Consider the following 56,271-nt stretch of genomic DNA (forward strand, 5'->3'; position numbering starts at 1 on the left):
AACCCCTGTTACCGCCGTGAAAGGGCGGTGTCCTAGGCCACTAGACGAAGGGGACACGCTACAACATTCACTCCCTGCCGCGCTTCGCTGTGTGCTTTACGCTGCAAGTGGCGCGCATTCTATGGATGGTTGCAGGGGTCGTCAACCCCCATGTGAAAATTTATTCAAATCAATGACTTCGCCCTCTAATTCGGTCATGAACGGCCGATACAGGATTGTCGGCGGGCATTGCTATTAAGAGCAGCCGACAGCCACACCTTCCCGCGATAGTGCATAGCCACTACACTCGGCGCACATAACTTGATTGAGGCTAGTACGGTGACACCACTCATTATCACCCTGATGGTTGTAGCAGGCATCGTAATCCTCATCGCCATCGGCTATCTGAATCACGTGGCCGAAGCCAAGAAGGTCGAGCGTGCGCGCACGCTGGTCGAGCTCAATGACCGCTTGCGTCGCTGCAGCGAATTGTCCGAGACATTCCCCGGCCAACTGATGTCGCCAGCACTCAAACTGTTGCTGGTGCGTCTGGAGCTGAACGTCATCAAGCGCCTGATCGCCCTGGAAAGACGCAACAACCCTGGCATTCAAGAGCGCGAAACCGAGCTCGAAGCCCTGGTCGCGCAAGGGGAAAACATCAAGGTCACCAACCCCGCCAGCCCGATCCAGACCGAAGCGAAGGCCAAAGACGTGCGTTTCCTGCTCGAAGCGATGCACGGTCAGGTGACCCGCGCCGCCCACGACGGTTTCCTGCAGACCGCCGAAGCCAAGCACTGGATTCGCGAGATCCGCAACATGCTGGTGCTCTTGCACATCGAGTTCTTCAATAACCTGGGTCAGCAGGCGCTGAATCAGGAGCAGCCCGGTCAAGCGCGTCTGGCCTTCGAGCGTGGCGTTCAGTACCTGAAGAATCAGGCAGAGCCTGCGCCGTGGAAAAACCATCTTCAGGCCATGGAGCGCCAGCTGGCACGCGCCAACGCCATGGTGCTCGACACCATCGCGCCGACCGAAGACGACAACAATGAACTGACCGAAGGGCTGAAAGCCGATAACGCCGATGCCGAATGGAAGAAAAAAGCCATCTACGACTGATGGCTTGATCCGAGGCGATTCCCTCTGTGGGTGTGAGCGTGCTCACGAGGGCGTTGCCTCAGCTACTCGCACATCCGCGAGCACGCTCATTCCCACCGTTCAACCCACTCAGCAGTCGGTGGCCTTGAGGAAGATCGCCGCCAACTGCTCGATGCCCGCCTGATCCTCTTCACTGAAACGCCCCAGACTCGGACTGTCCAGGTCCAGCACGCCGATCAGTTTCCCGTCCTTGACCAACGGCACGACCAGCTCGCTGTTCGACGCGCTGTCGCAGGCGATATGGCCCGGGAACTCGTGCACGTCCAGCACCCGCTGGGTTTCCCGGCTTTGCGCCGCGGTGCCGCAGACGCCCTTGCCGAACGGAATCCGCACGCAGGCAATCTGGCCCTGAAACGGACCCAGCACCAACTCTTCATTGCGATTGAGGTAGAAGCCGGCCCAGTTCAAATCGTCCAGCTGGGTATAAAGAAACGCGGAAAACTGCGCGGCGTTGGCGATGAAGTCGCGCTCGTCGGCCAACAGCGATTCCAGTTGGGCAGCCAGCAGACGGTAGCCATCGAGGCCCTCGCCCGCTGCATTCAAATCGATCATGGATGTTGCTCCAGCATTTTCAAACCAACCCAGTAACGGGCGAACTGATAGGCACAGCGGCCGTTGCGATTGCCGCGGCCGGTTGCCCAGCGCACGGCCTGAATTTCGAGTTCCTGGTCCCGCTGCCAGGGCAGCCCGGCCTTGTCCGCCAGCTCGCCGACCCAATGTTCCACCACGTCGAGGAAATGCTCCTGAGTGAAGGGGTAGAACGACAGCCACAGGCCGAAGCGGTCCGACAGTGCGATCTTGTCTTCCACCGCTTCGCTGGGATGAATTTCGCCGTCATCGCCGCGCTGCCAGTGAGCGTTGTCACTCTCTTTCTCCGGCACCAGATGGCGCCGGTTGGACGTGGCATAGAGCAGCACGTTGTCCGGGGCCTGTTCGAGCGAGCCGTCGAGCACACTTTTAAGCACGCGGTAATCGCCCTCGCCGGACTCGAACGACAGGTCGTCGCAGAACAGCACGAAACGTTGTGGCAGCTTTTGCAGTTGTTCGACCACCCGCGGCAGGTCACCCAAATGATCGCGCTCGATCTCGATCAGGCGCAGGCCGGCCTTGGCATGCTCGGCCAGCAACGCGCGCACCAGCGACGATTTGCCGGTGCCCCGCGACCCCCAGAGCAACGCATGGTTGGCAGGCAGGCCGTCGATGAACTGCTGGGTATTGCGACCCAGTTGTTCGCGCTGCCGATCGACGCCGATCAGGTCGCTCAGGCGCATGTCCAGCGTCACGTCCAGCGGCATCAGATACCCCGCACGTCCCTCCCGCACCCAACGCGCTGCCAGCGACTTTTCCCAGTCCACCGGCTCGCGCAGCGCCGGCAACAAAGGCTCGAGGCGCGCCAGAACCGATTCGGCGCGTTCCAGAAAAGCGTTCAACCGAGAATCCACGATGTCTCCTTGATTTAACTGGTTAAAGCCGGTCTGCGATCAGCTATGCTTTGCCCGCGATGGACACAAGAAGTGCAAGTGCCCTACCGGATCAGGCGCCCTCATGGATATAGCGATCACCCACCGACTGTCGTTCAAACAGGCCCGTTTGACTGTGCTGATCGGCTTCATTCTGGGAACCCTGCTCAGCCTCTTTCAGATTGCGATCGATTATGCCAGCGAAGACGCGTCCATCGATCGTGAAATTCGCTCTTTGCTGCAAATCAGTCACAACCCCGCCTCCCGCATCGCCTACAACATTGACTCCGAACTGGCCCAGGAACTGACGCTGGGCCTGCTGCACTCGCCCGCTGTGGTCGGCGCACGCCTGAGCGACAACAATAATGTGCTGCTGGCGGCGGTGTCGCGGCCGGTGGCGCAGAGCCCCTACCGCATGGTCAGCGATTTCCTGTTCGGCCGAAGCCGGGAATTCGTCGATGTCCTGCACCTGGACCACATGCCCAACGAGGCAATCGGCACGCTGTCTCTGGATGTCGACACCTTCGCCTTCGGCAGCCACTTTTTGCAGCGCGCGGAAATCACCTTGCTCAATGGCTTCGTCCGCAGCCTGCTGCTGGCCTGCATTCTGATGGGGCTGTTTTACCTCACGCTGACCAAGCCGCTGACCGGGGTCATCGGCGCGCTCGCCAGCCGCGACCCGCGCAGCCCCAAGCAGAACCCGCTGCCCTGCCCGCCCGGCCATGAGAACGATGAAATCGGGGTGCTGGTCAAGGTTGCGAACCGGCAGTTCGAAAACGTCGCCAGCGAATTCGGCCGTCGGCTGGACGCGGAAAACCGTCTCACCGATCACCTGAATGAACTGGAAGACATCGTTTCTGCCCGCACGGTCGAGCTCAAGGCCAGCAACGCGCGACTGAGCCAGTCCAACGAGGAATTGCAGGTCGCGCGCAGCACCGCCCTGGACATGGCGCATGCGCGTTCGGCCTTTCTGGCGCACATGAGCCATGAAATACGTACCCCGCTGAACGGTCTGCTGGGCATGCTCGCGCTGTCGCTGGACGGGCCGCTGAGCGCCGAACAACGCCAGCAACTCTTGATCGCCCACGATTCGGGCAAGGTCCTGGTGGAGCTGCTCAACGATATTCTCGATCTGTCGAAATTCGACGCCGGGCAACTGGAGCTCGAGCGCATCCCGTTCGACCTCGCGACCCTTATCGAGGACACCGCCAACCTGCTGTCGCAGAACGCCGCGCCCGCGGTCGAACTGACGTGCCTGATCGATCCGCGCTTTCCTGCGCTGGTGTTGGGCGATCCGACGCGGGTTCGCCAGATCGTCAGCAATCTGCTGTCCAACGCGCTGAAATTCACCCGCGCCGGTCGCGTGGACGTGCGCCTCGGTCAGCACCAGGACAAGGTTCGGATCGAGGTCTGTGACACCGGTATCGGCATCGCTCAGGACGCGCAGGCGAAAATCTTCCAGCCGTTCACCCAGGCCGAAGCTGCCATCACGCGGCAGTACGGCGGGACCGGTCTGGGCCTGACCCTGACGCACAATCTGTGCGATGCCATGAACGGGCATTTGAGCATCGAATCGACGGCGGGCGTCGGCAGCCGGTTCTGCGCCGACCTGCCCTTGCCGACGCACACGCCCGCCCCGCAGTGGCCGTTACTGAAGGGGCGCGTGGTGGTGGTGAGTCCGGCGCACAGTGGCCTGGTGGAGATGTTGAGTCGACTGCTGCCCGAATGGGGCATCGATTACCGACACTTTTCGGCCGACAATCCGCAGCCGGATGAGCAACCCGACCTGCTCATCACCGATTGTCCGGAATGCCTGATCGGGATTCGCCCGGGAACGACCGGTCCGATTCTGCTGGTCACCGCTTACGGCAACTTCATGCCGGGCGAGCAGGTCGCCGCACTGGCGCCCTTGCAACAACAGGCCCGTCCGCTGTCACGCAGCGTGCTGCATCAGAGCCTGGCGCGCACGTTGCGCATGGAAGGGCAAATCCGCGCGGAACGCCCCCGCGACGGCCTGCCCTCGCCTTTCCGGGCGCGCATCCTGCTGGTGGAAGACAACCCGGTGAATCAACTGGTGGCCAAAGGCATGCTTGGCAAGCTGGGCTGCGAAGTCGTGGTCAGCGGCAATGGCGCAGAAGCGTTGCAGCAACTGGACCACGGCTCATTCGATCTGGTGTTGATGGACTGCAACATGCCGGTGATGGATGGCTACGAAGCGACTCGCCTGATCCGCCAGAGCGGGAAATGGCCTGACCTGCCGATCATCGCCCTGACCGCCAACGCCATGCCGGAAGAACGCGAGCACTGCAAGAACATCGGCATGAACGACTACCTCGCCAAGCCGTTTCACCGGGAAGAACTGAGCCACTTGCTGGATCAGTGGATTCCAGTGGTTCAAGCGCATTAACGGCTGGCTTGGCGGGCAAGCGCGACCCGGGAGGGCACGCTGCTATTTCAACAATGCTTCGATATCGGATTTCAGCTCTTCGGGTTTGGTCAGCGGCGCGTAACGCTTGACCAGCTTGCCATCCCTGCCGATCAGGAATTTGGTGAAATTCCACTTGATGGCTTCTGAACCGAGCAGACCGGGCGCCTGCTTTTTCAGCTGCACGAACAGCGGATGAGCATTGGCGCCGTTGACCTCGATCTTTTTGAACAGCGGGAATGTCACGCCGTAGTTCAGCTCGCAGAACTCCGAAATCGAGCCCTCGTTGCCGGGTTCCTGCTTGCCGAACTGGTTGCACGGAAAGCCCAACACCATCAGCCCCTGATCCTTGTAGCCTTGCCACAGCTGCTCAAGGCCTTTGTATTGCGGAGTGAAGCCGCATTTGCTCGCGGTATTGACCACCAGCACCGCCTTGCCCGCGAAATCAGCGAGGGTTTTCTGCTCGCCTTTGATCGTCTGCACCGGAATGTTCAGCAGGTTGTCGCTCATGGCGATGCCTCGAAGAGAGTTAAGCCGCCAAATTAGCGCGCCGATCAATGGCGCGCCATCTGATTATCATCGGTGATATCGACTCATAGGATCAGTGTCGCAGGCTCAGCCCTGGCGCGGGACCAGGTCCAGGCACACCGAGTTGATGCAGTAACGCAGACCGGTCGGAGGCGGACCGTCCGGAAACACGTGGCCCAGATGGGCATCGCACTTGGCGCAGACGACTTCGGTGCGAATCATGCCGTGGCTGACATCGCGCACTTCCACCACTGCACTGCCTTCGATCGGCGCGTAGAAGCTGGGCCAGCCGCAGCCGGAATCGAACTTGGTGGTCGAATCGAACAGTGGATCGTTGCAGCACACGCAGTGATAGACGCCGTCGGTTTTGGTGCTGTTGTACTTGCCAGTGAAAGGACGCTCGGTGGCTTTGAGGCGACAGACGTTGTATTGCTCCGGATCGAGCATCTGTTTCCATTCTTCGAGGGTTTTTTCCAGCTTTTCCACAGGTACACCTCCACAACTGAAAAAGCCCGATCTGTGTCTTTTCCACTGATCGGGTGGCACGTATGATTGCGCCTTCATTTGACGCCAGTCTGTCACCCACGTTTCGACTACACAAACCCATTTTGATGGCGTTGTGCTCAGCGGTCCGTCCTCTTCTCACGCGGCGGGCCGTATATTTTCGGGATCAATCACCATGCAGTTCAGCAAATCGAACAAGCTCGCCAACGTCTGCTACGACATTCGCGGGCCAGTGCTCAAGCACGCCAAGCGCCTGGAAGAGGAAGGTCATCGCATCCTCAAGCTGAACATCGGCAACCCGGCGCCGTTTGGTTTCGAGGCGCCGGACGAAATTCTTCAGGACGTGATCCGCAACCTGCCCACCGCGCAAGGCTACAGCGATTCCAAAGGCCTGTTCAGCGCGCGCAAGGCGGTGATGCAGTACTACCAGCAGAAGCAGGTCGAAGGCGTCGGCATCGAAGACATTTACCTGGGCAACGGCGTCTCGGAGCTGATCGTGATGTCGATGCAGGCTCTGCTCAACAACGGCGACGAAGTGCTGGTGCCCGCACCGGACTATCCGCTGTGGACCGCTGCGGTGGCGCTGTCCGGCGGCAACCCGGTGCATTACCTGTGCGACGAGCAGGCCAACTGGTGGCCTGATCTGGATGACATCAAGGCCAAGATCACGCCGAACACCAAGGCCATGGTGATCATCAACCCGAACAACCCGACCGGTGCGGTGTACTCCAAAGAAGTCCTGCTGGGCATGCTGGAGATCGCCCGTCAGCACAATCTGGTGGTGTTCTCCGACGAAATCTACGACAAGATTCTCTACGACGATGCCGTGCACATCTGCACCGCATCGCTGGCGCCGGACCTGCTGTGCCTGACCTTCAACGGCCTGTCCAAATCCTACCGGGTAGCGGGTTTCCGTTCCGGCTGGATCGCCATTTCCGGCCCGAAACACAACGCTCAGAGCTACATCGAAGGCATCGATATCCTGGCCAACATGCGCCTGTGCGCCAACGTCCCGAGCCAGCACGCGATCCAGACTGCGCTGGGCGGCTACCAGAGCATCAACGATTTGATCCTGCCGCCGGGCCGCCTGCTCGAACAGCGCAACCGCACCTGGGAGCTGCTCAACGACATTCCAGGTGTCAGCTGCGTCAAACCAATGGGCGCGCTGTATGCCTTCCCGCGTATCGATCCGAAGATCTGCCCGATCCACAACGACGAGAAGTTCGCGCTGGACCTGCTGCTGTCGGAGAAGCTGCTGATCGTTCAGGGCACCGCCTTCAACTGGCCATGGCCGGACCACTTCCGCGTGGTGACACTGCCACGCGTGGATGACCTTGAGCAGGCGATCGGACGGATCGGCAATTTCCTGAAGTCGTACAAACAGTAATGCTGCTCCTGTAGGAGCGCGCTTGCACGCGACAGCGGTTTGTCTGTGAAGTAATGATCGCCTGACAGAGCGCAATCGCGGGCAAGCGCGCTCCTACAATTCCTGTCGTCACGGTCGATCGCGCAACGATCGCTCTGCGCCAACCCTCTCGCCTACGGCCCATAATCGCCTTGGTGACGACAAACGACACAGTTTGAAATAGTCGCCCGGTTGAATACCCACCGACATCACCTTATATACCCCGCAACACGTTACACATTCTTCACGAGGAGAAACTCTCAACCATGATGCGCATCTTGCTGTTTTTGGCCACTAACCTTGCGGTCGTGCTGATTGCCAGCATCACCCTGAGCCTTTTTGGCTTCAACGGGTTCATGGCGGCCAACGGGGTTGATCTCAACCTCAATCAGCTGCTGATCTTCTGCGCCGTATTTGGTTTCGCCGGCTCGCTGTTCTCGCTGTTCATCTCCAAGTGGATGGCGAAGATGAGCACGGGCACCCAGATCATCACCCAACCCCGCACCCGTCATGAGCAATGGCTGCTGCAGACCGTAGAACAACTGTCCCGCGACGCTGGCATCAAAATGCCGGAAGTGGGTATTTTCCCGGCATACGAGGCCAACGCCTTCGCAACCGGCTGGAACAAGAACGACGCGCTGGTCGCGGTGAGCCAGGGCCTGCTGGAGCGTTTCTCGCCCGATGAGGTGAAAGCGGTTCTGGCCCACGAAATCGGTCACGTGGCCAACGGCGACATGGTCACGCTGGCGTTGGTACAAGGCGTGGTCAACACCTTCGTCATGTTCTTCGCACGGATCATCGGCAACTTCGTCGACAAAGTGATCTTCAAGAACGAAGAAGGCCAGGGCATCGCGTATTACATCGCGACGATCTTCGCGGAGATCGTGCTGGGCTTCCTCGCCAGCGCCATCGTCATGTGGTTCTCGCGCAAGCGGGAATACCGTGCCGACGACGCCGGTGCGCGACTGGCCGGTACCGGCGCGATGATCAGCGCGCTGCAGCGGCTGCGCTCCGAACAGGGCGTTCCTGTGCAGATGCCCGACAGCCTTACCGCATTCGGCATCAACGGCGGACTGAAACACGGCCTGGCCGGCTTGTTCATGAGCCACCCGGCGCTGGAAGATCGCATCGACGCACTGCGCCGTCGCGGTTGATCAATCGGCAGTCATGAGAAAGGGCGACGTGAGTCGCCCTTTTCTTTTGCGCGCGAGTCGCCGGCGCTCGCCTGACGACCTGCGTCGACCCGGCGCCCTAGCGTCGATACATCCGGTACACCGTCTCGATCAGGCGACTGGCCCCGGCATCGAGAAACTTGCGACTTTTGTGCAAGACATCATGATCGGCGATCAGCTTCACCCTCCATTCCGGCGACAACAGCTGCATGACTTCTTCCTCAGAAACCGAAAAGGGAGGCCCGTCCATTTCCGCCTGTTCGTAATCGAGCGAAACCAGTAGCCCCCGGCAGTCGGCGGGCAGGATCCGGTTGAGCTGCTCGACGTAGCGCCAGCGCATGTCGGCGGGCAGCGCGATCAGCGCCGCACGGTCATACAGCGCTGTGCAATTACCGATATCCGAAGCTTTCAAGGCAAAGAAGTCGCCGCACCAGATCTCGCAGTTGCCGTGGCTGTACACCGCGAAACCGCCACGCTGCTCGATGGCCGGTTGCTGCTGACGCTCGGCGAAATAGTCCTGCACGGCTTTCTCCGAGAGCTCGACGCCCACGACCTGCGCGCGCTGATCGACCAGCCAAGCCATGTCGATGCTCTTGCCGCAAAGCGGCACCAGCACGCGCTCCCCGGGCTTGAGGTTCAACTCGGGCCATAACTGTTTGAGGTAAGGATTCACTTCACCCTGATTGAAGCCGATCTGATTGATCGCCCAGCGCTCATGCCAAAACTGCGGCTCCATACATGCTCCTGATTATTCGATCAAATGGCACGAAAACTTATATTAGATTCAGATCGATGATCTGCCTGATGATGGCTCATCTTATACGCTCAGGATGCCAGTTATGTTCCCCAGCCTGTTCATTTCGCACGGCTCACCGATGCTCGCGCTGGAACCCGGCGAAAGCGGCCCGGCACTGCAGCGTCTGGCAGACGCCATGCCCCGGCCGAAGGCGGTGGTCATCGTCTCGGCGCACTGGGAAAGCAACGAGCTGCTCGTCAACGCAAACCCTCAGCCGGAGACGTGGCATGACTTCGGCGGCTTCCCGCCCGCCTTGTTCGCGGTGCAGTACCCGGCGCCCGGCCTGCCTGAAATGAGTCGGCGTGTCATGGATCTGCTGGCCGCCGCCGGGTTGCCCGCCCGCCTGGACAGTCGCCGCCCGTTCGATCACGGGGTGTGGGTGCCGTTGTCATTGATGTACCCGCAGGCCAATGTCCCGGTCGTTCAGGTTTCGCTTCCCACCCGAATGGGCCCCGCGCTGCAAACGCGCGTGGGTCAGGCACTGAAACAGCTGCGCGAAGAACACGTGCTCATCGTTGGCTCAGGCAGCATCACTCATAACCTGCGCGAACTGGACTGGCATGCAGGTCCTGAAAGTGTGGAAACGTGGGCGCTGGAGTTTCGCAACTGGATGGTCGAAAAACTCGCCGCCAACGATGAAGAAGCCCTGCACGACTATCGCAGACAGGCTCCCAACGCCGCGCGCAATCACCCGACCGACGAGCATCTGTTGCCGCTGTACTTCGCCCGAGGCGCAGGCGGCGAATTCAGCGTCGCCCACCAAGGCTTCACCATGGGCGCGCTCGGGATGGACATCTACAGGTTCGGGTGAGCGCTGTGCGTGTGCCCAGTGACAGGTCTTCAAGGGTTTGCGGTGTTTCGCCGGGCTGTGTCACGTCGCAATACTGGCAGGAGCGAGCTTGCTCGCGAAGGCGCCGTTCCTGCTGGTCGATATCTGGTGGCCGAACCAGAGCCTTCGCGGGCAAGCGCGCTGCTACAGGTGGTCGTGCCTGAGCGAATGATCCGATTGCACCAAAAATCCCAGTGTAGGAGCGAGCTTGCTCGCGAAAAGGCGGCTCCTGCTGGCAGAGATGTGCTGGCTGGACTGAAGCCTTCGCGGGCAAGCGCGCTCCTACAGGCGGTCGTGCTTGAGCGAATGATCCGATCGCACCAAAATCCCAGTGTAGGAGCGAGCTTGCTCGCGAAGGGGCGTTCCTGCTGATAGATATCTGGTGGCCGAACCAGAGCCTTCGCGGGCAAGCGCGCTGCTACAGCGTTTGCGGTGTTTTGGTGAGGCGTACCACTGCGCAGGTACGCTCAAGGCAAAAAAAATCCCCGAACCAGTCGGGGATTTTTTTCAGACGATCAACTCAAGGCTGATCAGTCTTCGCGATAACGACGCAGTTTCAGCTGCTTGCCCGCAACGCGGGTGTCTTTCAGCTTGGCCAGCAGACGCTCGAGGCCATCTTCCGGCAGCTCGACGAGGCTGAAGCTGTCACGCACCTGGATGCGACCGATTGCTTCGCGAGCCAGACCACCTTCGTTGAGGATGGCGCCCAGCAGGTTTTTGGCAGCGATGCCATCACGCGCGCCCAGCGCGGTACGGCAGCGAGCACGACCTTCAGCCAGTGGCATCGGTGCACGACGCTCACGGTCGCCACGATCAGGACGGTCGCCCGATGGACGATCGGCGCGGTCGCCACGTGGCGCGCTGTTCGGCACCAGTGGACGCTCTTTCTCGATCGCAGCCAAAGTCAGCGCCTGACCGTTGGTGGCCTTGCGCAGCAGCGCGGCAGCCAGTGCACGCGGGGTGCAACCGATATCGGCCGTCAGACGATCGAGCAGATCGCCATGGCTTGCTTCGGCGTCGGCAACCAGCGGCGCGAGGCTGTTGGTCAGTTTCTTGATGCGGGCATCGAGAACGGCTTGCGAATCCGGCAGGCGAACCTCGGCCACTTTCTGACCGGTGACACGCTCGATGACCTGCAGCATGCGGCGCTCACGCGGAGTGACCAGCAGCAGCGCACGGCCTTCGCGACCGGCACGGCCGGTACGGCCGATACGGTGAACGTAGGACTCAGGGTCGTAAGGCATGTCCACGTTGAATACGTGAGTGATACGCGGAACGTCCAGACCACGAGCTGCCACGTCGGTCGCGACAACGATGTCCAGACGACCATCCTTGAGCGAGTCGATGACGCGCTCACGCTGGTTCTGGGCGATGTCGCCGTTCAGTGCGGCAGCCTTGTAGCCTTTGGCTTCCAGCGCGCTCGCCAGATCCAGGGTGGCCTGCTTGGTACGCACGAACATGATCAGGGCGTCGAAGTCTTCGACTTCCAGCAGGCTCAGAACGGCAGAGGTCTTCTGGTCAGCGTGAACCAGCAGGTGAGCCTGCTCGATCGCGGTAACGGTCTGGGTCTTGCTCTGGATCTTGACGTGCTTCGGGTCTTTCAGGTGACGTTCAGCGATCGCGCGGATCGACTGCGGCAGGGTCGCCGAGAACAGAACGGTCTGACGGGTTTCCGGCATCGCCTTGAAGATGACTTCCAGGTCGTCCATGAAGCCCAGCTTGAGCATTTCGTCGGCTTCGTCCAGAACCAGATGGTTCACGGTCGCCAGGACTTTTTCGTCACGACGCAGGTGGTCGCACAGACGGCCCGGGGTGGCGACGACGATCTGCGCGCCGTTACGGATGGCTTTCAGCTGTGGGCCCATCGGCGCGCCGCCGTAGACAGCCACAACGGTCACGCCCGGCATTTGCTTGGCGTAGGTTTCGAAAGCGGTGGCCACTTGCAGGGCCAGTTCGCGGGTCGGCGCGAGGATCAGCGCTTGCGGCTCGCGTTTTGCCGGGTCGATGCGGTTCAGGATAGGCAGTGCGAAGGCGGCGGTTTTACCGGTACCTGTCTGCGCCTGACCGATCATGTCGTGACCGGCAAGAATGATCGGGATCGATTGCTGCTGAATGGCCGACGGCTCTTCGTAGCCGGTAGCGATAACGGCTGCAACAATATTCGGATGAAGGTCGAGAGCGGCGAAGCCGCCGGTTTCCTGGGTCATGGGTCTGCCTCTGAGTGCATCCGCAAAGACCCATGCTTCAAAGCTGCGCGTGCCGTGTAAGACCCTAGAGTCACCCTGGCTGCTTTGTCGGCGGGGATTTGCGAAAACGTATTGATGAATGGATCGTCAAGGATAGTTCGTAACCGAACCGGCTTGTGAAGAAGGCTTCGCAAACCCATACCGTGACGAGGGCCCTATGAAAGGCCGGCGCGCACTATACCGGAATTGCTGAAAAAAGTGAGGATTTTTTTCCGTAAAAGAATACCTTGCGGCCAACTGTCACAGGCTTTGCGCAAACCTGAGTCAGTGTCTACTTTTCAAGAGCCCGGTATTACTGGCGGCGGGGGCTTAAACGATTCACCTCATCAGTCAGGCAGTCACCCTCCCTTCCTACTCAGCATGCAGGAAATTCGGACATGACCTCTTCCATCAAAGGCCACGTCAGCCGGGAACAGCGAGGGGCCATCATGCTCATCGGACTGGACCGCGTCGCCAAACGCAATGCGTTCGACATGGAAATGCTCGACCAGCTCAGTCTGGCTTATGGTGAATTCGAGCGTAACGATCAGGCGCGGGTCGCCGTGGTCTTCGCCCATGGCGATCATTTCACCGCAGGCCTCGATCTGGCCGAAGCAGGACCGGCGCTCAAGGACGGCTGGAAACTGCCGCCAGGCGGCTACGACCCGTGGGGTCTGTTCGTCGGGCCAAGAGTCAGTAAGCCGGTGATCGTCGCGGCGCAGGGTTACTGCCTGACGCTGGGTATCGAGCTGATGCTCGCGTCCGACATCAATCTGTGTGCGAGCAACGCCCGCTTCGCGCATCTGGAGGTGCAGCGCGGCATCTTCGCGTTTGGCGGCGCGACGCTGCGCCTGCATCAGATCGCCGGGTGGGGCAACGCCATGCGCTGGCTGCTGACCGGCGACGAGTTCGACGCCCATGAGGCCTGTCGCATGGGGCTGGTGCAGGAAGTCATGGCGCCGGAAGACCTCCTGCCTGCCGCCCTGCGCCTTGCGCAGCATGTCGCTGACCGCGCGCCGATAGGCATCCGCGCCACGCTGGAGTCTGCGCGCCAGGCGGTGCTGGAGGGTGAAAGCGCCGCCGCCCACGCGTTGCCGCAGCTGGTGCGGCGAGTGATTGAAAGCGACGACGCCGGCGAGGGCCTGAGCGCGCTGCGGGAGGGACGCGCGGCGGACTTCAAAGGGCGCTGATCAGGTGGCCGGGCGCAGGGTCTTGATCAGCGGCAGCAGCGAGTAGCCCAACTGCGGGGCCAGCCCTTCGGCACGCTGGATCAGGGCATCCATGTCCAGCGTCTGATCCAGATCGGCAGGCACGATGAGGATCACGTTGCCCTCCTTCACCGGCAGCTCCCAGTAATGACGGTGATAGAGGCCGCGCAACAGCGCCGCGCCCAAGGGTTTGCCGTCGTCCGAGGCCCACTGATTGATGACCAGCCAGCCTCCCGGGTTCAGCCGTTGCTGGCACTTTTCCAGGAAACCCCAGGCCAGATGGCCCACTGCGGGCCCGGTGTCGGTGTACAGGTCAACGAAGATCAGGTCGGCGTTTTCCGCCGTCGGCAGCAATTCCAGCGCGTCGCCAATGCGGATGTACAGACGCGGATCGTCTGCCAAACCCATGAACTCCATCGCCAGACGTGGCACGTCGGCACGCAGCTCGATGGCCTCGACGTCGTCCAGGGGCAGGAATTTCAGGCAGGCCTGGGTCAGCGTTCCGGCGCCAAGCCCCATGAACAGCGCACTTTCCGGCGCCTCATGGCACAGCGCTCCGATCAGCATGGCGCGGGTGTAGTCGTACTCCAGCCAGGCAGGATCGGCCGTGAACGTGCAGCTCTGCTCGATGGCGTCGCCGAATTCCAGAAAGCGGTAATCCGCCACTTCCAGCACGCGAATCATGCCGAAGTCATCGTGAACCTCAGCCAGCACGCGCTCAACACGCTCCTCGGTCATTGCAGCTCTCTTGATCAATCAGGTTTGGCGCGCGGATTGTCAGGCATGCAGCCCCGGCAGGTCACGCAAATTATCCAGGTGAACTGCTACCATGACGGTCCGATCGCACTGACCTCGAGTTCACCATGAGCCAACCCTGGAGTCCCGACAGCTGGCGGGCCCTGCCTATCCAGCAGCAACCTCAATACCCTGACGCCGAGCATGTGCGGCGTGTCGAGCAGACGCTGGGCAGTTTTCCGCCGCTGGTGTTCGCCGGGGAAGCACGCGAGCTGCGCCGACAATTCGCCGAAGTGACCGAGGGTCGGGCGTTCTTGCTGCAAGGGGGCGACTGCGCCGAGAGCTTCTTCGAGTTCTCCGCCGCGAAGATCCGCGACACTTTCAAAGTACTGTTGCAGATGGCAATCGTCATGACGTTTGCGGCGGGCTGCCCGGTGGTCAAGGTCGGACGCATGGCCGGCCAGTTCGCCAAACCCCGCTCCTCGAACGACGAAACCGTAGATGGCGTGACGCTGCCGGCTTATCGCGGCGACATCGTCAACGGTATCGGCTTCGACGAAAAGAGCCGTGTTCCGGATCCGGATCGCCTGCTGCAGGCTTACCACCAGTCGACCGCGACGCTGAACCTGCTGCGCGCGTTCGCCCAGGGCGGTTTCGCCGACCTGCATCAGGTGCATCAGTGGAACCTTGATTTCATCGCCAATTCGGCGCTGTCGGACAAGTACAGCCAGCTCGCCGATCGCATCGACGAGACGCTGGCGTTCATGCGCGCCTGCGGAATGGACACCTCACCGCAATTGCGCGAGACCAGTTTCTTCACCGCCCACGAAGCGCTCCTACTCAACTACGAAGAAGCCTTCGTGCGCCGCGACAGCCTGACCAACGACTTCTATGACTGTTCGGCGCACATGCTGTGGATCGGCGACCGCACCCGCCAGCTTGACGGCGCGCATGTCGAATTCCTGCGCGGCGTGAAAAACCCGATCGGGGTGAAAGTCGGCCCGAGCATGAACACCGATGACCTGATTCGTCTGATCGACATCCTCAACCCCGACAACGATCCTGGCCGCCTGAACCTGATCGCGCGGATGGGCGCCAACAAGGTGGGCGACCACCTTCCGGCCCTGATCCGTGCGGTGGAGCGCGAGGGCAAGAAGGTGCTGTGGAGTTCCGATCCGATGCATGGCAATACCATCAAAGCCAGCAGCGGCTACAAGACCCGCGACTTCGCGCAGATTCTGGGTGAGGTCAAGCAGTTCTTCCAGGTGCATCAGGCCGAAGGCACCTACGCAGGCGGCATCCACATCGAAATGACCGGGCAGAACGTGACCGAATGCATCGGTGGCGCACGTCCGATTACCGAGGATGGGCTGTCGGATCGGTATCACACCCATTGCGATCCCCGAATGAACGCAGATCAGTCGCTGGAACTGGCGTTCTTGATTGCCGAGACGTTGAAGCAAGTGCGTCGGTAAGTCGCGCGAGCGGGCGCGCTGTTTCTGCAGGATTGGGTTCAGCCGGGAAGGCGTCGGATTTCACACCCCGGAATTCAGAGTGCCTGCGCCGGACGGTTCCCGGCTAAAGCCGGTCCTACAACGGCGCAAGGCGTGGATTTCACATTACGGAATCGAGGCTGTCTGCGCTGGACCATTCCCGGCTGACCTCGAACGTTTCGTTACAGGTGATCAAAACCGCTGGCGACGAATGCCTCTCGCAGGCGCGCGGCACTGGCGCGTTGGCAGTTGATCAACACGTCGGGCAAGCCGAGCCAGTTGGCCAGTTGTCGCAGGTTCAGCGCCAGGGCATGCATGCCCTCCTCGTCCAGCCCCGGCTGTTCTTCGTGTACGGCATGCACGGCCAGCCTCCCGGCAGCCCTTTCGGCCCGCAGGTCGATGCGCGCCGCGATGCGTTCGTTGTACAGAAACGGCAGCACGTAATAGCCATACACACGCTTGTGGGCGGGCGTGTAGATTTCCAGGCGGTAATGAAAATCGAACAGGCGCTCGGTGCGCGCACGCTCCCAGATCAAGGAGTCGAACGGAGAAAGCAGTGCACTGGTCGCCACCTTGCGCGGCACGCTCAGCTCGGGCAATGCGTAGGCTGTCTGCTTCCAGCCTTGCACCTGAACCACGTTGATGCGCCCCTCTTCCACCAGCGCTGCCAGCCCGGCCCTGGCGGGCGCCGGGTCCTGACGAAAGTAGTCACGGATGTCTTTTTCGGTGCCGACGCCCAACGCTCCGACGGCGTGCAGGAGCAGTCCGCGCTGGGCCTGGCCCTCGTCCAGCTCAGGGTGATGGATGATCGCGTCGGGCAGAACCCGTTCGGGCAGATCATAAAGCCGCTCGAATCCGCGACGCCCGGCAACCGTCACCTCGCCAGCGGCAAACAGCCATTCCAGCGCCAGCTTTTCAGCGCTCCAGTCCCACCACGGTCCCGCGCGCTCCTGACGCGTACTGAGGCTGCCCGCCCCCAGCGCGCCTTGATCACGCACCGCCTGCAACACACGCGCGATGGTCGGCTGCTGCTCGCGTCCGAAGCTGGCCAGCTGCTGATAGATACCTTCACCTTGAGCCGCATGCTGCATGCGCCAGCGCATCAGCGGGTACAGATCCACGGGCAGCAATGACGCTTCATGCCCCCAGTATTCGAACAGTTTGCGTTGCCTGCCCTGGCTCCAGGCGGCGTCATCCAGAAGCTTCTGCGGGTAGTTGCCCAGCCGCGAATACAAAGGCAGATAGTGCGAGCGCACCAGTGCATTGACCGAATCGATCTGCAGCACACCGAGACGCTCGATCAGCTGCGTGACATGGCTGGCCTTGATGGTCGCCGGCCGCTGCCGACCATTGAATCCCTGGGCAGCCAGCGCCAGACGACGCGCCTGTTTGATGGACAGTTTTTGCTGAATCGGCAGTTCTGCGGGCATTCAGGACCTCCTGATCGATCCGCAAAACTACCTCATCAAGACCCGCGCTGCCTACCGCGCCGGCTGCCGTGAGAACTGCCAGGCCCGTCGCCTCAATGCTTCATCGGGTCATCCCAGAACCGACGCTCCGCTTCCTGGTACACATCGGCCCGGCTCAGACCGATGTCCTTGAGCGCGTCGTCACTCAATGCAGCCAGCTGCCTGCGTTCGCGGTGGAGCCTGCGCCAGCGGGCGATCTGCGTCGTCATCGCAGTCCACCAACGCTCAGGCCCCGACTCCCGCGACAGGGTTTTCATCACCAGTACGTAACCTTTTTGACCTTTCATCGTCTTGCCCTCCAAGTGGGGATGGGCAGATTCTCTCGCCAGGCTTAAGATCAATCCAACGAATGTTTCTTATGCACTGCATCTGGGAGATTGATGTATGACCAGCTACCCAAGCATTGACAGCGAACTGCTGCGCACCTTCGTCGCGATTGCCGACGAAGGCGGGTTCACCAAGGCTGGCGAGGTGGTCAACCGCACGCAGTCGGCGGTCAGCATGCAGATGAAAAGGCTTGAGGATGACGTCGTCCGCCGGCCGCTGTTCTTGAAGGACGGCCGCACGCTCAACCTCACGGCGGAGGGCCAGGTGCTGCTGGGTTATGCCCGGCGCATCCTGAAACTGCACAGCGAGGTGTTCAACACGCTGCGTGAGCCGCACATGGTCGGCACGGTGAAAATCGGTACGCCGGATGACTACGTAATGCGTTTCCTGCCGGGCATCCTGCAGCGCTTCGCTCAGGCATATCCCCTCGTGCAGGTCGAAGTGCACTGTGAATCATCGGCGCAACTGCTGCAGCGTCAGGACCTGGACCTGAGCATCGTGACCCGCGAGCCAGGCAAGGAGATCGGCCAGATTCTGCGTCAGGAGCGCTTCGTCTGGGCAGAGGCCGCAGGGTTCTGCCCGCACGAACAGACGCCGCTGCCACTGGCGATGTTCAACAACGACTGTTTCTGCCGCCTGTGGGCGGTCAATGCGCTGGACGCCGGCGGCCGCGAATATCGCGTGGCCTACACCAGCGCCAGCCTGTCGGCGATCATGGCCGTGGTCAGCGCCGGGCTCGCCGTGACCGCGCAATTGCAGAGCCTGATCACCCCTGATCTGCGCGTGCTTGGCGAAGCGGAGGGCTTGCCGCAGCTGCCGTCGGCGAGCATCGTCCTGCTGCGTAATCCGAACAATCCCTCACCGATCACCGAGTGCCTGGCCGATCACATCGCCGAGGGCTTCGAACTGTAGCGATGGGTCAGACCCGGAAACAGAGCATGATCGCGCAGATCACCAGGAACACGCAGAACAGCGATCTGAGCAAGCGCTCCGGCAGACTGTGGGCGAGCGCGACGCCCCAACTGATGCTGGCAAGGCCGCCGATGGCCAGCGGGATTCCCATCCGCCAGTCGACGTGGCCATGCAGCGCGTAAGTGGTCATCGTGATAATGGTCGCCGGGGCTGCGAGGGCCAGCGCCAGCCCTTGGGCGGCCACCTGACTGGCGCCGAAGATGCCGGTCAGGATCGGCGTTGCGATCACCCCGCCGCCGACGCCGAACATTCCCGCGGTCACGCCGGAGCCCAGGCCCAGCACCCATAGCCACCGGCCATGTCGAAGCTGCGGCCCTGAGTGGCCTTTGCGCCAGTACATTTGAATCACGTTGAACAGCGTCAGGACGACGAGAAACGCGACGAAGCCGATGCGCATGCTCTGGGGGTCGATCCGCACGGCCCACAAGGACGTCAGCCAGGACATGATGAAGCTCGGCACGATCAGCGACATGGCGTTGCGCACCGATATCCTGTTGCGCTGGTTGTAACGCCACAACGCCAGCAACACATTGGGCAGCACCATCAGCAACGCGGTGCCTTGTGCCAGTTGCTGATCGAGGCCGAACAGCACGCCCAGCGCCGGAATGGCCACCAGCCCGCCGCCAATTCCGAACAACCCGCCCAGGGTGCCCATGGCAGCACCCAGCAGCAGGTACATCACTACATCGACAATCACGCCCGATCCTCTGTTTTCAGTTGCGGTATGGGAACGCGCGCATCCTACTCACTCGCGGCAATCAGGGAAATCCGCAGGCGGCGATAAAGGTCACGATCGGCGTCAGTCCGCTTCGATAGAGAAACACCCTGTCGGCGATTACCGAAATTATCTGGTGCATTAAAGATCATGACACTAAATTAGTGGTCATTTCGTTCAATCGAGGAACACCCATGAACGCCGACGATAGCTCCGCGACAGCTGGAGCTGGCAGTTGCGAGGACTTGCTGCTGGACAACCAGCTGTGTTTTGCCTTGTATTCCACGTCTCTGATGATGACCAAGGTCTACAAGCCGCTGTTGCTGGAACTAAACCTGACCTATCCGCAATACCTGGCGATGCTGGTCTTGTGGGAACGAGACGGCTTGACGGTAGGAGAAGTAAGCACGCGATTGTTGACCGATCCGGGCTCACTGACGCCGCTGCTCAAACGGCTTGAAACCGAAGGCTTGATCAAGCGCACGCGCAGCAAGGAAGACGAACGTGTGGTGCTGTTGACACTGACTGATCAGGGTAAAGCGCTGCACGAAAAGGCCAAGCGGATTCCGCAATGCATTCTCGCGGCCAGCGGAATCACGGTGGAACAACTGAAAGCGTTGCAACAGGACCTGCTCGGCCTGCGCGGGCATCTGCACGGCAGCATCTGATTACCCCCCCTTCACTTCAGGCCAGCCTCGTTGCTGGCCTTTTCATTTACGCCAGACCCTGTCGCAGATTTCTGCAAGAGCCCGCTTGCCCGCGAAAGCGTCCGTGCAGAGATCAGGAGGGTGCCTGCATGAATGCGTACGCGGGCAGCGCGCTCCAACAAATCGGGTGGCGATAGCGCGGTAGCGACACCACTTTGTGGCGCTGATGGATCGAAGGATCCTTCCGCGAGCAGGCAGACTGCTAAAAACCTCGACCTCGAGAGTAAAATCTTTTTGAAAATAAATCATTATTTATCAATCAGTTAAATCACACATGACCGACAGAGCGCGGCTTTTTTGAGAAATCTCGAAAATTTATCTTGCGCACTAATCATTGGCGCATTACATTTCATCTCACTTGCTTAGCGCACAAACTTTTAGCGCTAAACACAACCGGCTCAGGCCAACATCATTCAAGTGAGGAAATATCATGAAAGCGCTCTATACCGCAGTTGCAACCGCTACCGGTGGCCGTGATGGCCGTGCTGTTTCCAGCGACAAGATTCTCGACGTGAAACTGGCCACCCCGAAAGAACTGGGCGGCGCTGGCGGTGAAGCCACCAACCCTGAGCAACTCTTCGCCGCCGGCTACTCGGCCTGCTTCATCGGCGCGCTGAAATTCGTCGCCGGTCAGAGCAAACGCAGCATCCCTGCCGACGCCTCGATCACTGCCCACGTCGGCATCGGTCAGATCCCTGGCGGCTTCGGTCTGGACATCGATCTGCACATCAGCCTGCCTGGCCTGGAACAAGCCGACGCTCAAGCACTGGTCGACGCCGCTCACCAGGTCTGCCCGTACTCGAACGCCACCCGCGGCAACGTTGACGTTCGCCTGCACGTCACCGTCTGACACCTCGACCAGGAAGGAGAAGAACATGAACACATTTGGCAAGATTCTGGCGGGCTCGCTTCTCGCACTGTCCATCGGCAAAGCGTTTGCGGCGACCGACAGCGGCGTCGAGCACAACACTCAGGCATTCCTCGACGCGCTGAACTCGGGCGGCGGCAAGCCGATCGAGCAGCTTTCGCCCAAGGATGCGCGGGCCGTGCTGACCGGCGCTCAGGCCGGGGTCAAGCTGACACTGCCCAAAGCCGATGTCAGCCAGAAGACCATCTCGGCCGACGGCCAGAACATCAGCCTGACCATCGTGCGTCCGGCTGGCGTGAAAGGCACCTTGCCAGTGTTCATGTTCTTCCACGGCGGCGGCTGGGTGCTGGGCGATTACCCGACCCACGAGCGTCTGGTGCGGGATCTGGTCGAGGGTTCGGGGGCAGTGGCGGTGTTCGTGAACTACACGCCGTCGCCTGAAGCGCACTACCCGACCGCGATCAACCAGGCCTACGCGGCCACCAAATGGGTGGCTGAGCACGGCAAGGAGATCAACGTCGATGGCAAGCGTCTGGCCGTGGCCGGCAACAGCGTCGGTGGCAACATGGCGGCCGTCGTCAGCCTGATGGCCAAAGACAAGGGCACGCCGGCCATTCGTTATCAGGTGCTGCTGTGGCCGGTAACCGACGCCAACTTCGACACCGGTTCGTATGACCAGTTTGCCGAGGGGCACTTCCTCACCCGCAACATGATGAAGTGGTTCTGGGACAACTACACCACCGATCCGAAGCAGCGCGCCGAGATTTACGCTTCACCGCTGCGCGCCACACTGGATCAGCTCAAAGGCCTGCCCCCTGCTCTGGTGCAGACCGCCGGTGCCGACGTGCTGCGTGACGAAGGCGAAGCGTATGCCCGCAAACTGGATCAGGCTGGCGTTCCGGTGACCGCCGTGCGCTACAACGGCATGATTCACGACTACGGTCTGCTCAACGTGGTCAGCCAGGTGCCGGAAGTGCGCTCGGCGATGTTGCAGGCGTCGCAAGAGTTGAAGGTTCATCTGAAGTAAAAAAGATGTCAGCCGGATAGATCTGCATTGATCGATCCGGCCTCATCGCGAGCAAGCTCACTCCTACAGATTACTGCGCTCCCACTGTAGGAGTGAGCTTGCTCGCGATGAGGCCGGTGTGTTCAACACGATTCAGTGACCAGAGAAGAACGCCATGAACTGGTAACCGAACAAAACCATCGCCCACAAAAAAGCCCGACTCAATGGTCGGGCTTTTTCGTGTGTGGCGTTACGCGAGCAGTGCTTACTTGGCACGGCCTTTGTAGGAACCGCCTTCACGGGTATCGATCTCGATCATGTCGCCGATTTCGATGAAGTCAGCAACGCTCAGCTCGGTGCCGTTTTTCAGCTTGGCTGGCTTCATGACTTTGCCCGAAGTGTCGCCGCGAGCGGAACCTTCGGTGTAGTCGATCTGACGCACGATGGTGGTCGGCAGTTCTACGGAAACCAGACGGCCTTCGAAGAAAACGGCTTCGCAGACGTCGGTCATGCCTTCTTCAATGAAAGGCAGAACGCTTTCGATGTCTTCGGCGTTCAGTTCGTACATGGTGTAGTCAGTGGTGTCCATGAACGTGTAGGAGTCGCCGCTGATGAAAGACAGGGTGGCTTCTTTACGGTCCAGGATCACGTCGTCCAGCTTGTCGTCGGCGCTGTAGACGGTTTCAGTCTTGTAGCCGGTCAGCAGGTTCTTCAGCTTGGTCTTCATGATCGCGCTGTTACGACCGGACTTGGTGAATTCAGCTTTCTGAACCAGCCAAGGATCGTTGTCGATACGGATCACGGTACCGGGTTTAAGCTCTTTACCAGTTTTCATTACGAATATCCGAATTTGGATGGAAGTACTTTCTAAGCCCTGTACGAAAAGCCACTTTTCGTACAGGGCTTAATACAAGGCCGCGTATCATATCCAATTTCGGTAAAAGTGTACCAGCGCAGTCGTCAGATCATCCTGCAAGGCCTGTTCCAGACACCACCGTTGCGCATGCCTGGCGAGTTCGGCGCGATGCGCCTGCAGGGTTGTCCAGCTTGCCGCCATGTCCTGCCCTGCGTTCCAGTTGCGCCAGACATCGGTCAGCGCCTGGGCCGCGCCTGTGGATAACCCGGCCAGATACAGCTCCAGAAACGCATCGAGCTTGGCCCAGTGCGCGTCGTCGTCCTGCTCATAGATGTGCCAGATCAGCGGCCGGCCGGCCCACTGCGCGCGCACGAAAGAATCCTCGCCGCGTACCACGTTGAAATCGCAGCACCACAGCAGCAGGTCGTAGTCCTCCTGACGCACGAATGGCAGCACCTGAATGGTCAGGGCATTGCGCTGGTTCAGGTCGCCAGCCTTGAGCTCATCGACCGCAAGCCAGCGCTGAACATCGCCCAGAATCCGCCCTTCCGGCACCAACAGGTGGGTTTTACGGTCGGCAAACGCCAGGCAGTCCAGCCAGGAGCCAAGCCCTGCGTGTTCGTAGGCAAACAGCGAGATCAACTGCGTCGGCGTTTGTGTGGCGTCGTGTTCCGGGTGAACGCCCAGCCGGGTGAGGAATGCCTGCCGCGCGGCCGGATCCTGCTCGAAGGCATGGCGCCGTTCGATCAACCCGGCTTCGCGCAACAAGCCGCCGGTGGTGCTCCGAAAGCCCGGAAAGAAGAAGAACTTCTGGATGCCGCTGGACTGCAGCGACGGCAGTCCATGGCAGCCGGTCACCCACTCTTCAGCGCTCAGGTATTCGAGGTTCAGCCAGAGCGGGCGCGGCGTGCGCGCTTTCATGGCGTCGATGTAGGCCGGCGGCAGATGACAGGCGAACGCTTCGATCACGACGTCGGCAGGCTCGGCGGCGCGCCAGTCCTTCGGCCAGAAACACACGTTGACGCCGTCGTGCCACTGTTGCGGCGCCTGCGGGTCGGCAGCAGGACACAGACGGGCGAACGCCGTCAGGTCGTCCACCCACAGACGCACGTCCATGCCATGCTCAGCGACCAGTTGACGGGCCAGACGAAACGTCACGCCGACGTCGCCGAAGTTATCCACAACGGTGCAGAAAATATCCCAAGAGGCTTTCATCCCGATCCCCTGAGGATGTTCAAAAAAGCGAATTGTCCTTCATAACGGCGCAGAATCTCCAGCCCCGGTCGTGCGACAATTCCGCCATCGACACTGCGCAAGCCCGGAGTCTGCCATGTACGTCAACCGTCGCGAATTGTCCGTTACCCTCCATCCATTGAAGCTCGTGCTGTCCATTGCTGCCGGGATCTGGCTGGGTTTTCTGGCCGTGCTGCTGACGGCCTGGCTGGTCTACAACGCATTACCGGCCGAGCAGACCCAGGCACTGAAGAACACCGCCAGCGAGTTGACGACCCCGCCAGCCGCCAAAGCAAATCCCGAAAGCGACAATCCGATGTTCGATCAATACCGGCAGATCCTGCGCGAAGGCGAAGCGCGGCAGGCCGAACAGGTCGAACAGGCCGAGCGGCAGCGCAACTTCAATGGCCCGAAATGCCAGTTCTGGATGCAGCAGAACCAGACCGCGCCCAGCGAGAAGAGTCGCGCGGCGATCTATCAGTTCTGCGGCTGAACCCTTTGACGAGACACGCCATTTTCATGAACAAGCCACGGGTCCTGCAGCGGATCATCGAAACACTCGAAATCGATCTCGAGGTCGCCATTCGCGCCGCGCAAACGGCCTACGAAACCGCGACGCATGAAGAGAACATCGCCGAAAACAAGTACGACACGCTGGGGCTGGAGGCGTCGTATCTGGCGGCCGGCCAGGCGCGCCGGGTCGAGGAAATACGTCAGTCGCTTATGCAGTACCGCAACCTCACGCTCAAGCCTTTCGATGAGCTGCGCGGCATTCAGTCAGGCGACCTGATCGTGCTGGAATCGGCGAGCGGTGTCGCCCGGCAGTTGTTTCTCGGGCCGGATGCCGCGGGCCTGAAAGTCAGCGTGGACGAAGGCCTTGTCACGGTGATCACCGCCAGAGCCCCGCTCGGCCAGACGCTGCTGGGCAAGTTCGACGGCGACGAGGTCGAGATCGTTGTCAACGGCAGCCGGCAATCGTTCGAGATCGTGCAGGTGGTGTGATCCGTTGATCCATTGCAGGGTTGAAGGGGTCGACTTTTTGTGGGTAAGGTGCGGGGTCGCACCATAAAGGTGAACCCGGATATGGAGCCGGGCACAAGGATTCAACCAAGGAGATATTTCATGACGAACGTCATCACTTTCCCTGACGCCCATGAACGTGATCGCCTCAAGTCCAGTGACCACCAAGGGTTGAGATACCTGAACAAGAAAGAGCGACAACTGATCGATCGCCTGCGCATGACCAGTCACGCGGGTCGCCAGTACGTCTACGACTACGCCAACATCATGCATCGGTCCAAGCCGTTGTACCCCGATCCGGTGGACTGACGCTCGGCTTTCACGCCTGCGGGCACCAACGTGCCCGCGCAACCTCGCTGCCGCCGTCACGGGCTGCGTTAAATCCCGGGCATTCGGGCCTATAGTGGGCATCTGTCTTTGCCCTCAGGAAGCCGCCATGCCCGTTGCCCCGACTGAACCCGTCAATCCGGACGCCACCGCCCTGCCCGCCTCGCCACCTGTCGATCATCTGCGTTTTCATAAACGCCATGCGCACCTTGCGCCCACGTTCGGCAACGATGCGTTCGCACTGAAGGCCGAAGCCTTCGCGCGCTTTTTCGGCACGCCGACGTTCCTGGGCGCGCAGACGCTCATTGTGCTGCTGTGGGTTGGCGCCAACCTGAGCGGCCTGGTGACGTTCGACGTTTATCCCTTCATCCTGCTCAACCTGGCGTTCAGCCTGCAGTCGGCTTATGCCGCGCCACTGATCCTGCTTGCCCAGACGCGCCAGGCCGCTCGCGACAAAGCCAGTTCCGATGCCGACGCGCAGCACCGCGAAGCGCTCGCCGTGGCCAATGAAGAACGCATGGCGCGGGCGGCGCAAAACACCGCGCAAATGCTGGAATTACTGGAGCAGAACACACGCCTGACCGAGATGACCAAGCTGCTGACGGAACGGGTCGAAGCGCTGACGGCCGACATGCACAAGCATTTCGTCAAGAAGGACGGGCATGCCTGAGCCGCCGGCCAGTCGACCACTGGAGCGCGGCGATCCCACGACTGCGCTCCGCTTTATTTTGCGGTATTCACACGCCTCTTTTCCTGCCTTGCTCGCTACCCTCCTCACTGACTGAGCGCTTTGGCCACCAGTGGACATTTATGGTATTGCGATCGTCATTGAACAGCGAGATTATGACCATAATTTAACGCCCGCCGACGCCCCGTCGGATGCGGCTTGCGGAGTGAATGCCCGTGCAAAGCACCTCTCGCCAAGAAACACTGGCCCTCTGGCTGGCGCAGGAACAGACCGTCCGCGCCCGGTTGGGCAAGTCCGGCAGCATGAGCCTGACCGACGTCGCGCAACTGACGCCGCAGGCGTTCTTCGATGGCATCGGTAACGGTGAGCTGCCGCACCCGCCCATTGGCGAGCTGATGGATTTCGTGCCGATCGAGTGGTCGCCCGGCAGTTTCGTTTTTCAAGGCACGCCCGGGCCGCAGCACTACAACCCGCTGGGCATCGTGCACGGCGGCTATGCAGCCACGCTGCTTGACTCGTGCATGGGTTGTTCGGTGCACACCCGCCTGCAACATGGCCAGGGCTACACGACCCTCGATCTGCGCATCAGCTACATCCGGGCGCTGACCGACAAGACCGGGCCGATCCGCGCCGAAGGCACTGTGGTGCATGTCGGGCGCTCCACGGCGCTGGCCGAAGGCCGGATTTACGACGTCGATGGCCGTCTGTACGCCACCGGCACCACCACCTGCATGATCCTCGACATGAACCGCTGATCGCCATCGACCGCCCCTTAGCCCAGGAGACTTACCATGCAATCCTCAGCCCCTTTGATCATCATCGCCGGGCATGGGGCCTGTCTACGCGACCCGCAAGCTGCTGCAACGTGCGGGCTCGAGCATCGGCGATATCGATCTGGTGGAGATCACTGAAGCCGTTGCCAGCCAGTCGATTGCCTGTGTTCGGCAATCATTCGCGAGCAAGCTCACCCCTGAGGGTGATCGCGTCTCTTGCAGACGTGAGCCTGCTCGCGATGACAACAGAACTTCCGCCATCGCCCCCCCTCCCGATCACTCCGATCCACAGCGGCCCTGCGCTCCACGGCATTCATGATCCCCGATCAGAAGTCCCTTTCCCGATTTACGGTTTTTCCGCGGGGAACCAACCGGGATACTGGCCTTCAGATTTCTTACCTTTGCAATGGAGTAATCCCGATGACTGTTCCCGCTTTTGGCCTGGGCACGTTCCGATTGAAAGACCAGGTCGTGATCGACTCGGTCACCACCGGCCTTGAACTTGGCTACCGCGTAATCGACACCGCGCAGATCTACGGCAACGAGGCCGAGGTCGGTCAAGCCGTCGTGCAAAGCGGTGTGCCCCGTGATCAGCTCTACATCACCACCAAGATCTGGACGGACAACTTTGCCGCCGACAAGCTGATCCCCAGCCTGAAGGAAAGCCTGGCGAAACTGAAAACCGATTACGTCGACCTGACGCTCATCCACTGGCCTTCGCCGCAAGGCAAGGTCGCGGTCACCGAGTTCATGGGCGCGCTGCTGGAGGCGAAAAAGCAGGGCCTGACTCGCGAGATCGGCGTGTCGAACTTCACAGTCGCGCTGATGAAGGAAGCCATCGCTGCGGTCGGCGCCGAGCACATCGCGACCAACCAGATCGAGCTGCACCCGTACCTGCAGAATCGCACCGTGGCTGATTTCGCCAGACAGCACGGGATCAAAATCACCTCGTACATGACCCTGGCCTATGGCGAGGTCTTGAAAGACCCGGTGATCGAGGAAATCGCACGGCGCAATGACGCGACGCCGGCGCAGGTCACCCTGGCCTGGGCGATGCAGCTGGGTTACGCGGTGATTCCGTCGTCGACCAGACGCGCCAACCTGGAAAGCAACCTCAAGGCTGTGGACCTGAAGCTGAGCGATGACGACATGACCCGCATCGCCAAGCTGGACCGGGGCCAGCGCCTGACCAGCCCGGCCAGCCTGGCGCCCGAGTGGGACTGATCGCCACCGACTGCTGACCTGGCTCGCTGCCAGCCAAAGCCGGTCCTACAGGCCACGCGGTAAGTAGGACCGGCTTCAGCCGGGAAGAGCCCGGTATGTGCGACCTCAGTCGTGCGGTATGGCAACGAACGCATTCCCGGCTAAAGCCGGTCCTACGGAATTCCGCGTTGGCGCTGTCCTGAACATGCCCTGTAACAATGCACCCGAACCATAATCAGGCACCCGTCTGAAACCCGCGAAAAATTGGTTCACTTATCCCCCGAACCAATCCTGCCTCATCCGGCGAACCAAGCTTGTGAACCTTTGGCGATTGGCCCAAGCGGCCTGAATCGCGCGTATTCGCGCGGGCGGATTGCCAGTCTGCCGCACGAACCAATTCTGATTGGCATCGCTATTGCACCCTCTCTGTATCGCTCCCTTAACGCCACGCGCCGCTTCACGCTGCAAACGGCATCGGGTTTTCATGCTGTGACGAGAGACCATGATGGAAAGGTTCGACACCGACGCCCCGCACGACAACTCGTCGAAACTGGCCCTGGACGCGCTGCGTCAGATGGTGGCGCAACATGCCGCCTTCCCCCAGCGGGCCTTGCCCACCGAACGCGATCTGGCGGTGGATTTCGGCGTCAGTCGTCGCGCCATTCGTCGTGCCCTGGCGGTGCTCGAAGCGGAAGGCCAGATCTGGCGTCGGCAGGGAAAGGGAACCTTTGTCGGCCCTACCCCGCCCAGTGCGGCGATGAGTTTCGCCAAGTTGTCGAGCCGGACCAATTTCAGCGAGGTCATGGAAGCGCGCCTTTATCTGGAACCGGCACTCGCCTCGCTGGCTGCGTTACGCGCCAACGGTGAACAGATGGCGATCCTGCGCCGTCTGGCCGAGCGCACGACACGGCAGCAACACGCCACCGAAATCGACGCCGAGGGCATCGAGCTGTGGGACAGCGCCCTGCACCGCGGCATCGCCGAAGCCGCCGGCAACCGCCTGATGCTGGACATCTTCGAGATGCTCGACGCGATTCGCCTCGACCCCACCTGGCGCGATCTGCGCCAGCGTGCCCGCAACACCGACCGGCTGGACACCTACAGCCACGATCACGACGACATCGTCAGTGCCATCGAAACCCGTGATCCGGTCAAGGCCGCTACTGCCATGCGCGGACATCTGCGCGCCTTGCAGCAGGCCCTGGACCACGTCATCCAACAAGACCTTGAGGCCAGCGTATGAACGACCAACCCCGCGACGATCAGCCTGCGGTTCTGAGCGTCAGCGACCTGACCGTGCGCTTCAAGGGTGCCCCGGCCAACGTCGTCGATGGCGTTTCCTTTGCGATCAGGCCGGGCAGAACCTTGGCCATCGTCGGCGAATCCGGCTGCGGCAAAAGCGTGACCTCCATGGCGTTGATGGGCCTGCTGCCGGACACCGCGACCGTTGGCGCCAGCGCCTCGAGCCTGCTGGGCGAGCCGCTGCTGGGGATGTCCGACACCCGCCTGCTGGACGTTCGCGGCAACCGCATGGCGATGATTTTCCAGGAGCCCATGACGTCACTCAACCCGGTGTTCACCATCGGCGAGCAGATCGCTGAAAGCGTGATCCGTCATCAGGGCCTGTCCGCGGGTGCGGCCCGTCAGCGCGCGCTGGAAATGCTCGAAAAAGTTCGCGTGCCCGATGCGCAGCAGCGTCTGGACGCCTATCCCCACGAGCTGTCCGGCGGCATGCGTCAGCGGGCAATGATTGCCATGGCGCTGGCCAACGATCCGGCACTGATCATCGCCGACGAGCCGACCACCGCGCTGGACGTGACGATTCAGGCGCAGATCCTGTCGCTGGTCGCCAGCCTGCAGGCCGAGACCGGCACATCGATGATCCTGATCACCCACGACCTGGGCGTGGTCGCGGAAGTCGCCGACGACGTCATGGTGATGTACGCCGGTCGCGTCGTCGAAAGCGGTTCAGTGAAGACGCTGTTCGACGACCCGCAACATCCTTACACCATCGGCCTGATGGGCTCGATGCCCTCGGTCGGCCCGCGCGAAGGACGCCTCGCGACCATCAACGGACGCGTGCCAACCCCGGCCGAAATGCCCGGCGGCTGCCGCTTTGCCAGTCGCTGCCCGTTCGTCATCGATGCGTGCCGTGAAGCGCGCCCGCCACTGCTGGAAGTCTCCAGTGGTCATTTCGCGGCCTGCATTCGCGCGCCGCTGGAACAGCATTTGGGAGTCAGTGCATGAGCACGCCGCAGCACATCGACGTCGCCGCCGACGCCCTGGAAAAACCGATTCTGGAAAGCATTGCGGTCAGCAAGCATTTCCACAGTGAAGCAGGCCTGTTCCAACGCAAAAAACCGCCCGTGCAGGCGGTCAATGAAGTGTCGCTGGCCGTTCGCCGGGGCGAAACACTGGCGCTGGTCGGTGAATCCGGCTCGGGCAAATCCACCCTCGGCCGCGTGCTGCTGAATCTGCTCAAACCCACGGCGGGCGATGTGATTTATGAAGGACGCAATCTGGGCAATCTGCCCGCTGACAAGCTGCGTCAGGTGCGCCGCGATCTGCAAATCATCTTCCAGGACCCCTTCGCGTCGCTGAACCCGCGCATGAGCGTCGAGTCGATCATCGGCGAACCGATCTGGCTGCATCGCGATGACAGCCGCAGCGCACGGCAGGACAAGGTTGCGGAATTGCTGCGCACCGTCGGCCTTGCGCCTGAGCACGGCAGCCGCTTCCCTCACGAGTTTTCCGGCGGGCAGCGCCAGCGCATCGGCATCGCCCGGGCACTGGCCTCCGAGCCACGGCTGATCCTCGGCGACGAGCCGGTGTCGGCGCTGGACGTGTCGGTGCAGGCGCAGGTGGTCAATCTGCTGGAGGACCTCAAGCACCAGTTCGGCCTGACGCTGCTCATTGTCGCCCATGGCCTGGCGGTGATTCGTCACATGAGTGATCGAGTGGCGGTGATGTACCTGGGCGAGATCGTCGAACTGGCCCCGGTCAACGCGCTGTTCGAGACGCCCTTCCATCCCTACACCCAGGCGCTGATGGCCGCTGTGCCGGTCAGCCACCCTGACTTGCGCCGGCCTCGTCCGCTGCTCGGAGGCGACATGCCGAGCCCGAGCAAACCGCCCTCCGGCTGCCGCTTTCACACGCGCTGCCCGCACGCCAGGCCGCTGTGCCGCGAACTCAAACCCGCGTTCGAAACCGTCGAGCCGGGTCGCCAGGTGGCGTGCCATTACTGGCGCGAAATCGCTAACGCGGGCGCCGGCTCATTGATCGTACCGACACCCAGCGCGGCCTACAGCCAGCGCCTGAACCTGTTCAAAAGCCATCAAGCCCTTTCTCTGGAGAGTCAGCCATGAAGTTCGCCCCTCTGATGACCACCGCGCTGTTGCTGCTCGCCGCGAATGCGGCTGTCGCCGAAACCACGTTGCGCATCGGTATTCAGGATGATCCGGACGTGCTCGACCCGCACCGTTCGCGCACGTATTCGGGCCGCCTGGTGTACACCGCGCTGTGCGACAAACTGGTCGATATCAGCCCTGACCTGACTTACGTGCCGCAATTGGCCACGGCCTGGAACTGGAGCGAAGACGGCAAGACCCTGACCATGACCCTGCGCGAGGGCGTTACCTTTCATGACGGCGAAGCCTTCGATGCCGCAGCCGTGAAATTCAACCTGGACCGTGCGCGCACCCTGCCCGACTCGCTGCGCAAGAGCGAACTGTCGTCGGTGGAAAGCGTTGACGTGATCGATGCCAAGACCGTCGCCATCAAGGTCAAGCAACCGGACGCCACGCTGATTTCGCAACTGTCCGACCGCGCCGGAATGATGCTCGCGCCCAAGGCGTCGGCGACCGACGTCGGCTCGAAACCGGTGTGCTCCGGCCCGTATAAATTCGTTCAGCGGGTGCAGCAGGATCGCATCGTGCTGGAGCGTTTCGACCACTACTGGAACAAGCAGGCGTACCACTTCGACAAAGTGGTTTTCCTGCCGATTCCGGACACCTCCGTGCGCCTGGCGAACCTGCGTTCGGGCGATCTGGACATCATCGAGCGCGTCGCGCCCACCGACGTGAAAACCGCTAAAGCCGACAGTCACGTGCAAGTGTTCAGCACCCCGGGCCTTGGCTATATGCAGCTGATGTACAACACCAACAACGGTGACAAGGCCAACAACCCGCTGGGCAAGGACAAGCGCGTGCGCAAAGCCTTCGAGCTGGCGATCGACCGCGATGCGATCAATCAGGTGGTCTTCGAAGGCCTCTACGCACCCAGCGCGCAGCCTTTCCCGAAAAGCAGCCCTTACTACGACAAAGACCTGCCGATCCCGGCCCGTGATGTCGAGGCCAGCAAAAAACTGCTGGCCGAAGCGGGCGTGAAGACCCCGGTCAGCGTCGAGCTCAAGGTCGCCAACAACCCGATCGCCCAGCAGGTCGGGCAGATCATTCAGGCGATGGCCGAAGAAGCCGGCTTCAAGGTCAATCTGGTTGCCACCGAATACGCCACCCTGCTCAGCGAGCAACAGGCCGGCAACTTCCAGATCGGCATGAGCGCCTGGTCGGGTCGCCCCGATCCGGATGGCGATATCCATCAGTTCGTGACCTGCAAAGGCGGCCAGAACGACGGCCGTTTCTGTGACCCCAAACTCGACGAACTGCTGAACAAGGCGCGCACCGTGAACGACCAGGCGCAGCGTCAGGCGCTGTACTTCGAAGCGCTGCGTCTGCTGGCCGACGACGTGCCGACCAGCTACCTCTACTTCGATCCGCGGATCATCGCGATGCGCAGCAACCTGACCGGCTTCGTGCCAAACCCGGACGGGCTGATCCGCCTCAACGACGTTGCCTTCAAATGATCGGGATGTCTGTGGATAACCGCTTCGGCCGCGAGGAATCGCCATGCTGATCTTCATCCTGCGCCGCCTGCTCAGCGCCATACCGACGCTGATTCTGGTTTCGCTGTTCGTCTTCACCCTGCAGAAACTGCTGCCGGGCGATCCGGTGCAAGCCATGGCGGGCGAAGAGCGCGATCCGGCGGTCATGGAATACCTGCGTGAGAAATACCGCCTCAACGATCCGGTGCCGTTGCAATACGTGCACTGGGTCGGCAACGTGCTGCAAGGCGACTTCGGCACCTCGCTGCGCACCGAGCAACCGGTGACGACGCTGCTGGCGTCCAAGCTGCCGGTGACCATCGAGCTGGCCGTGCTGGCGCTGGTCATCGCACTGCTGATCGGCATCCCGACCGGGGTGATTTCCGCCGTGCGCAAAGGCACGGCAGTGGATTACGGCGCTAACGTGTTCGCCTTGTCGGGGATCTCCATTCCGCATTTCTGGCTGGGGATTCTGTTGATCATGATCTTCGCCGTGAAGCTGCAATGGCTGCCGGCGTCGGGCTTCGTGCCGCTGGGTGAAAACCTGGGGCAAAACCTCAAGACCTTGATCCTGCCAGCGTTCGTGCTCGGCGCCGGGCTGTCGGGCGTCCTGATGCGGCACACCCGCAGCGCGATGCTTGAAGTGCTGCGCGCCGATTATGTGCGCACCGCGCGGGCCAAGGGACTGTTCCCGCGCACGGTGATCCTAAAGCATGCGCTGCGCAATGCGCTGACGCCCATCGTCACCCTGACCACGCTGCTGTTCGGCGAGCTGCTCGGTGGCGCGGTCCTGACCGAGCAGGTGTTCAGTATTCCGGGCTTCGGCAAGATGATCGTCGATGCCGTTTTCAACCGTGACTATGCCGTGGTGCAAGGCGTGGTGCTGTGCGTGGCGATCGGTTTTCTGCTGCTGAACCTGCTCGCCGATGTGCTGTATCGCCTGATCAACCCGCGTCTGAGGACTGCCTGATGACCTCGATTGCCCTCAATCCTGCACTGCCTGTCAAAGAGCCGCTGAAACCGCGCACGCGCTCGCCGTTTGCCCGAAAATTCCTCGCCAACAAAGGCGCGGTCGTGGGCGCGGTGGTGTTGATCGTATTCATTCTCGCGGCACTGCTCGCGCCGTGGATTGCGCCCTATGATCCGTTGAAAGCCAACTTTCTCGCGGTGCGCAAAGCGCCGTCGATGATGTACTGGCTGGGCACCGATGAGCTCGGGCGCGACCTGTTCTCCCGGCTGTTGTGGGGCGCGCGCAGTTCCTTGCTGGCGGGCGGCGTTTCCGTGGCCATCGCGATGGTGATCGGCGTGCCGCTGGGCCTGCTGGCCGGCTACTTCGGCGGCAAGCTGGACGCGGTGATATCGCGCATCATGGAAGCGTTGTTGTCCTGCCCGTTTCTGGTCCTGGCGATTGCGCTGGGAGCCTTCCTCGGCCCGAGCCTGACCAACGCGATGATCGCGATCGGCTTGTCGGCCATGCCGATTTTCTCGCGCCTGACACGGGGTCAGGTGCTGGCGATCCGGCACGAAGATTACCTCGAAGGCGCCCGCGCGATCGGCCTGCCCGACCGTTGGATCATCCTGCGTTACGTGCTGCCCAACGTGCTCTCGCCGTTGGTGGTGCAGGCCACGCTGACCATTGCCTCGGCGATTCTGGCCGAAGCCAGTCTGTCGTTCCTCGGCCTGGGCCAGCAACCGCCCTCGCCGTCCTGGGGCTCGATGCTCAATACCGCGAAGAACTTCATGGAGCAGGCGCCGTGGATGTCGATCGCGCCCGGCGTGGCGATCTACATCACGGTGCTGTGCTTCAACCTGCTGGGCGACGGGCTGCGCGATGCGCTCGATCCGAAAGCTGACGCCACTGATTCCATTCCCTTGCGACTTAAACGCTGATCAACTGCCGAAGAGATGATTTCATGTTCGATGATCTGGATTACAGCCAACCTTACGCGTCCGCCCGCTCGCCGGTGATGGGCAACAACATGGTCGCCTGCTCGCAGCCACTGGCCGCGCAGGCCGGGCTCGACATGCTGCGTCGCGGCGGCAATGCGGTGGACGCCGCCATCGCCGCCGCCATGGTGCTGACAGTGGTCGAACCGACCGGCTGCGGCATCGGCAGCGATGCGTTCGCCATCGTCTGGGACGGCAAAAAACTCCAGGGCCTGAACGCGTCGGGGCGCTCGCCGCAAGCCTGGTCGCCGGAACACTTTGCCGGTCAGACCGAAATGCCGCAGCGTGGCTGGGGTGCCGTGACGGTGCCCGGCGCGGTCTCGGCCTGGGTCGCGCTGTCGGAGCGCTACGGCAAGCTGCCCTTCGCCACCCTCGCAGGCCCCGCCATCGGCTACGCCCGAGACGGCTATCAAGTGACGCCCATCATCGCCGAACTGTGGCGACGCGGTTCGGCCCTGCTCAAGGATCAGCCGGGCTTCGCAGAGTGCTTTCTGCAAGGCGGCAAGGCTCCGCAGCCAGGCGAGAAAGTCACGCTCAAAGACCACGCGACAACGCTGGAGCTGATCGCCGAAACCAAAGGCGAATCGTTCTATCGCGGCGAACTGGCGCAGAAGATCATTGCCCATGCCAACGCCAATGGCAGCGTCATGAGCCTGGACGATCTGGCCCGTCACGACGTCGACTGGATCGACACCCTGTCGGTGCCTTATGCCGGCGCGGTGGTCCATGAGCTGCCGCCCAACGGCCAGGGCATCGCCACGTTGGCCGGGCTGACCATGCTCGAAGCGCTGGGCGTCGGCGAGCATGCGGTGGACAGCGTCGAAACCGTTCACCCGGTGCTCGAGGCGATGAAGCTGGCGCTCGCCGACCTCAACCACCACGTCGCCGACAACGATCACATGCGCGTCGCTTCCGAACACCTGCTGGACCCTGCGTACCTGATGGAGCGCGCGTCGTTGATCACCGAGCAGGCCGCCGACCCGCAGCATGGCTCGCCCAAGGCCGGCGGCACGGTGTACCTGTCAGCCGCGGACGAAAACGGCATGATGGTTTCGTTCATCCAGTCCAACTACATGGGCTTCGGCTCGGGTGTCGTCGTGCCGGGCACGGGGATCAGCCTGCAGAACCGCGGCGCCGGTTTCAGCCTCGACCCTGAACATGTCAACATCGTTGCGCCGGGCAAACGCCCTTTCCATACCATCATTCCGGGCTTCGTGATGAATGCCGACGGCACGCCGCTGATGTCGTTCGGCTTGATGGGCGGCCCGATGCAGGCGCAGGGTCATCTGCAGATGATGATGCGCATCCTGCGCTACAAACAGAACCCGCAGGCGGCTGCCGATGCGCCGCGCTGGCGGATCGAGGCCGGGCTGAAAGTGGCGGTCGAGCGCTCGTTCGACCGGCTGGTGGTCGAGGAACTGCGCGCCAAGGGCCACGAGGTTGAGATCGAAGACCCGAGCGGCGTGTTCGCCTTCGGCGGCGCGCAGATCATCCAGCGCACCGCGCACGGATACGTCGGCGGAACGGACCCCAGAAAAGACGGCCTCGTCGCCGCGTACTGACCACCTCGCGCCACGCTGACTGACCGTGGCGCATCGCGAAACGCCATCTGCCGGTACCGGAGGTGGCGCTTCCTGACACACCATCACTGTCCCTGAAACCCCACCGAATCCTGATGCGCTCCTGCGAAGAATCGCGCAAGCCGACGGATATCCGCCGGCTTGCCTGTTCGCCGATGGGGTCTGTCACGCAACAACCGGGATCATCGGGTCCGCCGCTGCCAGCGCCGCTTGACGCTCGGCGACCGGTGGGTAGATCCAGACGGAGTTGATCTGCTGCTTGAGCTGTTTGGCTTCTTCCTTGATCAGCTTGACCTGACGGTCCCAGCCTTCGGTGTAGACGGCGCCCCATGCGCCAAGGTCCAGGCAGGTGACGTACTTGACCTGGCTGTACGGAATCGGCGCTTCACCCAGCAGGTCCGCAGCGACGTTGTTGCCCGCCGAGCGCCCCAGTGCGATCGCGTGCTGACAGGTCATCAGCGCAAAATTGCCTTCGTCGTCGGTGGCCGCATAAGCGGTATCGCCGGTGGCGAAGACGTCGTCCTGGCCGATGACTTTCAGGTTGCGGTCCACGTGCAGACGACCGAAAGCATCGCGCTCGGCCGGGATCTGCTCAGTCAGCGAGCTGGCCCGCACACCCACGGTCCAGACCACGGTCATGGCGTCGATGCGACGACCGTCGGCAAGGGTTACGCCATCGGCGTCCACTGCGGCCACCGATGCATTGACGACCCACTCCACGCCCAGCGCCTGAGTGGCTTCGATGATCGACGGGCTGATGTTCGCACCCAGTGCGGCGCCGACTTTCTCGCCACGGTCAACGATGATTACGCGAACCCTGGCATCGGCACCCAGTGCGGCACGCAGACGAGCAGGCATTTCGGTTGCGGTTTCGATCCCGGTGAAGCCACCGCCCGCGACCACGACGGTATTGCGCGGCGCGGATTCAGGCAGCCGGGCCAATGACTTGATGTGCTGGTCAAGCCGAGTGGCTTCGGCCATCAGGTCGACATCGAACGCATGCTCCACGCCCGCCACCGAGGCAGGACGCACTACGCGGCTGCCGGTCGCCAGAACCAGTTTGTCGTAGTTGAGCGTGGCGATCGCACCGTTGGCGTCCACATAGCCGACTTTTTTGCCGACTGTGTCGATCTCGTTCGCCATGCCCTGGACGAAATTGACGCCGACTGCGTCGAACAGCGGGCCCAATGGCGACTGCATCTGGTGCACTTCCTGTTCGTAGAAGCGCGGACGAACCCCCAGCACCGCTTCGGGCGCCAGCACGCTGACGCGGACGTCGTCGCGGCCGTGGTTTTCCAGCAAACGCGTGGCAGACAACGCGCTCCACATCCCGCCGAAACCTGCGCCGACAATCAAAATGTGCTTGTTCATTGTGTGTGCTCCAAAGACGTAATCAGTCATTTTCAGGTGGGATGCGCAGTGGCGGGCTCAGGTCATGGCCTGGGGTACCAATGCCGGTTTGTCTGGTCGGAGTTCTCGACCAGCTCAGAACAACTACGACTTTATTGATCGGAGTTAGATTCGGCAAGCACTTTTTTTGATACGCGTACGAAGACGTCGGGCGTATCTATATAATTTCCCTATAAATCAGTTATTTATCATGTTATCTCGACCACCAAACGATTGATCATGCCCATAAGGCGTCAGCATCGCCGGTCGCCCAAGGCGCCGAATACCTTGCGTGAGCGCTGGCTAATTGTTAGCTTTGCACGATCAAATCAGTCGGAGATTCAGATGTCTCTTTACAGCGCCGGTGTCGAGTACGGCATCCACTGCCTGCTCTATCTGGTGGATGAACGCGGTGACAGCCGCGAGGCCAGCGTGCGTGACCTGGCCGAACTGCAAGGTGTGCCTCAGGAATACCTGGCGAAGGTGTTCACGAAGCTGGCGAAAGCCAGGCTGGTGGCTGCCACCGAAGGGGTGCGCGGCGGCTTCAGGCTGGGGCGGCCGGCAGACGAAATCACGTTGCTGGACATCGTCACGGCGATCGACGGGCGAAAGCTGATTTTCGATTGCCGGGACATTCGCGGACGCTGCGCGGTGTTCGACGGCTGCGCGCCAGCCTGGGCGACGGAGGGCTTGTGCGGCATCAATGCGGCGATGCTCACGGCGCAGAAGCGCATGGAAGAAGCGCTGGATCAACAGACCATTCTCGATCTTGCACGGCGCACCGGTCGCAAGGCGCCGCCTGAGTTTTCGAGTCAGATCAGCGGCTGGTTGAGCGAGCGTAAAGACAGTCGGGCAGCCGCGGACCCTTCCACCATCAGCGTGAAACAGCTCAAGGACTAGCCTGTCCGCGGGAACGAAACCTGGTCGGCGTGAGTGTCAACTCACCCGAGCAGCACCGCATAGATGCCCACCACGCTCAGCACCATGACCGTCCCGCCGAGGACGACTACCTCACGCAGCGGCGCGGGCACGCGCTCATTTTTCAGGCCGCGGGCGCTCTTTCGGTAGCGGGCGTTCAGGGCGATCTGGATCAGCAGGCTGGCGATCAGCGAAACGATGATCGGCAACAGTGCGATCAGGCCGTAGTGAGGGATCCAGCGCAGGAAGATCGTGCACACCACGATCAACGTCAGCAGCGTCCGGCGCCACGCCAGCAGCGTGCGTTCAGGTTGCAGGCCAGGGTCGTCGTGCCCGAGCGAAACCGCGTCCCGGCGACTCACGACGCGCCATATATAAGGAAGACGATCAGACCCGCCGCGACCAGTGCGCCGCCGAGCGAGAGGATCGGCACCAACACCGGCAAGGGCAGCGGCTTGCGATGACGCATCGCGCGCTCCACTTTCAGCCAGCGGACACAGGCGCTGGCACTGACCAGCATCGCCAGCAGCAGCAACGACAACGCCACCGCGCGCCGCAGTCCGGGGCTGAACACGTCGCCCGTGAAGGCTTCCACAGCAATGCCGCCCGCGAGAAACGCCAGGGCCGTGCGGATCCACGCCAGAAACGTGCGTTCGTTGGCCAGGGTGAAGCGCGGGTCAGGTTCGCAACCGCCGCCCAGCAGAGACGTGGAAAGACGATCGCGATCGGGAGGCGTGGCGGGAGGAGTGACGTTGCCGGGATCCGGAGAATTCATGTCGCACCGAGGTCGGGTAGATGACCGCGATCATACCGGTCATCGCCGCCAAAGGCCCGTCCTCGCAACGACCCGACCCACGCCATTGCCGACGCCGGAAAGCACCAGGCCTGTGTGTCAGCCTTTATCCGCCAGGTCCAGCCACACCGGTCCGTTCGGGTATTGGTACCGCTCCAGAGTCTCGGCGGTCATTTCGATACTGTAACCGGGGCGTTGCGGCGGCATGTAGCGTCCGCGCCGGATCACCACCGGATCGAGGAAATGTTCGTGCAGGTGATCGACGTATTCGAGCACGCGATTCTCCAGGGAGCCGGACACCGCGATATAGTCGAACAGCGAAATGTTCTGCACGTACTCGCACAACCCCACGCCGCCGCCGTGAGGGCAGACGGGCACGTTGAATTTGGCGGCCATCAGCAGCACGATCAGCACCTCGTTCAACCCGCCCAGCCGCGCGGCATCGACCTGACAGAAGTCCAGCGCGCCGGCCTGGAACATCTGCTTGAACATCACCCGGTTATGGCAATGCTCCCCCGTCGCCACGCCGATCGGCGCAATGCGCTGGCGGATGGTCGCATGGCCGAGAATGTCATCAGGGCTGGTCGGCTCTTCGATCCACCAAGGCTCATACGCCGCGAGCCGACGCATGTTGCTGATCGACTCTTCGACGCTCCAGACCTGATTGGCGTCCATCATCAGGGTGCGCTCCCAGCCCAGTTCGTCGCGCAGAATCGCCGCGCGGCGCATGTCCTCTTCAATGTCCGAGCCGATCTTCTGTTTGATGTGGGTCCAGCCCTCCGCCACCGCTTCGCGGGCCAGACGGCGCATCTTCTCTTCCGAATAACCCAGCCAGCCCGGCGCCGTGGTGTAGCCCGGATAGCCTTCTTCGAGCATGTGCGCCTCGCGCTTGGCCTTACCTGGCGCCTGTCGACGCAGCAGCGCGATGGCTTCCTGAGGCGTGATCGCATCGGTGACGTAGCTGAAGTCCAGGCACTTGACCAGTTGTTCGGGCGTCATGTCGGCCAACAGCTTCCAGACCGGCTTGCCCTCGACCTTGGCCCACAGGTCCCACACCGCATTGACCAGCGCGGCGGTGGCCAGGTGAATCACACCCTTTTCCGGCCCCAGCCAGCGCAACTGGCTGTCGCCTGCGGTGATGTCATGCCAGAACGCCCCCATGTCAGCGGTGATCTGCTCCAGACTCAAACCCACCACCCGCGGCGCCAGGGACTGAATGGCGGCGACACAGATTTCGTTGCCCCTACCGATGGTGAACGTCAGACCGTGGCCTTCCAGCCCCTCGGAAGAATCGGTGTGAAGCACGACGTAGGCGGCCGAATAGTCCGGCGCGCTGTTCATTGCGTCGGAGCCATCAAGGGACAGTGAAGTGGGAAAGCGGATATCGCGAATGGAGACGGAGGTGATCTGCATGGGAAACTCTTGTTGTTTTCGATGTTGAGCAAACAAGCAGGCTGCCGGAGGACCTGCGCTCGGTGATGATTGACTGTAGGCCCATTACCGATACAGGCATAATCGCGAAATCCTAATCATTGATATCGAATCTGGTATGCCTGACAAAACCCCACCTGACCTGCCCGGCAAATTCAGCACGCTGAAAATCTCCAGCCGCCAGATCGCCCTGCTCAATGCGCTTGGTGAGTTGGGCAATCTGCGCAAAGCGGCTGCGGCGATTCACACCACTCAGCCGGCCGCCAGCCTTCTGCTGCAACAGCTAGAAGATCGCCTCGGCGTGCAGCTGTTCGAACGCCTGCCGCGCGGCATGCAGCCGACACTGTCCGGCGAGGTCATGATTCGCTATGCCCAAGGCGCGCTGCACGAGTTCGAATACGCCGAGACGCAGATGGCCGAGTTGGCCCGAGGTGCGACAGGCATGGTGCGCATCGGCACGGTCATGGGTCCGGTGCCGACGCTGTTGACGCGTGGCTTGCTTGCGTTCAAAGCGGCGCATCCAAAAGTGCGCATTGCTCTGGAAGTCGGCACCAGCGACGCCCTGCTGCCGGCGTTGATCCGGGGCGATTTCGACGTGGTGCTGGGGCGTTTTCCCGGTCAGCTGCACGCCCACGAACTGGACATCCGTCTGTTCGAGCAAGGCGAACGCATGCGCATCATCGCCCGCGCCGATCACCCGCTGACCCGCTCCACGCCGCTGCTGGCGGACCTTGCGCCACTGACCTGGATCCTCCACCCGCCCGGCAGCCCGATGCGGCGTCAGGTGGAAAATTCCCTGCAGGCCGCGCAACTGATCGAGCCGCTGGACATCATCGAGACCAGCTCGATTCTGGCGACGACCGCCATGATCGAGTCCTCCGACATGATTGCGGTGGTGCCCAACGACGTGGCGCAGCACTATGCCCGCTACGGCATGATCGCGGTGTTGCCGGTGGACCTGCCGCTGGCGATGGCGAACCTTGGCCTGCTGACCTCCAGGGCGAGGCCGATGTCGGCAGCGGTTCGCGCACTGCTGGGGTTTCTGCAGGATGAAATGGCCGCGTGATTCGATAACCAATCGTTATCAATCAATCGAAACCTTTCATTGGGAAATTATCAGCCCGCTTCATAGAGTGAGTCACAAACCGGGTCGGCCCGCTCCGATCCTCAAACAAGAAAGATCTGGCCGCCTGTGACGGTGTTGTTCCCTTGCCCGGGAGCCGTTGTGTCGAATGCAGACGCAGGTGGCAACCGTTCTGAGAGGCCGCATGGAACTCATCGTCAAAACGCCCGCGTTCGACAGCAACGCGCTCGTCATCCGCCTCAACCCTCTGGATAACGTACTGATCGCTCGGCAGCATTTGACCGAAGGCACGGTGCTGACCGATGAAGGCATCACCGTTCTTCAGGCCATTCCTTCCGGACACAAAGTCGCGACCGTGCGCGTCGAGCAGGGCCAGCCGCTGCGCCGCTACGGACAGATCATCGGCTTCGCCTCACGGCCCATCGAGCCGGGCGAGCATGTGCACGTGCAGAACGTTGAAATGGGCGACTTCTCCCGAGATTACGCGTTCGGTGTCGACGCCCATGAAACACCTCAGACCGAGGCGTTTTTCCAAGGCATCGTGCGCGCCGATGGCCGGGTCGCCACTCGCAATTACATCGGCATTCTCACCTCGGTCAACTGTTCGGCGACCGTTGCGCGGGCCATTGCCGACCAATTTCGCCGCGACATCCATCCCGAAGCCCTGGCCGATTACCCCAACGTCGACGGTGTCGTAGCGCTGACCCACAGTTCCGGTTGCGCCATCGACTCGAAAGGCGAAGCCATCGACCTGCTGCGTCGCACCTTGGCCGGTTACGCCGTGCATCCGAACTTTGCCGCGGTGCTGGTGGTGGGACTGGGCTGCGAGACCAATCAGATTCAGGACCTGCTCGACAGTCAGGGACTCAAGGCCACCGACCAGTTGCGTGCCTTCACGATTCAAGGCACTGGCGGCACGTCCAAGACCATCGCCAGCGGCATTGAACAGGTGAAGTCGCTGCTGCCCCAGGCCAACCGGATTACTCGGGAAACGGTCAGCGCCCGGCATCTGATCGTCGGGCTGCAATGTGGCGGTTCAGACGGCTATTCCGGGATCACCGCCAACCCGGCTCTGGGCAACGCGGTGGACCGGCTGGTCGCCGCGGGTGGCACGGCGATTCTCTCGGAAACCCCGGAAATCTATGGCGCCGAACACCTGCTGACCCGTCGCGCCACCAGCCGCGCCGTCGGTGAAAAACTGGTCCAGCGCATTCGCTGGTGGGAGGACTACTGCCAGCGCATGAACGCCGAGCTGAACAACAACCCTTCGGCGGGCAACAAGGCCGGCGGCCTGACGACGATTCTGGAAAAGTCCCTCGGCGCCGTCGCCAAGGCTGGCTCGACCAATCTGGTGGGCGTGTACGAATACGCAGAGGCGGTCCGCGCTAACGGGCTGGTGTTCATGGACACGCCCGGTTACGACCCGGTGTCGGCGACCGGTCAGGTCGCTGGCGGCGCCAACCTCATCGCCTTCACCACCGGGCGCGGCTCGGCCTATGGCTGCGCGCCCACGCCCTCGATCAAGCTGGCGACCAACCATCGCGTGTTCGAATTTCAGGAAGAGGACATGGACGTCAACTGCGGCGGTATCGCCGACGGCAGCACGACCATCGAGGAGCGCGGCGCGCACATTTTCCAGATGATGCTGGACATCGCGTCCGGCGCGCGGAGCAAGAGCGAGCAACACGGCTACGGGCAGAACGAATTCGTGCCGTGGCACATCGGCGCGATCACCTGATCGCCCGACCAGGCAGCATGCGGGGTCAGAAATCCACTGCCAGTCGGTGATCCCGACCGGCAGCCAGCAACCTTAACAACAATAAAAAAGGTGCCTATGAAAACCCTCAAGACCTACCAGACGATCACCATCGTCTTTCTGATGCTGTTCGGCATCGTCAACTATCTGGACCGCAGCGCGCTGTCCATCGCCAACACGTCCATCCAGAAAGACATGCTGATCAGCCCCTCGGAGATGGGCATTCTGTTGTCGGCCTTCTCGCTGGCCTACGCCTTCGCGCAACTGCCGATGGGCATGGTGATCGACAAGCTGGGCAGCAAGATTGCCCTGGGCGGCGCACTGATGGTGTGGTCCATCGCGCAGACGGCGTCGGGCTTCATCAACAGCTTCAGCGGCTTTTTCGCGCTGCGGGTCCTGCTCGGGATCGGCGAAGCGCCGATGTTTCCATCGGCGGCGAAAACCCTCAATGAGTGGTTCGAAGAGCATGAGCGCGGCACGCCGACCGGCATCGTCTGGTCGGCCACGTGCATCGGCCCCTGCCTGGCCCCGCCGCTGCTGACGCTGTTCATGGTCAACTTCAGCTGGCGCGGGATGTTCATCATCACCGGCGTGCTCGGCATCGTGCTTGCCCTGTGCTGGATGATGTTCTACAAGAGCCGCGCGCAATACCTCAAGGAGCGCGATGCACTGGGCGAGCAGCCGGTGAGTCCGGCGCCTGTTGCCGAGGCCGGGCCGAAACCTTCGTTTTTCGCCGGGTGGGTGGATCTGTTCAGACACCGCAGCACGTGGGGCACGTTCCTTGGTTTCATGGGCGTGATCTACATGCTCTGGCTGCACCTGACCTGGCTGCCGGGGTACTTCCAGCGCGAGCATGGCCTTGACCCCTATCAGACCGCGTGGGTCGTGTCGTTTGCCTATGTGTTCGGTGCCATCGGCACGATCGCCGCAGGAAGAATCTGCGACCGGCTGGTCAAGCGTGGCGTCGGCGTCCTCAACAGCCGCAAATACACAGTGATCGGCGGCCTGGTGTTCGCCGCCGTGTTCACTTTGCCGCTGACCTTCGTCACCAGCCTGAGCGGTTGCGTGGCACTGCTGTGCCTGGCGCTGTTCGGGATCAACCTCTCCAGCGCAACCGCCTGGATGGTGGTCAACACCGTGGTCGACACCAAACGCGTGGCATCGCTGGGCTCGATCCAGAACTTCGGCGGTTACATCGCAGGCTCCATTGCGCCGATCGTCACTGGCTTCAGCGTGCAGTATTCCGGCACCTTCGCTACCGCCTTCGCGGTCAGCGCCATCGTCGCCTTGCTTTCGGCGGTGGCTTACTTCGTCCTGCTCAAGGCGCCGATTCCCGTGCACACCGGCGTCGACAAAGGCGCCTGGCAGCCGCAGGTGGATGAGGTTCAGGGCCGGCACGTCTGAGCAATCACGCCAGCATTGCCCGGTCCTGGGTTTGCCAACGGCAGCGATTCGTAAACGCTGCCGAGGGCAGGCCAGGGCCGCTCGCCATGCTCAGCCACGCCTGCCCCGCCGTCGGGCGCAAGCTGGCATCGTCTGCCGATCCTCTTATCTGACGTGTCATTGACCATTTTCCCCTTCAAAATCCCGCACTTGTCCTACTCTGTGTGTCAGACGGTCGCTGTTGCGATGCCAAGCGCCTGAACGATGTGTGTCGTTCGCATAAAACGGCGGGTCTGAAATCGTAGATGTCAGCGAGGATGGGGATTGAGACAGGAAGAAGGTTCGGACTTCGGCGCCAGGCACCGGCGGCTCAAGCGCATGCCGGTGCTCTGGCTGGCCGGGCTGTTCACCGTGCTGGTGTGCATTTCGATCACCAGCATCACGGTCTGGCAGTTGCGTCAGGGCCGCGCCCACGAGCTGGAAATTGCCAACACCAACGCCGCCAACCTCGCCCGCTCGATGGCGCAGCAGGCCGACGACGCATTCGATCAGGCCGATATCCCCGTCGTCGGTATCGTCGAGCGCCTGTCCTACGATGGCTTCGGCGCCGCTACCAGTTCACGCATGCACGATTACCTGCGCGCCACCGCTGCCAGCGTCGAGCAGATTCAAGGCCTGTTCATCTACGACAAGAACGGCAACTGGGCCGCCACCTCGCTGAGCCACATGCCCGCCAATGCCAACAACGCCGATCGCGAGTATTTCAAGTTTCACCAGGCCATCGACAGCAACCTGACTCACATCGGCGAGGCGATCCGCAGCCGCACGACCGGCGACTGGATCATTCCGGTTTCCCGCCGGGTCAACGATTCGACCGGGCAATTTGCAGGTGTGGTGCTGGCAACCATCGAGCTGGGCTATTTCGAAAGGTTCTTCGACCGCTTCGACATCGGTCAGCATGGGGTCATTACCCTGGCGATGGCCGACGGCAAGGTGCTGGCCCGCCGCCCGGACCTGCAGAACCTGAGGGGCGTGTCCATTGGCGACGGCGAGCTGTTCCGCAAATACCTGAAGGAGCATTACGAAGGCACCGCCACGGTCGAGTCGATGCTTGACCATGAAGTGCGCATCTACGGTTACAAGCGCCTGGACCGCTACCCGCTGGTGGTGCTCGCCGGCTTGTCGGAGAAGGAAGTGCTCGATGAATGGCGCCAGTATGCCTGGCGTTCGCTGGCGATCATCGTGTGTGTGGTGGTGGCGAATCTGTTGTTCGGGGTGTTGCTGTTTCAACAGATCCGCTTCGGCCTCAACGCCGAATCACAGCTGCGCATCGCCAGCCACTCGCTGGAAAAGCTGGCGTTGCAGGACAGCCTGACAGGGCTGGCGAACCGGCGGCATTTTCAGGAGATCCTCGGTCTGGAGTTCGCCAAGGGACAGCCCAATCTTCACCCGCTCAGCCTGATCATGATCGACATCGATTTTTTCAAAAGCTACAACGACAACTATGGGCACGTGGCGGGCGACAAATGCATCGTCGCAGTGGCCGAATGCATTCGCAGCAATCTCAATCGCACTGGCGATCTGGCCGTGCGTTACGGCGGCGAGGAAATGGCGGTGTTCCTGCCCTACAGCGACCTGCAGGGCGCATTCGCGCTGGCGGAAAAGATTCGTCAGTCGGTGCTCGCCCGCGCCCTGGAGCACCATGGCAACCCCTTGGGCATCGTCAGCATCAGCCTTGGGGTCTACGGCTGCCTTTCGCAGGAGTGCCCGAGCATGGAAGTGTTCGTCGAGCGGGCGGACGCCGCGCTTTACATGGCCAAGCACCAAGGCCGCAACCGAACGGTCGCCTGGCTGGAGGCTTCGGACGGTTACTGAGCGGCCTGCGCCCGGACAATCTGCGCGACCTTGCCGCGGAACAGGTCCAGCCGGTCGGCAGGCGCGTCGTGCTCGACCACCAGCGCCCCCACTTCTTCGCACTGCGCGACTTGATAATGGGCAATGCTGGCGAGCTTCTCGTTGATCACCGCCACCGCCACCTGACCACTGCGCGCGACCACCGCCCGCTTGAATTCGGCAACGTCCATGTCGAAAGCGGTCACGCCTTTGAGCGCATCCAGCGCGCAGGCGCCCAGAAAACACAGGTCGAAATTGAAATGCGCCAGCTGCTGAATGGTGGTGAAACCGTAGGTGCTGCCAGCCACCGGACTCAGTCGCCCGCCCAGCAGGATGACCTCGACGGAAGGCAGCTTCATCAATTCCACTGCGATCAGCGGCGCGTTGGTGGTGACCGTCAGCGCCATGTGAGGGTCGATGGCCTTGGCGATGGCGAGGTTGGTGGAACCTCCGTCGATGAAGACATGCTGGCCTGCCGCAATGAGGCCAGCGGCGGCGATGCCCAAGTCACGTTTGCGACTGGGTTGGTGTTCGATGCGCGCGGTCAGCGGCCCATCCGACGCCAGCGAAATCGCGCCGCCATATACCCGTTTGCACAAGCCGGCAGCGGCGAGCGCACCCAGATCGCGGCGAATCGAATGCTCGGAGACGTTGAACTCGGTCGCCAGATCCGCCGCGAGCACCCGACCGTGCATCGCCAGCCGCTCGGTGATCAAACGCTGACGCTCGCCGGGAAACGCTTCAGGACTGGCAGACATAACAAGGGCCTCACATCACGCTTGAACGATCAGAAACGAGCAGAATCATGCGTGCAGTCAAAAGCAAAAGTCAAACCTGCTGGGGCATTCCCGAGTTCCCCAGCCGCACCCAAGCCCAGTAGGAGTGAGCTTGCTCGCGAAGACTGATTTCCAGCCGCTGCATCTCCCCCGGATGTACCGGCCTCTTCCCGGCTGAAGCCGGTCCTACAGTGATCTGCGGGCTTCCCGTACTCTCCGGCTTGACATAACTCCCGTAGGATTGAGCTTGCTCGCGAAGACTGATCTCCAGCCGCTGCATCTCCCCCGGATGTACCGGCCAATTTGCGAGCAAGCTCACTCCTACAGGGATCCTTGGGCATTCCCGAATCCTTCGACCACACTCAAATCCCGTAGGAGCGCGCTTGCCCGCGAATGCTGTCGGACGAATGGCCGCGCAGCGACAACGATTCAGGCCCCGTCGTCGGCGAGGCAACATGAAGATTGCACATCGGCCTGAACCCCTGCTCGCCTGCGGCACTCCATCTTTCTTTGCACCCTCAACGGAGACATGTGATGAAGATCGATTTGACGGGCAAGACGGCGTTGGTGACAGGCTCAACGGTGGGCATCGGTTATGCCATCGCCAAAGGGCTGGCCGAGGCCGGGGCTGAGGTGGTGGTCAACGGCCGCAAGCAGGATGCGGTGGACAAGGCCATCGCCAGCCTGCAGAAGGAAGTGTCCGGCGCGCGCCTGCGCGGCGTAGCGACCGATGTCGGGACGGCCGACGGTTGTGATGCCCTGGTCAAGGCGGTGCCGCAGGTGGACATTCTGATCAACAACGTCGGCATTTACGGCCCTCAGGACTTCTTCGAAACGCCGGATGAAGTCTGGCAGCGTTTTTTCGAGGTCAACGTGCTGTCCGGCGTGCGGCTGTCCCGTGCGTATGCCGATGACATGGCCAAACGCGGCTGGGGGCGGATCGTGTTCATCTCGTCCGAATCGGCCCTGAACATTCCGGCCGACATGATCCATTACGGCTTCACCAAAACCTCCAATCTGTCGATTTCCCGCGGTCTGGCCAAGCGCCTGGCGGGCACGGGCGTCACTGTCAATGCGGTCCTGCCGGGCCCGACGTTGTCTGAAGGCGTGGCCGACATGCTCAAGGACGAGGTGGCAAAATCCGGGAAATCGCTGGAAGACGCAGCCGCCGAATTCGTGATGGCCCACCGTCCATCCTCGGTGATTCAGCGTGCGGCAACGGTTGAGGAGGTCGCGAACATGGTGGTCTATGTCTCGTCGACGCAGGCATCAGCCACCAGTGGCGCGGCATTGCGGGTCGATGGCGGCGTGGTCGATACCATCGCGTGAAGCGCAGGATGGGCAACAAGTGAAGCAAGTGACCAGAGGCGCCCTCAAGTGACGCCCCTGGTCTTTCTCGGCGGTCTCAAGGTGTCTATTCCTCCTCTTCTTCCTCGTCGTCCACTAACGTGAACCAGGGTTTCAGTTCGCTCAGCTCGAAATTGCCTGACTCCGCTCTGGCCCTCCCGATGCGGGGAAAGTCAGTGGTTTTGAACGAAACGGACGCATCACCGATTTCGGCGCTCGTCGATACTACGGATGTGTCAGCCATGTTTGAGCCTCCCTGTCCAAAGATGCGCGTAAGAACGCCGAATCAATATAGACCAGCTTCATGAACCGCTCGTCGATTCGCGACTCAGCGGTCACGCACGGATCAGAACTCGGCATACTCCGCGCGCATGCGGCCGTTGCGTTTGACGCGGTACAGCAGGCCGTCGACCTTTTCGATGAAGGCCAGCGCATTGTCGCCTGCATCCGGTACGACGGTGCCCACGCCCAGGCTCAATGTCAGCAGCGGGCAGACGTCGGATTTCGCATGAGGGATCTGCTGCTGCCGCACCAGCTGCATGCACTTCTCTGCCACCTGACGCGCTTTTTCCTGAGACGTGTCGGGCAGCAGCCAGACGAACTCCTCGCCACCGATGCGCGCGATGAAATCGCCCGGATTGTTCGCCGCCAGCGAGAGCGTGCGGGCGACCGCGCGCAACGCCTCGTCACCCTTGATATGGCCGTAATGGTCGTTGTACTGCTTGAAGTAATCGATATCCATCAGGATCAGCGACAGCGGCTGACGAGTCTCCTGCGCTTTCGCCCACTCGCGTTCCAGAACCGTGTCGAACATGCGCCGGTTGGCAATTCCGGTCAGGCCATCTTGATAGGAGAACGCTTCCAGCTGCTTCTGCAGCCGCACCAGATGCTCCTCGGTTTTCTTGCGCTCGCTGATATCGAACATGAAGCCGACCAGTGCCTCGACCTCACCGTCCTTGCGCACCACATGAACGACGTCGCGGATCCAGACGTAATCGCCACTTTTGGTCAACGCACGATAATCGGCCTCATGGTCGACACCGGCTTTGGATTGCGACACGCAGAAATTGACCACGTAATCGCGATCATCGGGGTGCATGCGTTCGACCCAGTCATTGATGCCGACCCAACTGCCCTGCTCCCAGCCCAGCAATTGCTCGATCTGCGGGCCGATGTAGCTGAAGGTCATGCTTTGCCAGTCAATGCGCCATGGAATGGCTTTGGTCGATTCGAGAAGGGTTTTGTAAACGTCGCTGTCGGTGCCGGGAGGCAGGGATTCGTCGCTCATGGTCGGCCACGCTGCAGGAAAGAATGGCGACATCATGTTGCCACCATCTTCGCCATGCAATAGCTCGCGACGGACCCGCGCCTGGGGCGCGGGATTTCCGGACAACCGGTTATCCGCCAGCGCCACGATGCGCACCGACAGATCACCCAGCGGTCCGGCTGACCGTCAGGCGGTCAAGGCAGCAGCGAATAAACCAGCGCCGAAATCGACACCAGCCCCAGGGCCACGACGAATACGTTCGACGCCTTGCCCGCGTACTGACGCATGGCCGGCACGTTGCGCACGGCATACATCGGCATCAGGAACAACAGCGCGGCAATGACCGGGCCGCCAAGGGTTTCGATCATGCCCAGAATGCTTGGATTGAGCGTCGCCACCAGCCAGCACACCACCAGCATGAAGCCCGCCGTCAGCCGATCGAGCATGCGTGGCGAAGGGCGACGGCCGGTTTTCACCACCAGCCCCTTCAGGCCTTCGCTGGCACCGATGTAATGACCCAGAAAAGACTTGGTGATCGCCACGAACGCAATCAGCGGCGCCGCGAACGCGATGGTTGGGTTGCTGAAATGGTTGGCCAGGTAAGACAGGATCGACAGGTTCTGCGCCTTGGCCTCGGCCAGTTGCTCCGGCGAAAGGGTCAGCACGCAACTGAACACGAAGAACAGCACCATGACCACCATCAGCAGGTGCGCGCGGGCGAGAATCTGCGAGCTGCGCCGCTCGGCCTGTTCGCCATACTGACGCTTCTGGTCGACCGCAAAGGCGGAGATGATCGGCGAATGGTTGAACGAGAACACCATCACCGGAATCGCCAGCCACAAGGTGTGCACGAAGGCCGATGGCGCAGGCACGCTGCTTGCGGTGCTGAGGATGCCGCCGGTCCAGTGCGGAATGAGGAACACCGCCAGAAACAGCAGCGCGACGATGAACGGGTAGACCATCAGGCTCATGGCCTTGACGATGATCTGTTCGCCGCAACGCACTACGGCGAGCAGGCCGACGATCAGCACGAAGGCCAGCAGCGCGCGCGGGGGCGGCTGGATGTGCAGTTGATGCTCGAGGAAACTGCCGACGGTATTGGTCAGCGCAACGCTGTAGATCAGCAGGATCGGGAACACCGCGAAGAAATACAGCAGCGTGATCAGGGCGCCGGCTTTTTTGCCGAAGTGCTGTTCGACCACGTCGGTGATGTCTGCGCCTTCACGGCCCGACAGCACGAAACGGGTCAGCCCGCGATGCGCATAAAACGTCATCGGGAAGGCCAGCACGGCGAGAATAAGCAACGGCCAGAAGCCGCCGATGCCGGCGTTGATCGGCAGGAACAGAGTGCCTGCGCCAATGGCGGTGCCGAACAACCCGAGCATCCAGGTGGTGTCTTGGCGGTTCCATGAAGTCACGCTCGCGGGCGCGGCGTCGATGCGTTGTTCGACGCTGTTGGCCTGATCATTCATCCGGTCGATTTCTCCGTTGCCGGTGATAGCTACAAGGTCAAAAGCGCGTCAAAAAGCTCGGCAGTCGGCGCCCCTGACCGGTTCTCTACAGGGAAAGGGGCGCGATTGTCCGGGATTAGGGAGCAGAATCAAAGGGTTGTCGGAGGGATGGTCATGCTTTCAGACGCCTCTGACGGGTAACTGCGACAAGATTACGCAGGCATGGCGATCGATCGCACACCCTCGCGCGCGGCAACGAAATGCCCGGCGCTGTAAAGGCGCCGCCTGCATTCGCGCACACCGGTCAGGCCGACATCGGCCTCAGCGGCATGCTCAACTCCACCCGCAACCCGTCACTTCGGCTGTCGAAACGCAGCGAGCAGGCGCAGCGCTGGACGATGGCCTGAACGATGGCCAGCCCCAGTCCCGCGCCCGGGCTCTTGCCATTGCGCCAGAACCGCTGGGTGAGTTTTTCCAGATCAGGCTCGGGGATGCCCGGGCCGTAATCACGCACCCGGAAGTGCGCCTGGCCGTCGAAGGTCTCCACGCTCAGTTCCACCCGCGCAGCCGCGTGGGTATGACGCAGGGCGTTATCGAGCAGATTGCGCAGCGCCGCCACGGCCAGTGCGGCCGGCATTTCCACCGGCGCAGTGGAGAGCCGCGAGGCGAGGATCAGCTCGATGCGCGTGTCGTCGCCGTGATTGGCGTCATGAATCGCCAGCCGCGCGACTTTTTCCGCGTCACACTGCACGCCGTCGTCGAACGACAGACTACCCTCGACACGCGCCAGCAACAGCAGCTGTTCGAGGGTCCGGTGCATTCGGTCGGCGCCCTCCTCCGCATGGGCCAGCGCCTTGTCGCGTTTGTCGCCTTCGGTCATCCGCGCCACTTGCAGGTGGGTCTTGATGGCCGTCAGTGGGCTGCGCAATTCGTGGGCCGCATCGCCGGTCAGCCTGCGCTCACGCTCAAGGGTCTGGGCGATGCGCTGGAACAGCTGATTCTGGCTCTTGAGCAGCGGCTGCAATTCGCTGGGCAGGTTCGGCACATCGAGCGGCTCGACCGAATCGGCGCTGTGGCGGTTCAACGCATCACGCATTCGATTCAGCGGCGCCAACCCGCGTCCGATACCGAACCAGACCAGTATCAGGCTGCCGAACAGCGCCACCAGCACCGGCACGGAGGCGGCAAGCAACACCGAATGGCCGAGCACGTCGCGTTCTATCTGGCGGTCGGCGGTGCTCACCCGAATGCTGCCGTGCATCATCGTGTAAACGCGCCAGTGATCGCCGTTGATCATCTGGTCATGGAAGCCGCTGGCGTCGGCTTTCAGCGGCTCCATCGGCGAGCTTTCGGTGCGCGCCAGCACCTGGCCTCGCTGCGAGCTCAGTTGGCACGCCATGCCGTTGGGAATCCCGAGGTCGCCTGCGCGCAGCGAGCGTCCGTCAGCCGCCGCGGGCATCTGCATCTGTTCAAGCAATCCGGCGACCATGCGTGCCGACGCCTCCAGGCGCTGGTCCAGCGACTGCATCATCTGGGTGCGCAGGTCGCGCAGCATCCACGCGGCGGCCAGCACCCAGATCAGAATGAACGCCGAGCCCAGGATCAGGCTCAGGCGGGTGCGCAGGCTCATCATCGCGGCGACTCCCGGCCGTCACCTGCCGGCCCGAGGCGATAACCCAATCCGCGTACGGTCTCGATGATGCCGCCGCCGAGTTTGCGGCGCAGGTGATGGATGTGGACGTTGAGCGCGTTGCTCTCGACTTCGTCGCCGAAACCGTAGACGCAATCCTTGAGTTGCTCGCCCGAAAGCACCCGACCGTTGTTGTTCAGCAGCGCGTGCAGCAGCGCCTGCTCACGGCGTGACAAATCCACCGGCTGGCCTGCCAGACGCGCTTCGCGGGTGCTGGGGTCATAGCTCAAAACGCCGTGTTCGATCACATTGACGCTGCGCCCGGCCATACGCCGCACCAGCGTGTGCAGGCGTGCGCTCAGTTCGCGCAGATCAAAGGGCTTGAGCAGATAGTCGTCGGCACCGGCCTGCAAACCGTCGACGCGATCGGTAACGGTGTCGCGGGCCGTGAGGATCAGCACGGGAATCTCGACGCCTTGATGGCGCAACTGACGCAGCAGCTTGAGGCCGTCTTCGTCGGGCAGACCCAGGTCCAGCACCATGACATCGAAATGCGCCGCCGACAGCATCGCCCGCGCCGCCGATGCGGTGGCGACCCGGTCGACCGTCAGGCCTTGAGCGTCCAGACCGGCGGCGATGCCGCTGGCAATCAGGTCGTCGTCTTCGCAAAGCAATACGTGCATGGCTAGCCCCGGAGAAAAAGGCGATTGGAACAGCGTGGGATTAAGCGTGGATTATGCACCGGCCCGAGGCGTTGCTGGTCGTGTTGTTAGTTGCCGAAAAGTCGTCGTCGAGCAACACCAGGTGGCGGATGCGGACCCGACGTTAACGAGGCCTTAATCACCGATCGCCACGCTGCGGGGCATTGATGATTGGCTGGGGTTGGGCATGCGTAGGGTATGGATGCTGTTGCTGGTGTTGTTTCCACTGTGGGCGCATGCGCTTCCCGATGGGGACTTGTTCAAGAAGCCTGATTTTCTGCCGGTCGGGCAGGCTTTCATGTTCAGTTCCGAGCGGCTGGATTCCGGGGAAACGCGGCTGTACTGGCAGATCGCGGACGGTTACTACCTCTATCAGAAACGCTTGAAGTTCGACGGCCTGTCCCCGCAACAGCAGCCTGCACTGCCGGCCGGGGAGGATCACAACGACGGGTACTTCGGCCAGCAGCAGGTCTATCGGCAAGGCCTGGAGTTGACGATTCCAGCGTCGGCCAGCGGTCAGGTGACCATCGGCTGGCAGGGCTGCGCCGACGCGGGCCTGTGTTACCCGCCTCAGAGTCTGCGGGTCGATCTGGGCGCTGACAGCCCTGCTACCAGCCCTGCCGTCAGCCAGGGCCTGGCGCCAGATCAGGCGCTGGCAACCGATCTGCAACAACGCTCGCTGGGCTGGAGTCTGCTGATCTTTTTCGGTCTGGGCCTGCTGCTGGCGTTCACGCCCTGTTCGTTGCCGATGCTGCCGATTCTGGCGGGTGTCGTGGTGGGCAGCGGTGCGAGCCCGCGTCGTGGTCTTGCGCTCGCGGGCTGCTATGTCCTGAGCATGGCGCTGATCTATGCAGGGCTGGGTGTGCTCGCCGCGCTGCTCGGCGCCAACCTGCAGTCGACGCTGCAACAGCCCTGGTTGCTCGGCAGCTTTGCCGTGTTATTCGTGATCCTGTCGTTGCCCATGTTCGGCTTCTTCGAGCTGCAGCTGCCGGGTTTGCTGCGTGATCGTCTGGCCAACGCCGGGCGCCAGCGCCAAGGCGGCAGCCTGCCGGGCGCAGCGTTGCTCGGTGCGCTGTCGGGGCTGATGGTCGGGCCGTGCATGACCGCGCCACTGGCCGGCGCGCTGCTTTACATCGCGCAAAGCGGCAACGCCATGCACGGTGGCCTGGTGTTGTTCGTCATGGGATTGGGCATCGGGCTGCCGCTGCTCTTGCTGGTCACGGTGGGAAGTCGCTTCCTGCCCAAGCCCGGCGCGTGGATGGATGCGGTCAAGGGCGTTTTCGGCTTCCTGTTGCTGGGGACGGCGTTGATCATGGTCCGCCCCCTGCTGGCCGAAAGCGTGTGGCTGGGGCTGTTCGGCGCGTTGCTGGTCGTCGCCGGATTCTGCGCTGTGGTTCAGACCCGCGCCCTTCAGCGTTTCGCACTGATGGGAGCGCCCGGCGGTGCGATCATCGGCCTCTGGGGCGTGTTGATGCTGATCGGCGCAGCAGGCGGCGGCCATGATCCCTGGCAGCCGCTCAAGGTCTTCAGCGGTTCGGCAAGCGAAGCCGCAGGCGTAAGCCACGACGCCTTCACCACCGTCAGCGATCCGCAGGCACTGGACCGCGAACTGGCCCGCGCCAGGGCAGAAAGCCAATGGGTACTGATCGACTACTACGCCGACTGGTGCGTGTCGTGCAAGATCATGGAAAAAGAAGTGTTCGGCAAAAACGATGTGCTGCAAGCGCTGAGCAGCGTGCGACTCCTGCGTCTGGATGTCACCGCCGACAACGCCGCCAGCCGCGAGCTGCTCGGTCGGTATCAGGTTCCGGGGCCGCCCAGCCTGTTGTGGATCGGACCTGACGGCAGCGAGCGCCGGGACCGGCGGATCACCGGTGAAATCGACGCCAAAGGCTTCGCCGAGCACTGGCAAGCGACGCGGGAGCGCGGCTGATGTTGAGTTTTTCCCTCGGCCCGTTCGTGCTCTCGCTG

The 56,271-nt window shown here is 61.9% G+C and carries 54 protein-coding genes and 1 pseudogene (1 of these 55 only partly in view); 33 read left to right on the forward strand and 22 right to left on the reverse strand.

From position 1 onward, the window contains the following. The first annotated feature begins 318 nt into the window (after positions 1–318). Complete coding sequence (locus QRN36_RS16355; RefSeq protein ID WP_285425010.1) at positions 319–1,092, forward strand: hypothetical protein; 774 nt, start codon at positions 319–321, stop codon at positions 1,090–1,092. A 108-nt stretch (positions 1,093–1,200) separates the two neighbouring features. Here QRN36_RS16355 and QRN36_RS16360 read toward each other — a convergent pair whose 3' ends face one another. Then, positions 1,201–1,683: a GAF domain-containing protein gene (locus QRN36_RS16360; RefSeq protein WP_285425011.1), complete on the reverse strand. Its 483-nt coding sequence runs from the start codon at positions 1,681–1,683 to the stop codon at positions 1,201–1,203. Further along, positions 1,680–2,573 carry an ATP-binding protein gene (locus QRN36_RS16365; protein ID WP_285425012.1) on the reverse strand — a complete coding sequence of 298 codons (894 nt, stop codon included), beginning with the start codon at positions 2,571–2,573 and terminating at the stop codon, positions 1,680–1,682. Before QRN36_RS16365 ends, QRN36_RS16360 begins: the two co-directional genes overlap by 4 nt. Before the next feature lie 103 nt (positions 2,574–2,676). Between QRN36_RS16365 and QRN36_RS16370 the strand changes: the two genes are divergently transcribed. Then, a complete protein-coding gene (locus QRN36_RS16370) occupies positions 2,677–4,998 on the forward strand; it encodes an ATP-binding protein (RefSeq protein WP_285425013.1) in 2,322 nt (773 codons plus the stop codon). Positions 4,999–5,040: 42 nt separating this feature from the next. Here QRN36_RS16370 and QRN36_RS16375 read toward each other — a convergent pair whose 3' ends face one another. After that, positions 5,041–5,526, reverse strand: coding sequence for a glutathione peroxidase (locus QRN36_RS16375; protein ID WP_285425014.1), 486 nt, complete (start codon positions 5,524–5,526; stop codon positions 5,041–5,043). 105 nt (positions 5,527–5,631) lie between these two features. Continuing rightward, on the reverse strand, positions 5,632–6,030 hold the full coding sequence (gene msrB / locus QRN36_RS16380) for a peptide-methionine (R)-S-oxide reductase MsrB (RefSeq protein ID WP_285425015.1): 399 nt from the start codon (positions 6,028–6,030) through the stop codon (positions 5,632–5,634). A 193-nt stretch (positions 6,031–6,223) separates the two neighbouring features. On the opposite strand from msrB, the gene QRN36_RS16385 reads away from it, so the two are divergent. Beyond that, positions 6,224–7,435, forward strand: coding sequence for a pyridoxal phosphate-dependent aminotransferase (locus QRN36_RS16385; protein ID WP_093460468.1), 1,212 nt, complete (start codon positions 6,224–6,226; stop codon positions 7,433–7,435). 284 nt (positions 7,436–7,719) lie between these two features. After that, positions 7,720–8,607 carry a protease HtpX gene (gene htpX, locus QRN36_RS16390; RefSeq protein WP_093460471.1) on the forward strand — a complete coding sequence of 296 codons (888 nt, stop codon included), beginning with the start codon at positions 7,720–7,722 and terminating at the stop codon, positions 8,605–8,607. Positions 8,608–8,704: 97 nt separating this feature from the next. Here the strand turns inward: htpX and QRN36_RS16395 are convergent, their stop codons facing one another. Then, complete coding sequence (locus tag QRN36_RS16395; RefSeq protein WP_285425016.1) at positions 8,705–9,361, reverse strand: thiopurine S-methyltransferase; 657 nt, start codon at positions 9,359–9,361, stop codon at positions 8,705–8,707. A 103-nt stretch (positions 9,362–9,464) separates the two neighbouring features. Between QRN36_RS16395 and QRN36_RS16400 the strand changes: the two genes are divergently transcribed. Next, positions 9,465–10,232, forward strand: a complete 768-nt coding sequence (locus QRN36_RS16400) for a class III extradiol ring-cleavage dioxygenase (RefSeq protein WP_285425017.1) — start codon at positions 9,465–9,467, stop codon at positions 10,230–10,232. Positions 10,233–10,780: 548 nt separating this feature from the next. Here the strand turns inward: QRN36_RS16400 and QRN36_RS16405 are convergent. Beyond that, positions 10,781–12,457 (reverse strand): DEAD/DEAH box helicase, encoded by a 1,677-nt coding sequence (locus QRN36_RS16405; RefSeq protein WP_092407010.1) that lies wholly within the window; start codon positions 12,455–12,457, stop codon positions 10,781–10,783. Between the two features lie 416 nt (positions 12,458–12,873). Between QRN36_RS16405 and QRN36_RS16410 the strand changes: the two genes are divergently transcribed. Beyond that, positions 12,874–13,665, forward strand: coding sequence for a crotonase/enoyl-CoA hydratase family protein (locus QRN36_RS16410; protein ID WP_285425019.1), 792 nt, complete (start codon positions 12,874–12,876; stop codon positions 13,663–13,665). On the opposite strand, the gene QRN36_RS16415 is transcribed toward QRN36_RS16410, so the two are convergent. Beyond that, the gene (locus QRN36_RS16415) at positions 13,666–14,421 is read right to left on the reverse strand and encodes a spermidine synthase (RefSeq protein ID WP_285425020.1); all 756 of its coding nucleotides are present in this window, start codon (positions 14,419–14,421) and stop codon (positions 13,666–13,668) included. A gap of 125 nt (positions 14,422–14,546) precedes the next feature. On the opposite strand from QRN36_RS16415, the gene QRN36_RS16420 reads away from it, so the two are divergent. Beyond that, a complete protein-coding gene (locus QRN36_RS16420) occupies positions 14,547–15,893 on the forward strand; it encodes a class II 3-deoxy-7-phosphoheptulonate synthase (RefSeq protein ID WP_285425021.1) in 1,347 nt (448 codons plus the stop codon). A 200-nt stretch (positions 15,894–16,093) separates the two neighbouring features. On the opposite strand, the gene QRN36_RS16425 is transcribed toward QRN36_RS16420, so the two are convergent. Both QRN36_RS16425 and QRN36_RS16430 read right to left on the reverse strand, forming a co-directional pair. Further along, on the reverse strand, positions 16,094–17,341 hold the full coding sequence (locus QRN36_RS16425) for a winged helix-turn-helix domain-containing protein (protein WP_285425022.1): 1,248 nt from the start codon (positions 17,339–17,341) through the stop codon (positions 16,094–16,096). A 92-nt stretch (positions 17,342–17,433) separates the two neighbouring features. Next, complete coding sequence (locus tag QRN36_RS16430; RefSeq protein WP_285425023.1) at positions 17,434–17,667, reverse strand: DUF1127 domain-containing protein; 234 nt, start codon at positions 17,665–17,667, stop codon at positions 17,434–17,436. Positions 17,668–17,764: 97 nt separating this feature from the next. Here QRN36_RS16430 and QRN36_RS16435 point away from each other — a divergent pair, with 97 nt between their 5' ends. Then, on the forward strand, positions 17,765–18,619 hold the full coding sequence (locus QRN36_RS16435; protein ID WP_285425024.1) for a LysR substrate-binding domain-containing protein: 855 nt from the start codon (positions 17,765–17,767) through the stop codon (positions 18,617–18,619). A 7-nt stretch (positions 18,620–18,626) separates the two neighbouring features. Here the strand turns inward: QRN36_RS16435 and QRN36_RS16440 are convergent, their stop codons facing one another. Further along, positions 18,627–19,358 (reverse strand): sulfite exporter TauE/SafE family protein, encoded by a 732-nt coding sequence (locus QRN36_RS16440; protein ID WP_306470435.1) that lies wholly within the window; start codon positions 19,356–19,358, stop codon positions 18,627–18,629. A gap of 230 nt (positions 19,359–19,588) precedes the next feature. Between QRN36_RS16440 and QRN36_RS16445 the strand changes: the two genes are divergently transcribed. The 3 genes from QRN36_RS16445 (at position 19,589) to QRN36_RS16455 (ending at position 21,996) form a co-directional block, all read left to right on the forward strand. Beyond that, complete coding sequence (locus tag QRN36_RS16445) at positions 19,589–20,062, forward strand: MarR family winged helix-turn-helix transcriptional regulator (RefSeq protein ID WP_285425025.1); 474 nt, start codon at positions 19,589–19,591, stop codon at positions 20,060–20,062. A 469-nt stretch (positions 20,063–20,531) separates the two neighbouring features. Then, a complete protein-coding gene (locus QRN36_RS16450; protein WP_093460513.1) occupies positions 20,532–20,951 on the forward strand; it encodes an organic hydroperoxide resistance protein in 420 nt (139 codons plus the stop codon). A gap of 25 nt (positions 20,952–20,976) precedes the next feature. Then, entirely contained in the window at positions 20,977–21,996 is a 1,020-nt protein-coding gene (locus QRN36_RS16455; protein WP_285425026.1) for an alpha/beta hydrolase, read from the forward strand. 244 nt (positions 21,997–22,240) lie between these two features. On the opposite strand, the gene QRN36_RS16460 is transcribed toward QRN36_RS16455, so the two are convergent. Both QRN36_RS16460 and earP read right to left on the reverse strand, forming a co-directional pair. After that, entirely contained in the window at positions 22,241–22,810 is a 570-nt protein-coding gene (locus QRN36_RS16460; protein ID WP_093460519.1) for an elongation factor P, read from the reverse strand. Between the two features lie 87 nt (positions 22,811–22,897). Further along, on the reverse strand, positions 22,898–24,046 hold the full coding sequence (earP, locus tag QRN36_RS16465; protein WP_285425027.1) for an elongation factor P maturation arginine rhamnosyltransferase EarP: 1,149 nt from the start codon (positions 24,044–24,046) through the stop codon (positions 22,898–22,900). 115 nt (positions 24,047–24,161) lie between these two features. Here earP and QRN36_RS16470 point away from each other — a divergent pair, with 115 nt between their 5' ends. The 14 genes and pseudogenes from QRN36_RS16470 to QRN36_RS16535 all read left to right on the forward strand — a co-directional run bounded on the left by QRN36_RS16470 (position 24,162) and on the right by QRN36_RS16535 (position 36,463). Continuing rightward, positions 24,162–24,557, forward strand: coding sequence for a hypothetical protein (locus tag QRN36_RS16470; RefSeq protein ID WP_093460527.1), 396 nt, complete (start codon positions 24,162–24,164; stop codon positions 24,555–24,557). Between the two features lie 26 nt (positions 24,558–24,583). Continuing rightward, on the forward strand, positions 24,584–25,066 hold the full coding sequence (locus tag QRN36_RS16475; protein ID WP_285425214.1) for a transcription elongation factor GreAB: 483 nt from the start codon (positions 24,584–24,586) through the stop codon (positions 25,064–25,066). 120 nt (positions 25,067–25,186) lie between these two features. Beyond that, positions 25,187–25,393: a hypothetical protein gene (locus tag QRN36_RS16480; protein ID WP_093460533.1), complete on the forward strand. Its 207-nt coding sequence runs from the start codon at positions 25,187–25,189 to the stop codon at positions 25,391–25,393. 127 nt (positions 25,394–25,520) lie between these two features. Then, on the forward strand, positions 25,521–26,081 hold the full coding sequence (locus tag QRN36_RS16485; protein WP_285425028.1) for a DUF1003 domain-containing protein: 561 nt from the start codon (positions 25,521–25,523) through the stop codon (positions 26,079–26,081). 233 nt (positions 26,082–26,314) lie between these two features. Beyond that, a complete protein-coding gene (locus QRN36_RS16490; protein WP_285425029.1) occupies positions 26,315–26,854 on the forward strand; it encodes a PaaI family thioesterase in 540 nt (179 codons plus the stop codon). A gap of 70 nt (positions 26,855–26,924) precedes the next feature. Then, positions 26,925–27,047: pseudogene (locus tag QRN36_RS16495) on the forward strand (acetyl-CoA C-acyltransferase); the annotation flags it as partial. A gap of 245 nt (positions 27,048–27,292) precedes the next feature. Continuing rightward, complete coding sequence (gene dkgB, locus QRN36_RS16500) at positions 27,293–28,096, forward strand: 2,5-didehydrogluconate reductase DkgB (RefSeq protein ID WP_285425030.1); 804 nt, start codon at positions 27,293–27,295, stop codon at positions 28,094–28,096. 484 nt (positions 28,097–28,580) lie between these two features. Further along, positions 28,581–29,318, forward strand: a complete 738-nt coding sequence (locus QRN36_RS16505) for a FadR/GntR family transcriptional regulator (RefSeq protein ID WP_093460545.1) — start codon at positions 28,581–28,583, stop codon at positions 29,316–29,318. Beyond that, a complete protein-coding gene (locus tag QRN36_RS16510) occupies positions 29,315–30,322 on the forward strand; it encodes an ABC transporter ATP-binding protein (RefSeq protein ID WP_285425031.1) in 1,008 nt (335 codons plus the stop codon). Before QRN36_RS16505 ends, QRN36_RS16510 begins: the two co-directional genes overlap by 4 nt. Further along, the gene (locus QRN36_RS16515; RefSeq protein ID WP_285425032.1) at positions 30,319–31,440 is read left to right on the forward strand and encodes an ABC transporter ATP-binding protein; all 1,122 of its coding nucleotides are present in this window, start codon (positions 30,319–30,321) and stop codon (positions 31,438–31,440) included. The genes QRN36_RS16510 and QRN36_RS16515 overlap by 4 nt, the downstream gene beginning before the upstream one ends. Next, positions 31,437–32,936 (forward strand): ABC transporter substrate-binding protein, encoded by a 1,500-nt coding sequence (locus QRN36_RS16520; protein ID WP_285425033.1) that lies wholly within the window; start codon positions 31,437–31,439, stop codon positions 32,934–32,936. Before QRN36_RS16515 ends, QRN36_RS16520 begins: the two co-directional genes overlap by 4 nt. Before the next feature lie 43 nt (positions 32,937–32,979). Continuing rightward, positions 32,980–33,924 (forward strand): ABC transporter permease, encoded by a 945-nt coding sequence (locus QRN36_RS16525; protein WP_285425034.1) that lies wholly within the window; start codon positions 32,980–32,982, stop codon positions 33,922–33,924. Then, positions 33,924–34,844: an ABC transporter permease gene (locus tag QRN36_RS16530; protein ID WP_285425035.1), complete on the forward strand. Its 921-nt coding sequence runs from the start codon at positions 33,924–33,926 to the stop codon at positions 34,842–34,844. Before QRN36_RS16525 ends, QRN36_RS16530 begins: the two co-directional genes overlap by 1 nt. A 23-nt stretch (positions 34,845–34,867) precedes the next feature. Beyond that, positions 34,868–36,463 carry a gamma-glutamyltransferase family protein gene (locus QRN36_RS16535; RefSeq protein ID WP_285425036.1) on the forward strand — a complete coding sequence of 532 codons (1,596 nt, stop codon included), beginning with the start codon at positions 34,868–34,870 and terminating at the stop codon, positions 36,461–36,463. Between the two features lie 183 nt (positions 36,464–36,646). On the opposite strand, the gene QRN36_RS16540 is transcribed toward QRN36_RS16535, so the two are convergent. Continuing rightward, a complete protein-coding gene (locus QRN36_RS16540; protein ID WP_285425037.1) occupies positions 36,647–37,852 on the reverse strand; it encodes an NAD(P)/FAD-dependent oxidoreductase in 1,206 nt (401 codons plus the stop codon). Positions 37,853–38,215: 363 nt separating this feature from the next. On the opposite strand from QRN36_RS16540, the gene QRN36_RS16545 reads away from it, so the two are divergent. Continuing rightward, positions 38,216–38,770: an Rrf2 family transcriptional regulator gene (locus QRN36_RS16545; RefSeq protein ID WP_285425038.1), complete on the forward strand. Its 555-nt coding sequence runs from the start codon at positions 38,216–38,218 to the stop codon at positions 38,768–38,770. Positions 38,771–38,811: 41 nt separating this feature from the next. Here QRN36_RS16545 and QRN36_RS16550 read toward each other — a convergent pair whose 3' ends face one another. The 3 genes from QRN36_RS16550 to QRN36_RS16560 form a co-directional block, all read right to left on the reverse strand. Further along, on the reverse strand, positions 38,812–39,150 hold the full coding sequence (locus tag QRN36_RS16550) for a DUF202 domain-containing protein (RefSeq protein WP_177182093.1): 339 nt from the start codon (positions 39,148–39,150) through the stop codon (positions 38,812–38,814). Continuing rightward, positions 39,147–39,563, reverse strand: a complete 417-nt coding sequence (locus QRN36_RS16555) for a YidH family protein (RefSeq protein ID WP_093460565.1) — start codon at positions 39,561–39,563, stop codon at positions 39,147–39,149. The genes QRN36_RS16550 and QRN36_RS16555 overlap by 4 nt, the downstream gene beginning before the upstream one ends. A gap of 117 nt (positions 39,564–39,680) precedes the next feature. Further along, positions 39,681–40,994, reverse strand: a complete 1,314-nt coding sequence (locus tag QRN36_RS16560; protein WP_285425039.1) for an L-fuconate dehydratase — start codon at positions 40,992–40,994, stop codon at positions 39,681–39,683. 136 nt (positions 40,995–41,130) lie between these two features. On the opposite strand from QRN36_RS16560, the gene QRN36_RS16565 reads away from it, so the two are divergent. The 4 genes from QRN36_RS16565 to QRN36_RS16580 all read left to right on the forward strand — a co-directional run bounded on the left by QRN36_RS16565 (position 41,131) and on the right by QRN36_RS16580 (position 47,110). Beyond that, positions 41,131–42,078 carry a LysR family transcriptional regulator gene (locus QRN36_RS16565; RefSeq protein ID WP_285425041.1) on the forward strand — a complete coding sequence of 316 codons (948 nt, stop codon included), beginning with the start codon at positions 41,131–41,133 and terminating at the stop codon, positions 42,076–42,078. A 202-nt stretch (positions 42,079–42,280) separates the two neighbouring features. Beyond that, complete coding sequence (locus tag QRN36_RS16570; RefSeq protein ID WP_285425043.1) at positions 42,281–43,834, forward strand: UxaA family hydrolase; 1,554 nt, start codon at positions 42,281–42,283, stop codon at positions 43,832–43,834. Between the two features lie 96 nt (positions 43,835–43,930). Beyond that, positions 43,931–45,256 carry an MFS transporter gene (locus QRN36_RS16575; RefSeq protein WP_285425044.1) on the forward strand — a complete coding sequence of 442 codons (1,326 nt, stop codon included), beginning with the start codon at positions 43,931–43,933 and terminating at the stop codon, positions 45,254–45,256. 303 nt (positions 45,257–45,559) lie between these two features. Next, positions 45,560–47,110 (forward strand): sensor domain-containing diguanylate cyclase, encoded by a 1,551-nt coding sequence (locus tag QRN36_RS16580; protein ID WP_285425045.1) that lies wholly within the window; start codon positions 45,560–45,562, stop codon positions 47,108–47,110. Here the strand turns inward: QRN36_RS16580 and QRN36_RS16585 are convergent. Next, complete coding sequence (locus QRN36_RS16585; RefSeq protein ID WP_285425046.1) at positions 47,104–47,886, reverse strand: DeoR/GlpR family DNA-binding transcription regulator; 783 nt, start codon at positions 47,884–47,886, stop codon at positions 47,104–47,106. The genes QRN36_RS16580 and QRN36_RS16585 overlap by 7 nt on opposite strands. Before the next feature lie 552 nt (positions 47,887–48,438). Here QRN36_RS16585 and QRN36_RS16590 point away from each other — a divergent pair. Beyond that, positions 48,439–49,233: an SDR family NAD(P)-dependent oxidoreductase gene (locus QRN36_RS16590; RefSeq protein WP_285425047.1), complete on the forward strand. Its 795-nt coding sequence runs from the start codon at positions 48,439–48,441 to the stop codon at positions 49,231–49,233. A gap of 85 nt (positions 49,234–49,318) precedes the next feature. On the opposite strand, the gene QRN36_RS16595 is transcribed toward QRN36_RS16590, so the two are convergent. The 5 genes from QRN36_RS16595 to QRN36_RS16615 form a co-directional block, all read right to left on the reverse strand. Further along, complete coding sequence (locus QRN36_RS16595; RefSeq protein WP_285425048.1) at positions 49,319–49,495, reverse strand: hypothetical protein; 177 nt, start codon at positions 49,493–49,495, stop codon at positions 49,319–49,321. Positions 49,496–49,597: 102 nt separating this feature from the next. Continuing rightward, complete coding sequence (locus QRN36_RS16600; protein WP_285425049.1) at positions 49,598–50,539, reverse strand: sensor domain-containing diguanylate cyclase; 942 nt, start codon at positions 50,537–50,539, stop codon at positions 49,598–49,600. 173 nt (positions 50,540–50,712) lie between these two features. Beyond that, the gene (locus QRN36_RS16605; protein ID WP_285425050.1) at positions 50,713–51,990 is read right to left on the reverse strand and encodes a serine/threonine transporter; all 1,278 of its coding nucleotides are present in this window, start codon (positions 51,988–51,990) and stop codon (positions 50,713–50,715) included. 283 nt (positions 51,991–52,273) lie between these two features. Next, positions 52,274–53,602: an ATP-binding protein gene (locus QRN36_RS16610; protein ID WP_285425051.1), complete on the reverse strand. Its 1,329-nt coding sequence runs from the start codon at positions 53,600–53,602 to the stop codon at positions 52,274–52,276. Continuing rightward, entirely contained in the window at positions 53,599–54,282 is a 684-nt protein-coding gene (locus QRN36_RS16615; protein WP_285425052.1) for a response regulator, read from the reverse strand. Before QRN36_RS16615 ends, QRN36_RS16610 begins: the two co-directional genes overlap by 4 nt. 205 nt (positions 54,283–54,487) lie before the next feature. Here QRN36_RS16615 and dsbD point away from each other — a divergent pair, with 205 nt between their 5' ends. Together dsbD and QRN36_RS16625 are read left to right on the forward strand one after the other, a co-directional pair. Beyond that, entirely contained in the window at positions 54,488–56,233 is a 1,746-nt protein-coding gene (dsbD, locus tag QRN36_RS16620; RefSeq protein ID WP_285425053.1) for a protein-disulfide reductase DsbD, read from the forward strand. Continuing rightward, positions 56,233–56,271 carry the beginning of a TlpA disulfide reductase family protein gene (locus tag QRN36_RS16625; protein WP_285425054.1) on the forward strand. It continues 804 nt past the right edge of the window, so the window shows 39 of its 843 coding nt (coding positions 1–39); its start codon is at positions 56,233–56,235; the stop codon falls past the right edge of the window. Before dsbD ends, QRN36_RS16625 begins: the two co-directional genes overlap by 1 nt.

Origin of the sequence: Pseudomonas sp. efr-133-TYG-103a (assembly GCF_030209235.1) — a bacterium.
Lineage (GTDB): Bacteria > Pseudomonadota > Gammaproteobacteria > Pseudomonadales > Pseudomonadaceae > Aquipseudomonas.

Excerpts from the sequence above, each read along its gene's own strand:
- QRN36_RS16360 (WP_285425011.1), bottom strand. The coding sequence starts at position 1,683 with ATGATCGATTTGAATGCAGCGGGCGAGGGCCTCGATGGCTACCGTCTG.
- QRN36_RS16370 (WP_285425013.1), top strand. The coding sequence starts at position 2,677 with ATGGATATAGCGATCACCCACCGACTGTCGTTCAAACAGGCCCGTTTG.
- QRN36_RS16375 (WP_285425014.1), bottom strand. The coding sequence starts at position 5,526 with ATGAGCGACAACCTGCTGAACATTCCGGTGCAGACGATCAAAGGCGAG.
- QRN36_RS16385 (WP_093460468.1), top strand. The coding sequence starts at position 6,224 with ATGCAGTTCAGCAAATCGAACAAGCTCGCCAACGTCTGCTACGACATT.
- htpX (WP_093460471.1), top strand. The coding sequence starts at position 7,720 with ATGATGCGCATCTTGCTGTTTTTGGCCACTAACCTTGCGGTCGTGCTG.
- QRN36_RS16395 (WP_285425016.1), bottom strand. The coding sequence starts at position 9,361 with ATGGAGCCGCAGTTTTGGCATGAGCGCTGGGCGATCAATCAGATCGGC.
- QRN36_RS16400 (WP_285425017.1), top strand. The coding sequence starts at position 9,465 with ATGTTCCCCAGCCTGTTCATTTCGCACGGCTCACCGATGCTCGCGCTG.
- QRN36_RS16405 (WP_092407010.1), bottom strand. The coding sequence starts at position 12,457 with ATGACCCAGGAAACCGGCGGCTTCGCCGCTCTCGACCTTCATCCGAAT.
- QRN36_RS16410 (WP_285425019.1), top strand. The coding sequence starts at position 12,874 with ATGACCTCTTCCATCAAAGGCCACGTCAGCCGGGAACAGCGAGGGGCC.
- QRN36_RS16415 (WP_285425020.1), bottom strand. The coding sequence starts at position 14,421 with ATGACCGAGGAGCGTGTTGAGCGCGTGCTGGCTGAGGTTCACGATGAC.
- QRN36_RS16420 (WP_285425021.1), top strand. The coding sequence starts at position 14,547 with ATGAGCCAACCCTGGAGTCCCGACAGCTGGCGGGCCCTGCCTATCCAG.
- QRN36_RS16425 (WP_285425022.1), bottom strand. The coding sequence starts at position 17,341 with ATGCCCGCAGAACTGCCGATTCAGCAAAAACTGTCCATCAAACAGGCG.
- QRN36_RS16430 (WP_285425023.1), bottom strand. The coding sequence starts at position 17,667 with ATGAAAGGTCAAAAAGGTTACGTACTGGTGATGAAAACCCTGTCGCGG.
- QRN36_RS16435 (WP_285425024.1), top strand. The coding sequence starts at position 17,765 with ATGACCAGCTACCCAAGCATTGACAGCGAACTGCTGCGCACCTTCGTC.
- QRN36_RS16440 (WP_306470435.1), bottom strand. The coding sequence starts at position 19,358 with ATGTACCTGCTGCTGGGTGCTGCCATGGGCACCCTGGGCGGGTTGTTC.
- QRN36_RS16445 (WP_285425025.1), top strand. The coding sequence starts at position 19,589 with ATGAACGCCGACGATAGCTCCGCGACAGCTGGAGCTGGCAGTTGCGAG.
- QRN36_RS16450 (WP_093460513.1), top strand. The coding sequence starts at position 20,532 with ATGAAAGCGCTCTATACCGCAGTTGCAACCGCTACCGGTGGCCGTGAT.
- QRN36_RS16455 (WP_285425026.1), top strand. The coding sequence starts at position 20,977 with ATGAACACATTTGGCAAGATTCTGGCGGGCTCGCTTCTCGCACTGTCC.
- QRN36_RS16460 (WP_093460519.1), bottom strand. The coding sequence starts at position 22,810 with ATGAAAACTGGTAAAGAGCTTAAACCCGGTACCGTGATCCGTATCGAC.
- earP (WP_285425027.1), bottom strand. The coding sequence starts at position 24,046 with ATGAAAGCCTCTTGGGATATTTTCTGCACCGTTGTGGATAACTTCGGC.
- QRN36_RS16470 (WP_093460527.1), top strand. The coding sequence starts at position 24,162 with ATGTACGTCAACCGTCGCGAATTGTCCGTTACCCTCCATCCATTGAAG.
- QRN36_RS16475 (WP_285425214.1), top strand. The coding sequence starts at position 24,584 with ATGAACAAGCCACGGGTCCTGCAGCGGATCATCGAAACACTCGAAATC.
- QRN36_RS16480 (WP_093460533.1), top strand. The coding sequence starts at position 25,187 with ATGACGAACGTCATCACTTTCCCTGACGCCCATGAACGTGATCGCCTC.
- QRN36_RS16485 (WP_285425028.1), top strand. The coding sequence starts at position 25,521 with ATGCCCGTTGCCCCGACTGAACCCGTCAATCCGGACGCCACCGCCCTG.
- dkgB (WP_285425030.1), top strand. The coding sequence starts at position 27,293 with ATGACTGTTCCCGCTTTTGGCCTGGGCACGTTCCGATTGAAAGACCAG.
- QRN36_RS16505 (WP_093460545.1), top strand. The coding sequence starts at position 28,581 with ATGGAAAGGTTCGACACCGACGCCCCGCACGACAACTCGTCGAAACTG.
- QRN36_RS16510 (WP_285425031.1), top strand. The coding sequence starts at position 29,315 with ATGAACGACCAACCCCGCGACGATCAGCCTGCGGTTCTGAGCGTCAGC.
- QRN36_RS16515 (WP_285425032.1), top strand. The coding sequence starts at position 30,319 with ATGAGCACGCCGCAGCACATCGACGTCGCCGCCGACGCCCTGGAAAAA.
- QRN36_RS16520 (WP_285425033.1), top strand. The coding sequence starts at position 31,437 with ATGAAGTTCGCCCCTCTGATGACCACCGCGCTGTTGCTGCTCGCCGCG.
- QRN36_RS16525 (WP_285425034.1), top strand. The coding sequence starts at position 32,980 with ATGCTGATCTTCATCCTGCGCCGCCTGCTCAGCGCCATACCGACGCTG.
- QRN36_RS16530 (WP_285425035.1), top strand. The coding sequence starts at position 33,924 with ATGACCTCGATTGCCCTCAATCCTGCACTGCCTGTCAAAGAGCCGCTG.
- QRN36_RS16535 (WP_285425036.1), top strand. The coding sequence starts at position 34,868 with ATGTTCGATGATCTGGATTACAGCCAACCTTACGCGTCCGCCCGCTCG.
- QRN36_RS16540 (WP_285425037.1), bottom strand. The coding sequence starts at position 37,852 with ATGAACAAGCACATTTTGATTGTCGGCGCAGGTTTCGGCGGGATGTGG.
- QRN36_RS16545 (WP_285425038.1), top strand. The coding sequence starts at position 38,216 with ATGTCTCTTTACAGCGCCGGTGTCGAGTACGGCATCCACTGCCTGCTC.
- QRN36_RS16555 (WP_093460565.1), bottom strand. The coding sequence starts at position 39,563 with ATGAATTCTCCGGATCCCGGCAACGTCACTCCTCCCGCCACGCCTCCC.
- QRN36_RS16560 (WP_285425039.1), bottom strand. The coding sequence starts at position 40,994 with ATGCAGATCACCTCCGTCTCCATTCGCGATATCCGCTTTCCCACTTCA.
- QRN36_RS16565 (WP_285425041.1), top strand. The coding sequence starts at position 41,131 with ATGCCTGACAAAACCCCACCTGACCTGCCCGGCAAATTCAGCACGCTG.
- QRN36_RS16570 (WP_285425043.1), top strand. The coding sequence starts at position 42,281 with ATGGAACTCATCGTCAAAACGCCCGCGTTCGACAGCAACGCGCTCGTC.
- QRN36_RS16575 (WP_285425044.1), top strand. The coding sequence starts at position 43,931 with ATGAAAACCCTCAAGACCTACCAGACGATCACCATCGTCTTTCTGATG.
- QRN36_RS16585 (WP_285425046.1), bottom strand. The coding sequence starts at position 47,886 with ATGTCTGCCAGTCCTGAAGCGTTTCCCGGCGAGCGTCAGCGTTTGATC.
- QRN36_RS16590 (WP_285425047.1), top strand. The coding sequence starts at position 48,439 with ATGAAGATCGATTTGACGGGCAAGACGGCGTTGGTGACAGGCTCAACG.
- QRN36_RS16595 (WP_285425048.1), bottom strand. The coding sequence starts at position 49,495 with ATGGCTGACACATCCGTAGTATCGACGAGCGCCGAAATCGGTGATGCG.
- QRN36_RS16600 (WP_285425049.1), bottom strand. The coding sequence starts at position 50,539 with ATGAGCGACGAATCCCTGCCTCCCGGCACCGACAGCGACGTTTACAAA.
- QRN36_RS16605 (WP_285425050.1), bottom strand. The coding sequence starts at position 51,990 with ATGAATGATCAGGCCAACAGCGTCGAACAACGCATCGACGCCGCGCCC.
- QRN36_RS16610 (WP_285425051.1), bottom strand. The coding sequence starts at position 53,602 with ATGATGAGCCTGCGCACCCGCCTGAGCCTGATCCTGGGCTCGGCGTTC.
- QRN36_RS16615 (WP_285425052.1), bottom strand. The coding sequence starts at position 54,282 with ATGCACGTATTGCTTTGCGAAGACGACGACCTGATTGCCAGCGGCATC.
- dsbD (WP_285425053.1), top strand. The coding sequence starts at position 54,488 with ATGCGTAGGGTATGGATGCTGTTGCTGGTGTTGTTTCCACTGTGGGCG.